The organism is Pseudomonas sp. D4002 (genome assembly GCF_013385665.1).
GTDB lineage: Bacteria > Pseudomonadota > Gammaproteobacteria > Pseudomonadales > Pseudomonadaceae > Aquipseudomonas.
In genome coordinates this window covers 301,779-356,495 of sequence record NZ_JACAPN010000012.1, presented here as the reverse complement: position 1 = coordinate 356,495, position 54,717 = coordinate 301,779, and the positions used below count along the sequence as shown (strand labels likewise).

The following is a 54,717-nucleotide window of genomic DNA, read 5'->3' as shown; positions in this document are numbered from 1 at the left end:
GGGAATCCGGGAATTTGCTCTGGGCGGTCTCGGTCAGGGTCCACTTCAAGGATGGCCGACCGGCACCCGAGATGGGGGCTGATACGCCGACGATCAACTCCGCGACCTGCAACTTCTGGATTTGCTGGCGGGCGGCTTCGGAGGTGATTTCCAGCAGTGCAGCCAGGTCCGTGGTTTTCAGCGGGCCACGGGTCTTGAGCAGGAACAGGATGCGGTCCCCGGTAGATGCCTGGCTGTCGTCGGTGGGTGTGGCGTTCATAGATCGGGAATAACCATGGAAGTGACCGGCTCATTTGACCACAGCACGCATGTTGAGGCACCCCTTGATGCGCCTGAAGGTACGGTTCCAGTTGATTTGTATCGAAAGCATTCTGCTGGCCCATCACGCATTTTTCCCTCGCTACTATCGGCCGCCTGCCCAACCCACGAGGGAAAAGGAATGAGTGAGACCCCCGATAGCCTGAACACACCACCCGAGGGATACAGCGACTGGCTGTCCGATCTCAAGAGTCGAATCCACTGCGCCCAGCAACGCGCCACCCTGGCGGTAAACCGCGAGCTGGTGTTGCTGTATTGGCAAATCGGCCAGGATATTCTGACCCGGCAAGCGCGGCAGGGCTGGGGGACCAAGGTGATTGAGCGGCTGGCGCAGGATTTGCGTTCAGCATTTCCGGAGATGAAGGGTTTTTCGCCGCGTAACCTGAAGTACATGCGTGCATTTGCGGAGGCGTGGCCGGACGTGGAATTTGTGCAAGGGGTGCTTGCACAATTGCCTTGGTATCACCAACTGGCGTTGCTGGACAAGTTGCCCGGCCCAGAAACCCGTCGCTGGTACGCCGCTCAGGCCATCGAACACAACTGGTCGCGCAATGTCCTGGTGATGCAAATCGAGGGTCGCCTGCTGGAGCGCAGCGGCAATGCGGTCAGCAACTTCGAGGGACTGCTGCCCAAAGCCCAATCCGACCTGGCTCGCGAATCACTTAAAGATCCTTACCGTTTCGACTTCCTGGGCCTGTCCCTTGACGCGCAGGAGCGTGAAATCGAAAACGCCCTGGTCAAACATGTCACCGATTTTCTGCTAGAGCTGGGCGCCGGTTTTGCCTTCGTGGGACGGCAGGTGTTGCTGGACGTGGGAGGCGAGGAGTTTTTCGTCGACCTGCTGTTTTATCACCTCAAGCTGAGGTGCTACGTGGTGATCGAACTCAAGGCCGGTAAATTCAAACCCGACCATCTGGGGCAGTTGGGCTTTTACCTCGCGGCGGTAGACGCCCAGCTCAAGCACCCGCAGGACAGCCCCACCATCGGCCTGCTGCTGTGCAAGAGCAAGAACGAAGTAGTGGCCGAATACGCTCTGCGTGACAGCTCCCGTCCTATTGGGGTTGCCGAGTATCAACTGGTGGAATCACTGCCTGCAGAGCTGCAAACCAGCCTGCCGAGCATCGAACAGATTGAGCGAGAGCTGGCAAGTGATCGCCCTTCCATGGCGAGTGCTTCGTAGGACAGTGCCGGCAGGCTGGACATTGGCAATCGCGTCGGCACAATAAGCGCCTTGAAAGGAACTCACCTTAGGAAAGCCATGGCCCGCCGTATTCATTCTGCCTATCCAATGTTGTTGCTCACTGGCGTGCTGATGGGCGCGGGGATGCCTGCCAGTGGCGCGTCCTTTGATTGTAAAAAGGCCTTCACCACGGTGGAAAAGGCCATTTGCGCCAGTCCCGAACTAAGCGAACTCGACAGTACGCTGGGGGTGTATTACAGCCAGGCAATGGCCAAACTGGCACCCGACCAGCGCGACGAATTGCGCCGTGGCCAGCGCACGTGGTTGCAGACTCGCAACGCATGTGCCGGTACCCCCGGACAATTGCCCGGCTGCCTGCAATCCCAACTGAGCCAGAGAGTGGTCGAGGTGGGAACCATCACCCACAAAGACACCGCAGCCCTTGACGCAATCATTGCCAGTATTCCGTACCATCCGGCCCAGGCAGCTGAAGGGCTTCGGCGCTACCCGATGAACGATCTGGCCGCCGCCTGGCTGGTCTACCTGCAGCGTTTTGAACCTGACAGTGGCGTTACGGAGAATGAGGCCGAGGAGAATCGCAAGCAGGTTCTCATAGCACTCAAGGAAGACAGTTTTCCCTGGTCGATCTGGCAGGACCTGCAGAATGATCCTGCTGTCAGCCGTGACCGGGTGATGTTGACCTTGCTGCGCATGATGATCGAGCGCCAACAGTATGAGATGTACGCCGACCAACGCCCGTATGTGCACTGTTTCGTTTTCAGCCGGCAGGGTGAGGTCGCGTATGAGTCGTTCGGGTCGTTGTACGGCTCCACCCGCGACAGCTTTGCGCCGATTTGTGCCCCTCAGGGTGATCTGTTTGCACAGCCGGCGTGGAAGCGGTTGGACGATTCGTTTACCGAGCCTTTGTCCACTGCATCGCAGAACGAAGGCACCATCCGCTTTGCCAGCTACGCCGACTGGAACACGCTTTCCCTCAAGGCCACCGCGTCGCCTCGGCTGTTTCTCCAGCCAGGCGCCGCAGGCAAGACCCAGGATCCTGAATTAACGCTGCGCAACTGGGGCGCTGATAAACAATGGCCCGCCAAGCAACGCCAGCAGGCGCTGGCGGCCATTGAACCGGCGCGCCAAGTCACGAGCGAATGGTTGCAGCGCGAGCGGGGCTTCTCTGCTGTTGATGCCCGGCAAGCGTCCCGGGAAATCGTTCGGCAGTGGTTGAACTTGCGCCTGGACTTTATCGGTGGCCCAAGCGAGCTCTAATTTCTCAACTTCCCGATGCAGGAACGGTTTTCTTGCCGCTCTTGTTGGCGGGATGCTGGGTCGAGGTGCCTTTGTGGCGGATGCTCTTCACGCTTTTTGACGGCGCGGGTGCTTTGGTTTCAGCGCCCTTGTTGCCGCTGCTATCGGCCCCTGAAGGGCTGCTGGGATAGGTGCCGGGTGGCAGCGCCGAACCGGGTGGGCTGTTGCCGCTCAAGGCGGGTGCCTCGGGGGCGGTGTTGTCGCCGAAGGCTGCGTAGGCGGGGGCATACAGAACGAGCGTCAAGCTGGCGGCGAGTACGATCCTTTGGGAAATGCTGGTCTTCATGACTCAATCCCTCTTGGCGATTGGGACCGAAGCCCGGACCACATCCGGGCTTCGGCGACGCCTCAATCAAGACTTCTTGGAGCCTGGGGCGTGGCCATGAGCCCCGCCTTTTTTGCCCGCTTCAGAAGCCTTTGCGCGGTCATTGGCGACATTGCCGCCTGAACCCTGGCCGCCGCTTTTACGCGTGGTTTCTTGCTGATCCTTGTGACCAGCGCCTGAGGTGGTTTTTCCACTGTTAGCCATTTTCAAAACCCTCAATGATGAGCGAATCAATGGTGTTGCCTAATTGGGAATCCTCCAGCCAATTCAAAGTTTGAAATAGTTTCCAGGCATGCGACGAATGGACATCAAGCCGCCATTGGCTTCGCGCCGGGTGCTTTCTTGTGCGCGGCTTTCATCGCTTCCATCTCCGCGCCCAGCTCTTCCAGCAAGGCCTTGCCCAGCAGCTTCCTGGCCTGCGGGAACATCTCGCTTTCTTCTTCCTCGATGTGGTGTTCCAACAGTTCCTTGACGACTTTCACCCGGCCGGAAAACTCGGTGGTGGAGGGCGAAGTCTGCTTCAGGTCCGGAAGGACGAGGGAGTCGACAGTGCGATGTTCTTCCTTGGCCTCGTGATACATGATTTCCTGATCCTTGCCGCCGGCCTTGCGAAAAGCCGGGTAGAGGATTTCTTCCTCAAGGCGGGTGTGGAGGCTGATTTCCATTTCCAGCTTGGCCAGGAGCTCAGTGCGCTTCTTTACGCCGCGCTCGGTTGATTCACTGAGTTGATTCAGGATGGCTTTGACGCGTTCGTGGTCGGCCTTGAGAAGATCAATGGCATTCATGGGTGACACCTCACGGGTAGCGAAAGGGCGGGTCGAATTGCCCGCCTGTGCAGACCTCTACAGCATGAGTTGTACCAAGTTGAACAAAATATTTATCTGCTTATAAAACAATAGGTTATGTGTGATAAAAAGCGGCTCTGGTCGTGCAGGTTGCACGGTCGAGTGGTGGCTTGCATGCATTAAACAATGCCTAGCCGCCGCTGACTTTCCAGTGCTTGATGTCGTCGGCAAACACGATCTGCTCGACCTCATGGGCAATCCCGTAGGCCAGTGACTCGTGGGCGGCGATGACTTTTTCCTCGGCCGAGAGGCACTTGAAAATATCCAGGTGGGTTTCGGCGCTGGCGGTTTCCAGTTCGTAGATTTTCACGTAGCGCGCCAGGTCGTTGTCCAGGCTCGACAGGTATTCCCGCAGGCGCTGGTGGTCTACCGAGTTCTGGTTGAAATACCAGTTCATCGGATGGATCAGGAAGCGCGAGTGTGGCGTGGTGATCCGGCGGTTTGCCGCCAGGAACATGATGATGCCCATGGACTCGATATTGCCCGCATTGATCGCACACAGCGGCACCGGCAGGGACTTGAGGAAGGTGTAGAGGGTAAAACCGAAATTGGTGCTGCCGCCGGTGGTCGACAGGTTCAACAGCAACGAACTGGCGCCTTGCTCGATCGCGTCCAGGCAGCAATCACGAAAGCGCTCGGTAGTGCCCTGATCGATCTGGCAGTGAAAGTGGATGATGTGCTCGGTCATCCCGGGCCTCCGAGGGGTAAAAGGTAGTGTCCATTTGAGTCTAGAAGGTTACGGCCCGTGTGCCGCAACCGTTGGGCGAGAGCCATCCGTTGCAATTTTAATGAACCCTCGGGCGCGTTGCTTGACCTAACGCATACGACCTCAGGAGGATGAATCATGCAAATCGAATATGTCTGGATTGGCTTGGCGGTGATTCTGGTGCTGCTGGAACTGTGGGCGATCAACAGCGTTCTGCGCAGTGGCAGTGGCTGGGAGACCAAGGGTTTATGGCTGGTGGTACTGATCTTCATGCCGCTGTTGGGGCTGATCCTCTGGGCGCTGTTTGGACCCAAGGGTGTGAACCGGGCGACACATGCCACTGAGCATGGCAAAGGCTAAGACAGAATCGAAAAAAACAGGCGCCCGAGGGCGCCTGTTTGCATTGGCGGGCGTCAGGCCGCCAGTGTCTTGGCAATGGCCTCGTTGAACGCCGGCAAATCGTCGGGCGTGCGCGAGGTTATCAGGGTCCAGCCATTGGCCGGGCATTCCTTCACCTGCGTATCCACCCAGTTTGCTGCGCCGGCATTGACCAGGTCAGTGCGCACGCTTTTGTAGGAGGTGAGGGTCTTGCCGCCGATCACGCCGGCATCAATCAGGGCCCAAGGGCCATGGCAGATGGCGGCTACGGTTTTCCCGGCCTTGACGAAGTCGTTGATCAGCCGCAGTGCATCGGCGTCCTGGCGCAGGGTGTCGGCATTGACGGTGCCCCCGGGGATGACCAGTGCATCGAAGTCACTGCCGTGCAGGTCCGAGAGCTTGGCGTCGGACTCTACCGTCCTGTCTTTCTCGGTGTCCTTGAGAAAGGTCTGGGTGCTGCCACCTTTGCTGGAACCGTGGGTCACCGTGGCGCCGAAACCACGCAGGGCTTCCAGCGGCTTGAGCAACTCGTCGCGCTCGATACCGGTGTTGGAGGTGATGATCAGAATCTTCTTGCCGTGCAGTTGCGAACTCATGGTCGAGTGTCTCCTGAGTGGGTCAATGATTAATTGGCGTGCTGGGACTGCAACTCCTTGGCCATCTTCAGATGGGTTTCGAGAGTCGGCAGGGTCTTCTCGGCAAAAGCCTTCAGTTCGGCGTTATCCGAGGAGGCGGCTTCTTTTTTGAACAGGGCCACGGTGTCTTCGTGGGCCTTTACCTGGTTGTCGGCGTAAGCCTTGTCAAAGGACTCTTCACGGATTTCCAGGATCATTTTCTTGGCCTTGTCGGTGAGGCTGGCATCGTCGGGCACCTTGATGTCGAGCTTCGTCGCCAGGGCCGTCAGCTCCTGGTTGGCCTTGGTGTGGTCGGTGATCATGTGCTGGGCAAACGCCTTGATATCAGCGGCACCGCTCTTTTCCAGCGCCAGTTTGCCGGCTTCTACTTCGGTGATGCCGCCCTGGGCCGCGGCCTCAACGAAGTCATTGGAAGTGGCGGCCATGGCCACACCCATCGAGCCCGCGGCCAGCGCGAAGGTCAGTCCCATTTGTTTCATCAGCAAGTGCTTCATGATGCTTCTCCTGAAGAGTGGCGCGATGCCGTTACCTGACTGTTGAGGGGGGGCAGCGCAAAAGGTTTAAATTAATTTGCCCCATTTTTCGGCGCGTACACCCGAGGCAATTTCCTTGAACTATCGAAAAGCCTTGGGCTCTGCTGCATAACGGCTCCGCGCTGGAGCCTGACCTTTGAACCGCAGGAGAATCCCCATGGGCACTGAAAAAACCGCCGACAAAACCCCTGATGCGATCAGCTCTGAACAGGCGCAGAAAGGTCGCCAGGCTGCCGACCAGGACAGCTCTTTACAGCGTCCCAATCCCAAGACAGAAACCATCGATAAGGTGATCACGCCGACGTCCATCAAGGACACACAACGGCAAACCGAGCAGATCAACGAGCAAGCCGCCAAGGCCGAGCGCAAGCTGGGTCGGTGAAGAACGGAGGCATTCATGGGGCGATCCATCAGCGCCGGGGAACTGGGTATTGAGCTCAAGCCCGGTGATGACAACGCACTGTTCAAGTGGTTTGTCGCCAGCTTCCTGATGGGCAAGCGCATTCAGGCGCAGATCGCGGCGCAGGCCTATCAGGTGATTGTGGTGAAGCATGGCCGGGACACCCCGCGCAAACTGCAACACTGCACCTCTCGCGAACTGGTGGCCATGCTTGGTGAGGCGCATTACGTGCGTTACGACGAAAGCACCGCGCAACGCTTGCTCGACCTCAGCAGCAAGTTGAATGCGGAGTACGCGGGCAAGATCAGCCATCTCCACGATGCCAGTGCCGACCGTGGGGAGTTTGAAAAACGCTTGAATGCGTTCGAGGGCGTCGGGCCGAAGACGGTGGAGATTTTCATGAGGGATGCGGCGTCGGTGTTGTTCTGATGCCGATTTTTCTCGGTTGTGCCGGTTGGAGCCTGCCTCGTGAGCAATGGCCACGGTTTCCCCGACAGGGCACTCATCTGCAACGTTATGCCGCGTGCTTGAATGCGGTTGAAATCAACAGCTCCTTCTACCGCCCCCATCGCCCGCAGACCTACGCACGATGGGCGCAGTCAGTGCCGTCGGGCTTTGGTTTTTCGGTCAAGGTGCCACGGCACATCACCCATGAATTACGTCTGCGTGACTGCGATACGGCATTGGATGAGTTCCTTGCACAGTGCCTGCAATTGGGCGACCGCCTGGGCTGCCTGCTGGTGCAATTGCCGCCTTCTTTAAGCTACGACCCGATCATTGCCGGCGGCTTTTTCACAGCCTTGCGTCAACGCTTCCCTGGTCCTGTGGTGCTTGAACCGCGGCACGCCAGTTGGGCGCAGGCCGACGGGCTATTGCGGGATTACCAGATAGGACGGGTCGCCGCCGACCCGCCGGTGATCGCTGATGGGGATGCACCGAAAGGCTGGCAAGGTGTGCGTTATTGGCGCCTGCATGGTTCGCCGCGTATCTATCACAGCGCTTACGAAACCGAGCGTTTGTGCGCGCTGGCCGAGGTATTGAGAGCCTCCCTGGAGGAGGGCATTCCGACCTGGTGTATTTTCGATAATACGGCCAGCGGTCATGCGCTGGTCGATGCGCTTGCCCTTCAAGCGATGCTTGCCCCTCAGGCATCCACTTGCATCACCTCCAGCCCCAGGCATTCATAAGCCTCGACACTGCCCGGCGGCACGTGCCACTCGGTAATCAGGGTATGAATGCGGCTGCACGGTGCCACTACGAATGGCTCCACGGCGCCCAGTTTGTCGGCCAGGGTGACGGCCACCACGTGGGAGGCGCTGTCGAGCATAGCCTGTTTTACCGCCACTTCCTCGAAGTGCAACGAGCTGATGCCGACCTGTGGATGCAGTGCGCACACACCCGTGAACAGCAGGTCGGCCTTGATGCCCTGGATCAGCCGCAATGCTTCATGCCCGCTGGCGGCCATGGTCACCGGGTTGAGTTGGCCACCGGCAAGGATCACCGTCACATTGGGATGTTCGGACAACGCGATGGCAATCATCGGTGAGTGCGTGACGGCGGTCAGCTTGATGGAATGCGGTAGTGACTGGGCGATTTGCAGGGTGGTGGTACCGGAGTCGAACAGCACGATCTGGCCGTCCTCCACGCGATCGGCGGCGAGTTGCGCCAGGTGGCGTTTGGTCGCGGTGGTTTCGCCAAACCGGGTGAAGAAATCCTTGCCGGTGTCCTTGGGCCGTGGCAGCGCACCTCCATGCACGCGTTGCAGCAGACCGGCGGAGGCGAGTTCGCCAAGGTCGCGGCGAATGGTGTCCTGGGAAACAGCGAAATGTTCCACCAGTTCCGAGGCGGTGACCTTGCCGTCGCGCTCCAGCAGCAACAGGATTTTCTGTTTGCGCAGGGAGGGCAGGTCGACGGCGGCATGGGTGTTATGCATATTTTTGCTCGTTAATGCGTGTTTGTGCGAGATTAATCAGCATTCGGCGGAAACGCAATGGGTGGCTGTGTCCCTCCGACGCCCTGTCGAATGTGCTGAAAATCATGACCAAACCACACAGGATCATGAACGTGCTCGGTACCCAGTGCCGTGGTTTCGGTCGCGGGCTGATGCAGGAGTTTTAGCTGCCGCCAAGCTTTCCAACAGGGCATTACTGAGCAAAAAAATCGTAAAAAAGTAAAAAGAGTTGTCCACGAAAACCGTGGGTATCTCTGTGGATAACTTCGCTTGAGCCCGGCGGGTATGGCGATTTAACCTGCGGTTAATATTTGATCAGTCACTGTTTATGGCCAGTATGGGCAGGCTTTGCGCCTTGACAGGCACCGGCGAAACCGGTGCCGAAATGCAGATTTACGAGTCGTTTGGGCGCCCGGTGGAGGGCCCGGCAACCTGAGTGGCGCGCTTCGATTGCATCAGGCTGTCCAACGCCTGGCGATAACTGCTGCCGGCCAGTCGCATGCTGTCGTTATGAGTGGCACCGGGTACCAGCAACAGGTGTTTCGGCTGTTGGGCGGCGTCAAACAGTTGCTGGCTGAAGCGCGGTGGCACGAAGGCATCGGCGAGCCCGTGAACCACCAGCAGCGGCATGTGGATATCAGCGATCTTGTCAATGGAATCGAACTTCTGCGACAGCAGCCAGCGCACCGGCAATGACGTATTGGCTACTGCCGTGGCCACATCTGCCAGGGAGGTAAAGGTGGACTCGATGACCAGTCCGCGCACTGGCGGCGGCACCTGATTGTCCGCTGCCTGCTTGCCCAGTTCCACCGCGAGGTCGATGGCCACCGCGCCACCCAGGGAGTGCCCGTAGATGAGGCGCTTGGCAGGATCGGGTTGCAGCACCTGGAAGCGTTCCCAGGCAATGCGCGCGTCTTCGTACACGCTGGTTTCCGACGGCAGGTCGCCTCGACTCTGGCCGAAGCCGCGGTAGTCGATGGCCAGTACGGAAAAGCCCAGGGCCCGTAGCTGTTCGATGCGAAACAGTTGGCCAGTGAGGTTCCAGCGCACGCCGTGCAGGTAGAGAATTGCCGGCGCGTCCTTCTGTGCCGCTGGCCACCACCAGCCATGAATATTCTGCCCTGCCTTGAAACTCGCGGGTTTCAGGTCGAATTCCTGCACATCACGCGGCAACCCGCTGTACCAGCTGGCAGTGCCTGGCTCCACGCGAAACAGCAACTCGCGTTCCTTGTGTTGCAGCACGGCGCAACCCACGGGCAGGCCGATGATCAGGGCCGCCATGCATAGCAAGGGAAACCAGCGCAGGCCGAGACGGGACAGAAAACGTGAAGACATGAAGGTTCCAGGACACAGGCGAAGCACGGGTTTTAACAGATGCCCTGGCCGCGCAGGAAATATTCAGACGGTCGTCACCGGACATTGCTTGCAAAGTATTACATCGCCTCGTCCAGCAGAGAAAAGAAGTGCCCGGCCAAGGGGGAAGAATGGCTGGTGTTCCAGTTGAGGTAGAGCCCGATGCTGGAGGACGCGGCGGTGAGGGGCACAAACGCCACCTTGTCACGGGGCATCGAACGGGCAATGGACTGCGGCACCAGCGCCACACCAAACCCGCACGCCACCAGGCCAATCAGGGTGGGTAATTGATCGGCTTCCTGGACCACCCTTGGAGAGAAGCCCGCGGCCTCGCATAAAGCGATCAACTGGTGGTGATAGCCACTGCCCAATGCCTGGGGCGTGAACACAAAATCGGCGCCGGCAAAGTCCTTCAGCTCGATAGCGGCGTCATCCGCATTCGGATGGTCTGCGGGCAGCGCCAGCAGGATCGGTTCATCCAGCAGCAGCCGGGATTCGATGTTATCTGCCTGGCCTGGCAGGTAGCGCAAAAAAGCGATATCGGTATCACCACTCAACAAGGCCTTGGCCTGGTTGGCAGAGGGCATTTCCTTGATCACCAACTGAACCCTGGGGAACGCCAGGCGAAACTGCCTGAGGGTATCCAGCAACCACGGATAGCCGGTGATCGACACCGAGGTGATGGTGAGCGTGCCGGCGGTTCCCTGGGACACCTGCCGGGCTTGCTCAATGCCTTGCTGCAATTGCCCGAGGACGGTGTAGGCCGTCTGAAGAAACGCCGCCCCGGCTGGCAGCAGCTTCACGCCACGACGGTCACGCTGCAGCAGGGCAAACCCCAACTTTGCCTCCAGGCGATTGATCGCCTGGCTCAACGCTGGCTGCGCCATATGCAGGCGCTCCGCGGCCTGGTGAAAGTGCAGCGCTTCGGCAACGGCAACGAACTGGCGCAACAGGCGGGTTTCGATCATCTGGGCTGTTCCTTCAGGTAGATGGCGGTGTGGGGCTTGATACGACGCAGGTATCAATATCGCTGTTTTTCAGTATTAAACAGGACGGCCACGGGTTGTTAGGGTGGAGTGCCTATCAGGAGAACGCGACGATGGACTTTACAGGTAAAACCGCAATCGTGACCGGTGCCGCCCGTGGCTTGGGGTTCAGCTATGCGCGCGAGTTGGCGCGACTCGGCGCGCAGGTGGTAATCAGTGATATCGGTGCCGACACCCTCGGCGATGGGGCTGATCCCCAGGTGGTACAGGCGGCCGCGCTGGCGCTGCAGGGTGAAGGCCTGCGGGTGGTTGGCCACGCGGGTGACCTGTCCGGCGAAGCGGGGTGTCGAGCGCTGATCGAGTGCGCCATCACGCATTTCGGGCAGCTCGATATCCTGATCCACAATGCTGGCTGGGTCGGCTATCAGCCCATCGAGGCCGCCGACGAGGCTTTCATCCGACGGGCCATGGACGTCAATGTCTATGCACCGATCTGGCTGTGCAAACACGCGTGGCAGCACCTCACGCGATCTGCCGCACCCCGCATTGTGCTGACCACCTCCGACCGTGCGATGTACACGCGCTACGTCCAGCCCGGCCTGGCGGCCTACAGCGCGGGGAAGATGGCGCAACTGGGGATCATGAATGCCTTGAGCGGGGAAGGGGCGGAGGCCGGGATCCTGGTCAATGCCATCTCACCCGTGGCCAAGACCCGCATGTGGGGCGTGACCGGCGAGCCGCACAACCTCAAGCCGGAATGGGTCACGCCTGGGGTGATCTTCCTGGCTTCGGCAGCGTGCCAGGACAGCGGCTATATCCTGCGTGCCAGCAACGGTCAGTTCACCGCCACGCGGTTCGCTGAAAATCCGGGGGGCGAGTATCCGGTTGACCTGGCGCGGGTCAACGCCTCGGACGCTGCGCAAGTCGCCGCGTCATGGCAAGCCATCAAGGACTGTTGACGGTCACGCCAGGTAAAGCGTCAGGCCCTGAGCTTCGTAGGGTTGCAGCAGGGCACGCGGCGTACTGGCCAATGCGACGATCGCGCTGACGTGTGCCAGCTCCACCACCTGGTAGGGCGACGCGGTGTTGAGCTTTTCCGAGGTGGCCAGCACGATGGTTTCTGCGGCCGCGTGACACAACGCGCGCTTGACCACTGCCTCTTCATAATCGCCGGTAGACAGGCCGGCATTCGGGTGCACGCTGCACACCCCCATGAAATACAGGTCGGCATTGACCCGGCCGATGGCCTCCAGCGTGGCCGCCCCCACCCCCACCAGTGAGTGGCGAAACAGCCGCCCGCCGAGCATGATCACTTCAATCTGCGGATGATCCACCAGGGCCATGGCAATCGACGGACTGTGGGTGACCACGGTGGCATTCAGGTCCGCCGGCAAGTGATGGGCCAGTTGCAGGCACGTGGTACCGCCATCGATAAACACCACTTGGCCGGGCTGCACAAGTTGTGCAGCCGTCCGGCCAATGGCGATTTTTTCCTCGGGTACCAAGTGTTCCCGTACCGAAAAATCAGCCATCGCGGGGGATGCCGGCAAGGCGCCGCCGTGCACCCGCAGCAGCAAACCTTCCTTGGCCATTTCCCGCAGGTCACGCCGAATCGTGTCCTCGGAAACCTCCAGTGCCTGGCTCAACTCCTTGGCAATCAGCCGGCCGTCGCGGCGCAGCGTATCCAGCAGGTGTTGTTTACGTTGTTGGGTCAGCATCGGAAGCTTCCTGCACGTTTTTTCTTGACTGTGCACGATTTTGCACGACATGCTGAATAACACAAGACAAAAAGGTCCTGCCATGGAAAACAGTCCCGTCCGCATCCACGCCGAAGAACTGCTCTCGGATAATTGGTATGTGCTGAAAAAGTACACCTTTGACCTGCGCCGCCGCGACGGCAGTTGGCAGTCCCAGACCCGGGAGATCTATGACCGGGGCAATGGCGCGACGATCCTGCTGTACAACCGCGAGCGGCGCACGGTGTTGCTGATTCGCCAGTTCCGCATGCCTACCTACGTTAACGGCTACCACGGTTACCTGATCGAGTCTGCCGCCGGCCTGCTGGACAACGCCAGCCCCGAGGAACGCATTCGCCTGGAGGCGGAAGAAGAGACGGGCTACCGTGTGGGCCATGTAGAAAAGATCTATTCGGCCTTCATGAGCCCGGGCTCGGTGACCGAGCGCATTCACTTTTTCATCGGCGAATATCAGCCTGGCGACCGAGTCAGTGATGGCGGCGGGCTGGAGGATGAAGGTGAGGATATCGAAGTGCTGGAGTTGGGATTCGAGGAGGCCCTGGGTATGGTGGACAGTGCCGAGATCGTCGACGGCAAGACCATCATGTTGTTGCAGTACCTTGAATTGCGGATGTTGAAAGAGGGCTGGTGATGTCGCGTCGGTTATCGCTTGCGCTGGCGGTATTGCTGGCGGGATGCAGTGGTGTGAGCGCTGCGCAAACACCCGTCGGTGATGGTGGTGTTCCCGCGTTCTATACCTGGGCGGACAAGGTGCCCGCGTCACCCGGGCGGATGCTGCGCAGCGAGCCGTTGACCGAACAGCAAAGCCTGGCCGAGGCGGGGCAGAATATTCGCATCCTGTACACGTCCACCGACGGTCTCGATACCCATAAACGGATTGTCGTTTCCGGTGCGCTGTTCCTGCCCAAGGGCACACCGCCACCGGGTGGCTGGCCGCTGATGGCGTGGGCCCACGGCACTGTGGGGAGTGCCGATATCTGCGCGCCGTCGTTCGCCGGTCCCAGCCCTCGGGATACGCGCTATCTCAATTATTGGCTGGCTCAGGGCTACGCGATTGTCGCTACCGATTACCAGGGGCTTGGGACGCCTGGCCTGCATCCGTATGGGCTGACCAGTCCGCTGGCCTATGGGGTGCTCGACAGCATTCGCGCGGTAGGGGCGGGTGGTTTCGAACTGTCCAAACGTGTGGTGGTGTTTGGGCAGTCACAGGGTGGCCGTGCTGCGTTTGCCACGGCGGTCTATGCGAAAGACTATGCGCCCGAGTTGGATATCGTGGGGGTGGTGGCGACCGGTACGCCTTACGCGGCCACCCATAAAACGGGAGGCAGTGCCGAGTTGGAAAAGGCCCGCAGTTCGGTGGTGCCGACCTTTGCCTATAACTTGCTGCGGCTGAGTACTGTCACGTTGTTTGATCCTGGGTTTGTGGCTGCGGATTACTTGAGCGAGCGTGCAGTGCCTGCGTTTGAGAGCAGCCGGCGGGATTGTTTGCATGCCATTGAGCAGCGGGTGATGGCTGATGGGCTCAGCTTCAATGACAGTTTCAAGCGGTCGCCGAAAGAGGCGCTCGACAAGGTTTATCGTGAGTCGGCGTATCCGACATTGAAGACGGATATTCCGGTTTTTGTCGGTACGGGGGGGCGGGATCAGGATGTGTTTGTGCCGGGGCAAAAGGCGCTGGTCAGGGATGCGTGCAAGGTCGGGGACCGGATTGAATGGCATTTTTATCCTGAGCTGGATCACTCCGCTACGGTCAATGGTTCGCTCGTGGACTCGACGCCGTTTGTGCGTAAGGCGTTTGCGGGGGAGGTGATTGGTGGGAATTGTGGGGGGTAGTTTTTTGGGGGGGTATATCCGTTATTCAGGTAACGGCGACTTATGGTTTCGCTCTTACAGCGAGTCACTTTGCAAAAGCCGGAATGCCGGCCCAGCCCAAAGTAAGTAAAGGGAGCTGCCTCCGCCGCTTTATGTGGGAGCGGGCTTGCTCGCGAAAAACCTGAAAGCGCCACGTTGAATCAGGATACCCACGTCATCGTTAACGACCTTCGCGAGCAAGCCCGCTCCCACATTTGGACCGTGTCCGCCTTTGATTTTGCGGTTGCTTCACCCCACTCAAGCCGGCTGGTAGGCCGCTGTGAGAGCGCAACCCGATAGCGGCCATAACCGCAGCAACGGATATGCCCCCAACCCCATCACCCCAATTTCACATTCATGATAATCCGCGCGGTAAACACCAATTTCCCCTCCGCATCCAGCATCTCCACCGGCACCACTTTGTCACCCGCCGTTTGCCAGTCGATACCTTCGCCATTGGCCGTCGCCGTCACGCTGCTCTTGGCCTTGGCCAGATACTCCACCGACATCCCCTTGGGAATCCACCGCGCACCCGCCGGCACGGAAACGTCCGTCATGGTACCCGCCGCCAACTCCGCCGCGTTGCACATGGCAATGGCATGCACCGTTCCCAGGTGGTTGGTGATGGCCTTGCTGAACGGCACTTCCACCGAGGCAAACCCCGGACGCAACTGGGTCATCAACGGATTGATGGTGCTGAAGTAGGGCGCCATCTGGCACGCCAGTTTGCTGAACGCTTCGGGGCCAACGCTGTTGAACATGCTCAGGGCCTGACTCATGGTGCTGTCTCGCTGATTAAATGAATTTTACGGAATATTGTTCCGTTACAGAATAATGTTCTGTAACGGAACAGTATTCTGCCCATGGGAAATCTGTCAAGCTGCCCGGGCTTGTTCTTCTTCACTGACTGAGTTCCTGTTCAGCATGCAAACCCCGGATCTGCTTCAGCGTTGCTTCCCTGGCCGAAGGGCCGAATTGAAGCGCGATATCTTCAAGGCAGCCCTGGACCTGTTCAACGAGCAGGGCCTTGAAGCCACCACCATCGAGATGATCCGCGCGCGCTGCGATACCAGCGTCGGCGCCATTTATCATCACTTCGGCAACAAGGAAGGCCTGGTCGCCGCGCTGTTTTTTACCGCGCTGGAGGATCAGGCCGAATTGCGTGGGCGCTACCTTGAATCGGCCAAAACGGCGAAGGAGGGGGTGTACGCACTGGTCCACAGCTATGTCGATTGGGTGGACAGCGAACCGCAGTGGGCGCGCTTTCAGTACCACGCGCATTTCGCGGTGACCAAGGGCCCGTTCGCCGCTGAATTGGAAAGCCGCAATCAGGCGCGCAACGCGATGCTGAAGGAGTGGATGGTGCTGCCTGGACGGGGTGATCAGCTCAGCCAGGTGCCCGCCGAACTCTTGCCATCACTGATCATCGGCCAGGCCGACAGCTACTGCCGTGCCTGGCTGGCCGGGCGCTCGGCCAGCAGCCCTCGGGTGTACCGGGAAACCCTGGCCGAGGCAGCGTGGCGCTCGGTGGGCGGCGCTTAGGGCGTCGCGTGCATCACGCACAGGGTGCGGGCGTTATCGCCACCCGATAGCGCTCGTCAAAATCATCCGCCAACTGTGCCAGCGTCACCTCTCCCAAACGCTGCAGCAGCAACGCCTGGGCATCGTCAAACGCCTGGTTCAGCGCCGCATTGACGGCCTGTTCCACCAGGCATTGCGGATGATCGGTGGACAGGCCGACGGCAAAGATCGACGACGTGCCAAGGGCATTGTGGATGTCCAGCAGGGTGATTTCACTCAGCGGCTTGCCCAGCATCCAGCCACCCTGATGGCCTTTTTCCGAACGCACATAACCTTTCTCCTTGAGCAGGCCCAGGGTGCGGCGTACCACCACCGCGTTGGTACCAAGCATCTGCGCGATGGTCTCCGAGGTGGCGCGTTCCTCGTGGCGGCCCATGTGGATCAGCACATGGAGCATGCGCGAAAGCCGGGTGTCGTTTCTCATCTGCAAGCCTCTGGAGTTCCTGCCCGAAAGTATCGTTCGTAACGATTGGAGTTGCGAGACGCTTGACGAGGTATTTTTATGTAACTTATGGTGTGTCGTGAGTGCCCGGCAACCGATGCAAGGGCCACCAGAGAGGTCATCTTCATGGTTTACGACGTGATTATCGTCGGCGGCAGCTACGCCGGAATGTCCGCCGGGCTGCAACTGGCGCGGGCTCGGCGCAAGGTGCTGGTGATTGACGCCGGGCAGCGGCGCAACCGGTTTGCGGCCACGTCCCACGGTTTCCTCAGCCAGGATGGTCAGCCGCCGGAGCTGATCGCTGCCGAAGGGCGAGGGCAGTTGATGGAATATCCGACGGTGACCTGGGTGCAGGACACCGCCGTTGAAGCGACTCGAAACCAGGATGGCTTCGTGGTGCGAACCCGTTGCAAGGGTGAGTTCAACGCTAAACGCTTGATTCTCGCTACCGGCGTGGTGGATGAGTTACCCGAGGTCGAGGGGTTGAAGGAGCGCTGGGGCAAGCATGTGTTCCATTGCCCGTATTGCCACGGCTATGAACTGGATCAAGGCCGCATCGGCGTGCTGGCGACGTCGCCGCTGGCCATGCATCACGCGATGCTGCTGCCGGACTGGGGCAACACCACGCTCTTTACCAACGGTGCATTTGTGCCGGATGCCGAGCAGCAGGCGCAACTGGATCGGCGTGGGGTCAGCGTCGAAAGCTCGGCGGTGCGGCGGATTGTCGGTGAGCGGGCGGATGTGGAATTGGCAGACGGGCGGATGATCGCGCTGGACGGTATTTTCACCCTGTCCCGTACGCGCATGGCCAGCCCATTGGCCGAGCAGTTGGGCTGTGAGTTTGTCGAAGGGCCGACCGGGCCCTACCTGCTGACCAACGAGACGCGCCAGACCACCGTGCCCGGTGTGTTTGCCTGCGGCGATGCCAACCTGGCCGGCGGCTCGGTGGCGCTGGCGGTCGGCGAGGGTGTGCGCGCCGGGGTGGGCGCGCACTTTTCGATGATCTTCAACTGAGGTCAGCGCACCAGGCACGGCCGCTTGTTATCGAACGTCCAGCCCGGAATCATGAACTGCATCGCCACGCTGTCATTGCGCGCACCCAGGCCCATGCCTTTGTACAGTTCATGGGCGTGGGCCACGGCGTCCATGTCGATGTCCACGCCCAGGCCCGGTTTGGCCGGCACCTTGATGTGGCCGTCGACAATCTTCAGCGGAGCCTTGGTCAACCGCTGGCCGTCCTGCCAGATCCAGTGGGTGTCGATGGCCGTGATTTCCCCCGGCGCGGCGGCGGCCACCTGGGTGAACATCGCCAGGGAAATGTCGAAGTGATTATTGGAGTGCGAGCCCCAGGTCAGGCCCCATTCGTGGCACATCTGCGCCACGCGCACCGAGCCCTGCATGGTCCAGAAGTGCGGGTCGGCCAGGGGAATATCCACGGACTGCAACTGGATCGCATGCCCCATTTCCCGCCAGTCGGTGGCGATCATGTTGGTGGCGGTGGGCAGCCCGGTGGCACGGCGGAATTCGGCCATGACTTCGCGCCCGGAGTAACCGTTTTCCGCGCCGCAAGGGTCTTCGGCATAGGCCAGCACATGATGCTGGTCGCGGCACAGGGCGATGGCTTCTTTCAGTGACCAGGCGCCGTTGGGGTCTAGGGTGATGCGCGCATCGGGGAAGCGTTCGGCCAGTGCAGTCACCGCCTCGATTTCGTCGCCGCCGCGCAGTACGCCGCCTTTGAGCTTGAAGTCATTGAAGCCGTATTGCGCCTTGGCCGCCTCTGCCAGACGCACGATGGCTTCGGGCGTCATCGCCTTTTCATGACGCAGGCGGAACCAGTCTTCGGCATCGCCTTCGCTGCGATAGGCCAGGTCGGTTTGCTGGCGATCACCGATGTAGAACAGGTAGCCGAGCATCTTCACCGCGTCGCGCTGCTGGCCTTCGCCGAGAAGGGCCGCCACCGGGACTTCGAGGAATTGGCCGAGCAAATCCAGGAGTGCCGCTTCCATCGCCGTGACGGCATGGATGGTGATGCGCAGGTCAAACGTCTGCAAACCCCGGCCCGCCGAATCCCGCGCGGCGAAGGTCTGGCGCATGGCATTGAGAATGCTCTGGTACTGGCCGATGGGCTTGCCGATCACCAGGCTGCGGGCGTCTTCCAGGGTCTCGCGGATGCGTTCGCCGCCGGGTACCTCACCGACGCCGGTACGGCCGGCGCTGTCGGTAAGGATCACGATGTTGCGCGTGAAAAACGGCCCGTGGGCACCGCTGAGGTTGAGCAGCATGCTGTCGTGACCGGCCACCGGGATGACTTGCAGCCCGGTCACGACCGGGGCGCTGTTGGCGTGGTGCTGGTGTTCTGTGTTCATCGTGTAGTCCTTATTTGCTCAAGACGGGTGCGGGTTGCAGCACGCTGCTGGTGGTCGGGCCGGGCAGTGTCCTGGCGAAAAACACCAGGATGGCCGCAAGGATCGAAGTGCCCGCCAGGCCATACAAACCGCCCTGGATCGAGCCGGTGGTCTGTTCCAGGAAACCAAAGGTGGTGGGCGCGACAAACCCGCCGAGGTTGCCGATGGAGTTGATCAATGCGATCACCGCTGCGGCGATGCGTGCATCCAGGTAACCCTGGGGAATCGGCCAGAACAGCGAGGACGCCGACTTGAAGCCGATCGCCGCGAAGCAGATGGCGATAAAGGCAAAGATCGGCCCGCCGGTAGTGGAGAGGAACATGCCCACGGCGGCGATCAACAGTGCCGCAGCGACCCAGGCTTGCTGGAACTTGAATTTGCCCGCCAGTGCCGCGAAGGCGTACATCGCGATGATCGAGATCAACCACGGGATGGAGTTGTAGAAACCCACCTGGATGTCGCTCAGGTCGCCCATCTTTTTAATGATGCTCGGCAACCAGAAAGTGGCGGCATAGATCGTCAGTTGGATGCAGAAATACAGGGCGCAGAACAGCATGATCTGACGGTCCTTGAGCAGCTTGCCCAGGGTCGGCTTGACCGTGGTGGCGGCGTCACGCTCGCGCTGTTCGCGGTCGATTTCGCCCACCAGCGCATCCTTTTCTTCAAGGCTGAGCCACTTGGCGTCGTGGGGTTTGGAGTCCAGCCAGAACCACACGAAAAAGCACAGCAGCACCGACGCCATGCCTTCGATGATGTACATCCACTGCCAGCCATGCAGGCCCAGCCCGGTGATTTGCAGCAGCACGCCGGACAAGGGGCCGGAGATCAGCGAGGCGAGGGCCGAGCCGCTGAGGAAGATTGCAATCGCCTTGCCGCGTTCGACGCCGGGCAACCAGCGAGTGAAGTAGTAGATCACCCCGGGAAAGAAGCCCGCTTCGGCCACGCCCAGCAGAAAGCGCAGGATGTAGAAGTGGGTTTCGTTCTGGATAAAGGCCATCAATGTGGCGGTGATGCCCCAGGTGAACATGATGCGGGTCAGCCAGATGCGCGCGCCGACTTTTTGCAGGAGCATGTTGGACGGCACTTCGAACAGCGCGTAGCCGATGAAAAACAACCCGGCGCCGAAGCCGTAGGCGGCCGCACCAATGCCCAGGTCGTGCTCCATATGGGTACGCACAAAGCCGATGTTGACGCGGTCGATGTAGTTGACGATGAACATGATCACGAACAGTGGGAGCACATGGCTCTTCACCTTCTTGATCGCGCGGGCCAGGACCGGGTCGGTGGCAGGCGCAGCTGTCGCAGGGCTGGAAGGGGTCACGAGGTCAAACTCCCACTGATTATTGTTGTGCGGGGACGTATTTGGGTTGCCGGAGATGTCTGACAACTTGATAGACATCATACAACTGCATTTTCAGAGATGGCAACCCTCTGTAGGAGCGAGCTTGCTCGCGAAAATCGTCAAAGATTACGAGGTTTGGTGCAATGTTTGCGCTGCGACGGGGTTTTTCGCGGGCAGGCTCGCTCCTACAGGTATTTGTTTGTTGTCATACAAGTTGGCTCGTCTAAGAATGCTAGTATTGCCAGGCGCCCCAGAACGGAATTCCTGATGCAAAACCCCAGCTCGGCACCTCATCGCAAGCGCTCCCCGGGCCTTGCCCACGACATCGTCACCGCATTGACCCAGCAGATTCTCCTGGGACAGATGGCGCCGGGTGAGAAGCTGCCATCCGAGTCCGCTATCGTGGGCGAGTACGGCGTCAGTCGCACGGTGGTGCGCGAAGCGCTTTCCAAATTGCAGGCCGCCGGGCTGGTGGAAACCCGCCACGGTGTCGGCACCTTTGTGCTGGAGCGCGACGAGCGCCACGGCCTGCACCTGACCCACGACACCGCCGCCAGCGTGCGCGGCATTCTTGAACTGCGCATGGGCCTGGAAACCCAGGCAGCCGCCCTGGCAGCCTTGCGCCGTACCGATGAACAACTGCAGCAGATGCGCCAGGCACTGGATGATTACCAGGACTCGCTGGCCAACAACGACAGTGCCGTTGAGCCTGACGTGCGCTTCCATCGCCTGATCGCCCAGGCCACCGGCAACACCTATTTCACCGACGTGATTTATCACCTGGGCCACTCGGTAATCCCACGCACCCGGATCAATGCCGAGGAACGCGGCGATGCGGACCTGATGGCGCTGGGGCGCCTGGCGAACCTTGAGCACGAGGCGATCCTGAAAGCCATCCGCCGCCAGGACCCGGACGCGGCCCGGGCCGCCATGCTGTTGCACTTGAGCAACAGCCTGGAGCGGATGACAGGAGAGTAGGCGGGGCTATTTGCTGTCCAGGAAGTCCAGCAGCGCGGCATTGAACAGCGTCGGGTCCTGCAGGAATGCGAAGTGGCTGGTGTTCGGCAGAATCAGCAGGCCCGCTCCCGGAATGGTCGCCGCGATGTATTCGGTGTGTTCTCGCTTGATCGCCTCATCGTGGTCGCCGTCGACAATCAGGATCGGAGTCTTGATGGACGCCAGTTGCGCGTCGGTCCAGTTGGGTTGGCTGGCCCACATATGGCTGATCTGCTCGACGAAGGCGTCGTACTCTTTTGGCGTCGGCGAGTGCCTGGCGTACTCCTGGCCGGCGCGTTCGATGAAGGCGGCGAAGGTCGGGTTTTTCTCTACGCCATCCTTGACCCCGGAGGTCTGGGTGTTGGCGGCAAAGGCAAACACCTTGCCGATACGGTCGGGATGGCGCAGGGCAAGATCGATACCGATGATTGCGCCGTCGCTCCAGCCGACGATATCGGCGCGGGGGATTTTCAGGCTGTCGAGTACGGCGACCACGTCATCGGCCATCAAGTCGTAACCGAAGGGGTTCTCGTCCCGGGAACTGCGCCCGTGGCCACGGCTGTCGAGGCTGATGACCGTGTGTTTGGCGGCCAGCGCCTTGACCTGGTTGCCCCAGTAATCGGAATTGGACAGGCCACCGTGCAGCAGGATCACCGGCGAACCATGCCCGGTCTTGGTGTAGTAGACCTTGATGCCATTGACGGCGGCATAGCCGGTCTTGGCCCCCGCAATCGGCGCCGGGGTGGGCGGAAGGGTTTCCCAGCGTTCCGCGGCCTGAACCCCGGAGAGGGACAGCAACAGGCAGGCAGCTGCCAATAAGCGACGTGACATGGCGATTCCTTTTTTGTGAGCAGGTTGAGGTCATCCGGCCAGATGTGCGCTCGACTCTAGCACCGTGTCTGCCTTGGGAAACACGCATTTTTTCCTATCAAAAACGCCCTTTGGAAAGAGAAAAATACAGTTATATCAATGGAATAAATTTGTCTTTTGCAGCGGGTGAGCTAAAGGTTTCAACTGGTGGTTTTTTCGGTCATTCCCGGCAGGGGCATTTTCTTCAATACCGTGATCCGTCTTCCCCTTAAGGTTCAGTCCGTACCCGCACAACAAAAAGGAACTGCAATGAGCTTGATCATTTCCATGGCCGCCTTCGCCCTGGCCACGTCCATCACCCCGGGACCGGTGAATGTGGTGGCCCTCAGTTCAGGCGCGCGCTTTGGGTTTGCCGCCAGCCAGAAGCATGTGGCCGGGGCCGCGTTGGGATTCACCTTGCTGCTGGTGCTGATTGGCCTGGGGCTGCATGAGGTGCTGGTGCGCTGGCCGCTGCTGACGCAGTTTATTCAATGGGGCGGGGTGGCCTTCCTGTTGTACATGGCCTGGAAACTGGCCGTGGACAATGGGCGCCTGGACGCTGAAGGCACGGCCACGGCGCCCTCGATGCTCTACGGCGCGATCATGCAGTGGCTCAACCCCAAGGCCTGGTTGGCGTGTGTGGCGGGCATGGGATTGTTCGTGGCCGACGGCGATGCGCAGCAAGTCTGGCTGTTCGCGGTGCTCTATCTGGTGATTTGCTACCTGTCGGTGGCGTGCTGGGCCTATGCCGGCACATTTTTGCGGCGCTACCTGAATAATCCGCAGGGCGTGCGTCTGTTCAATCGCTCGATGGCGGCGTTGCTGGTGGCCAGCGTGGGATATTTACTGCTCGCCTGAATCAGCCGCGATACTGCCCGGGCGTTGCCGCCAGGTGCTGTTTGAACGTGCGCTGGAAATGCGCCTGATCAGAAAAGCCGGCCGCCAGTGCGACGTCGGCGATCAACTGGCCGCTGCGCAACTGGGTGCGGGCAAACTGAATACGGCGATTGACCAGGAATGCGTGGGGCGTCATGCCGTAATACTGCTTGAACGCACGAATCAGGTACGACGGCGACAGTTCAGCCGCCTGGCAAATGTCTTCGAGCTTCAGGGCCTCGGTGCAATGTTCGCGGATATAGTCGGCGGCCCGCTCCAGCTTGTGATTGACCTCGCGCACCGGGGTCTCCGACGGGTTGAGGCGTTGTTGCACCTCGGTGAAAAAACTCACCACCGCACTCTGCTTGTGCAGGTGTTCGGCGTGGTTGTCCACCAGCACCTCATACAGCTCGTTCAGCCCGCGGTACAACGCGACATCCGTGGTGTGGGTGGCGGTGAACGGACGAAAGTCCTGGTCCTTGCTGAAACCCAGCTGGTGCTGCAGGTCGGTCAGCCAGGCCGTATCGATATACAGCATGTGATAGGACCAGGGCAGATCATCAATGGGGTTGCAGGCGTGGACATCCCCGGGATTCATCAAGACCACGGTGCCGGTGCTGATCTTGAAGGTCGATGCCCCATGGATGTACAGGCTCTGCCCGGCCGTGATCGCGCCGATGGAAAAGTGCTCGTGGGCGTGGCGGGTGTAGCAGACCTTCCGCCCGTCGGCGATGGTGCGAGCCTCAATGAACGGCAGGCGTTCGTCGCGCCAGAAGGACGGGGCAGTCGGTTCGAGGGGCGATCGCATCACTACAAGTCTCACCGGGAAACAATGCAGTGAATGATTACACAGAAACCGGCCTGCAACGTTTCATTTCATGGTTTCGGGTTCCATTCTGCGCAGGAAACCGATCCGCGGATCTACGCCGTTGATGGCGTTTGCCAGGGAAAGGGGTTGCTTCGCCGCCGCTCGCGCCTCATCGGCGCCTGTCAGCAAGTTCAGCAAGTGCGAGAGAAAGGGCAGATCTTCCATGTCAGTTCGGCTCCGTGCGGGTCGCCCACGTTTTATGGGCAACCGGAGCCCTCATCCTCGGATCGCCCGGGAAGGAACAACAGACGTACCTTCCTGACGGGATGTAGCCCGAGTCGACTGCCGTTGCAAGCGCTACGGCAGTCTGGCGTTTGGGCTCAAAAATCCCAGCGGGTCGCCAATTGCAGGCTGCGCGGCTCGCCGTAGAAACCGGTACCGAAGTTGCCCAGGCCGGTGTAGTACTTTTTGTCGAACAGGTTTTTCACGTTCAACGTGGTGCTCAGGTGCTCGTTGAAGCGGTAGCGCGCCATGACGTCCACCAGGAAGTAGCTGTCCTGGGTAATGCGTGAGTTGTGGCCGAAATTCACCGAGTCGTTGGGATCGGGCTGGAACACATTGCCGAAGAACTCGCTCTGCCAATTCACGCCGCCACCCACGGTCAGGTTCTCCAGGGCGCCGGGCAGGCGATAGGTGTTGAACAACCGCACCACTTGCTGGGGCGTGGTGGTTTGCAGCACGGAGCCGTAGACGTAATCGCCGTTGGCGTCACGGCTGTGCTGGTAGGTGTAGCCCGCCGAGACGTTCCAGCCGTCCAGCACTTCACCGGCCAGTTCGACTTCAAAGCCCTTGGTGGTGGCGCCGGCAATTGGGCGATACACCGAGTCGGTCTCAAACCCGGAAACGTACTGCGCAACGTTGTCCTGTTCGATGCGGAATGCGGCGAAGCTGGCGTTCAGGCGGCCGTCGAAGAAAGCGGCCTTGAGCCCGGCTTCGTAGGTGTCGCCTTCAATCGGATCGAGCAACTTGCGGTCGGCGTCCTTGCTGTTTTGCGGTTTGTAGATCTTGGTGTAGCTGGTGTACACCGACCAGATGTCATTCAGGTCGTAGACGATACCGGCATAGGGCGTGACGACGCCGGTCTGGCGGTAGGTGAAACGGTTGTCGGCCTTGGTCGGGTCGTAGAAGTCGGTGTTGTCGGTGCCGCTGAAGTTGCTGACGCGGGTGCCAAGGATCACCGACAGGTCATCGGTGGGTCTCAAGCGCGTGGCCAGGTACGCGCCGGTCTGGCGTTGCACGATGTCGTTCTGGCCGCTGCGGGGAATGTCAGGCTTCGGGTATTCGCCGCGCCAGTCGTAAATGTTGCCACCCACGGGCGGGTAGATCGAGCCGTACACCGGCACGTCCTGTTTCGAGCGGGTAGCCATGAAGCCCATGATCAACTCATGCTCGCGCCCGAACAGGCTGAAGGGGCCATTGAGGTTGATGTCCAGGGTGTTTTGCACCTGGTCACCCTTGTATTTGCCCATGAACATGTACATCCCGCCGCCCGTGACCGGGTCCGGGTTGCCGCCGCTGGCGGAGGCGAGCAGCGTGTCGTGCTGGCTGCGCTTGCGGTCGAGGCTGACTTTCAGCGACCAGTCGTTCGCGAGCTTTTGTTGCACCGAGGCAAACAGGGTCTGGTTCTGGAAGTCGCGGCGGCTCCAGTCGGCGGCCGGGTTGAAGGACCGCGAGAAGTCGGTGCGTGAACCGTTGCTGAAGTACATCGGGAAGCCGGTCCAGCTGGCGCCACGGGAGCGGGTGTCCTGCTGGTCGATGCCGAAGGTCAGCAGGGTGTCCGGCGTCAGGTCGGCTTCGAGGATGCCGTAGGCAATGTCCTTGGTGTTCTGGTAGTGGTCCAGGTACGACTGGCGATCCTGATACACGCCGACGAAGCGCCCGCGCACGTTGCCGGAGTCGGTCAAAGGCCCGGAAATATCGCCTTCGGTGCGGTAGTTGTCCCACGAGCCGAAGGTCTGGGTGACCGAGGCCTTGAAGTCCCGGGTGGGCTTTTTGCGAATCAGGTTGACCGTGGCCGAAGGATCGCCGGAGCCGGACATCAGGCCGGCTGAGCCCTTGATGATTTCCAGGCGGTCATACACCGCCATGTCGGTGCTGGTGGTGCCGTAGTCATACACGCCGTCGTAGGTGGAGTTGACCCCGTCGTACTGGAAGTTGGTGATCGGCAGGCCGCGGCTGGAAAACTCCCAGCGTTCGCTGTCGTAATTCTGCACGCTCACGCCCGGTGCACGGCGCAGGGTGTCGGCGATGCTGGTGGAGCCTTGGTCGTCCATTTGTTGGCGGGTGATCACTGTTACCGACTGCGGCGTCTCGCGCATCGACAGCGCCAGGCCGGTGGCCGAAGCCATGGCGCCGGTGGTGTAGGAGTGCGTATCTTCGGTGGTGGCGCCCAGGCCTTCGCCGGAGATGGTGGTGGCGCCCAGTTCCAGGGCGCCGGTGTTGGCCGGGACCAACTCCAGCACGTAGCCGTTGTTGCCCTGGGGCACGGCCTGCAAGCCGCTGCCTTGCAACAGCCGTTGCAAACCGCTGGCCGGGGTGTAGCTGCCGTTGAGGCCCGGGCTGGTTTTGCCGCTGGCCAGGCTGTTGTGGCCGGCGAAAAAGATCCCGGACTGTTCGGCGAAGCTGTTCAGCACGTTGACCAACGAACCCGCGGCGATGGTGTAGTGGCGGGCCGTTTCCTGAGTAGACGGCGACTCGGCGGCTTGCGCGTCGAGCGCGCCCAGGCACAACAAGGTAGCAGTAACGGCCAGCGCCAGCGGGCGCAAAGTGAAGCGAACGGGTTGCGACATGAACATTCCCTTTGGATCAAATCGATCGGCGAATTGAAAGCATCTGCAGGGTTTACCGAACGAGTTTTGGAAAAGGGAACTGACGGCTGAAAGTTTTTATGTGCCTGGGTGTTTGGGCCTGACCGTGACCCACCACGGCATGAGCGTGTCGACCTGAATCGGCAGCGCGGCCTGTAGCAGGCGCAGTGCGTGGTCGCTGTCTTTGAGGGGGAACGAACCCATTACCGGCAATTGCGCCACGGCTGGATCACAACCCAGGTGGCCGGGGCGAAAACGATTGAGTTCGGCGACCAGTTGGCCAAGCGGCAGGTTGTCGGCCAGCAGTACGCCACGGCTCCAGGCCTCACGGGTGGCGGATGCGGGTGAATGGAGATTGAACCCATCGCGGGTGAAGGCCACTTGTTGCCCGGCCTCGATGATTCGTTGTTGCTGGCTGGCGGCGGTGCGCACTTCGACCCGACCTTCAAACACATTGAGCACGGTGCTGTCGCCGTCCTGCAACACGCTGAAGCGGGTGCCGAGTGCCCGCAGGCGGCCCTGTTGGGTCTCCACCAGGAACGGGCGGTTCGGGTCCTTGGCGGTCTCGATCAGCACTTCGCCGAAACGCAGGTGCAGCAAGCGCTGGACCCGGTCAAAACGTACATCCAGGGCGCTCAAGGCGTTCAACCACAGGCGACTGCCATCGTCCAGCAGCGCTTCGCGGGTTTCACCGCCGGCGGTTGCGTAATCCGCACTCCAGCCTCCCACCAACCGGGGCAGGGCGGTGTTGCGCCAGGTGCCCCAGGCCAGCGTTGAACCGGCACACAACACCAGCAGGGTCTTGAGCGTCTGGCGCCGAGAGCTGCGCAACGCACGGCTGGCGCTGTGGGATTGCTCGGCCAACGGCGCAAAGCGTTGGCTGACCCGCTCTACATAACCCCAGGCGGCCTGGTGTTCCGGACTTTGCCCGAGCCATGCCTGCCAGTGCTGGGCAGCCTCTGGCTGATCCTGCAGGCGTACGTACCAATGGGCCGCTTGCTCAAGGCTGGCATGGCTGAGCTTTCCGGGGCTGTTCACTCCACGAGCATCCCGTCCAGTTCGGCTTCCAGCACCGCACAATGCAGCAGCGCCTGGGCCAGGTATTTTTTCACCATCCGTTCGCCTACCCCGAGCTGTTCGCCGATCTGCTTGTAGGGCAGGCCGTGTAACTGCGCCAGCAGGAATGCCTCGCGGACTTTGTGGGGCAGCCGCGCGAGCATGGCATCCACTTCGTACAGGGTTTCGACAATGATTGCCCGCTGCTCCGGCGACGGTTGCAGGGCTTGCGGCCGGTCCGCGAGGCTTTGCAGCCACGCTTGTTCCAGTTGGCGCCGACGCCAGTGATCAATGCACAACCCCCGGGCGATGGTGGCCAGGTAGGAGCGCTCCCGCGTCTCATCGGCGCCGGCCGGCGGGCGCTTGAGTACCCGGATGAAGGTGTCATGGGCCAGGTCCGCCGCATCCCAGCGATTGCTCAGGCGCCGGCGCAGCAGCCCCAGCAGCCAGGAATGGTGATTGCCGTAGAGGTCGCTGAACGAGGTGGACGGGGTCGACACAGTATCCATGTGGCGCAGAAGCCTTGGCGTAAATAAGAATTGGTCGCGATTAAACCAAAGGGCCGGGCACTGCGCAAATGATATTGGTTTGCTTTTGCGGCGTTGTCAGCGCCCACGCTTTTCGGCAATCCATGCGGTGGCCAGGTCGATAAAGGCCCGCAGTTTCGGTTGGCTCTGGGTTCGGGCGGGGAAATACAGGTAAAGCCCGCTGCTTGGCGGTACGAAAGATTGCAGCACGGGCTCCAGTGCGCCTGAAGCCAGGTCCTCCATGACCTCGAAATCACTCACGTACGCCAGGCCCTGGCCGGCCCGCGCGGCGGCGATCATCAGGTTGCGGTCATTGACGATCAACCCGCCTTGAACGCCGACCGTAAATTCCCGGCCCGCCCGCTCGAATTCCCAGCGGTGTGCCATGCCCGAGGTCAGGAAGCGATAACCGATGGTTTGATGGGCCGTGAGCGCTTCCGGCGTTGTCGGCTTGCCGGCCTTGGCAAAGTAGGCGGGAGAGCCCACCACCGACCAGTTCAGGTCCGGGGTCAGGCGCACGGCAACCATGTCTTTGTCGATGGATTCCCCCAGGCGAATACCGGCGTCGAAGCCCTCGGTCACCAGGTCCACCGTGGCATCGTCGAGGGAAATATCCAGCACCACATCGGGGAAGGCCTCGCGAAAACGCGGGATCAACGGCTCGATCAGCAACTTGCCCGACAACCTTGGCACCGTCAGCCGCAGGGTGCCCATGGGCCGGTCGCGGTAGCCACTGAGGGCCGCCAGCGCTTCGTCAATCTCCCCGGCGGCGGGGCGCAGGCGGCTGTAAAGCGTCATGCCGGCCTCGGTCAGCGCCACCCGGCGCGTGGTGCGCTGGAACAGCACCACACCCGTGCGCTTCTCCAGGGTCTTCACCGCATGGCTGACCGCCGTCGGTGTTACGCCGAGGCGTGCAGCGGCCTGGGTGAAGCTCTTCAGTTCGGCCACGGCGAGAAATTCGGTCAAGCCATTGAAGGGATCAAGGTTCATCAGTCAGCCATTATGAAATTCTGTTTCAGAGTGCTTGTAGCACGAGACGGTTTTTCAGGCTAATGCCTCAGCGTACTTTGGCTTCACATTCACTCCATCAGGTACGGATCATGACAACGGCACATTCCTTCAAGCGTGTTTGGCTGGTAACCGGGGCTTCCCGGGGCATCGGCGCGAAAATCGTCGCGGCAGCACTGGCCCACGGTGATGCGGTGGTGGCCACGGCCCGCAACGCCCATACCGTCACCCAACGCTTCGGCGAGCAACCCGGGCTGCTGGCGGTGCAGCTGGACGTGACCGACGAATCCCAGGCTGCCGACGTTGCCCGTGCCGCCATTGAGCACTTCGGGCGCATTGATGTGTTGGTCAACAATGCCGGTTTTGGCCTGCTGGGCGCGGTGGAGGAGGCGTCTGCCGATGAGGTTCGCCGCTTGTATGAAACCAACGTGTTCGGGCTGCTCAATGTCACTCGCGGTGTATTGCCGTTCATGCGCCAGGCGCGCAGCGGGCATGTGATCAATATTTCGTCGGTGGGCGGCTTCCGTTCGGGTGCGGGATTCGGCACGTACTGCTCGACCAAGTTTGCCGTTGAAGGGTTGAGCGAGGCGCTGCACGCAGAGCTGGCACCCTTGGGCGTCAAGGTGACGGTGGTGGAGCCGGGTTATTTCCGCACCGACTTCCTGGATGGCAACTCCCTGGTGGAGTCGCCCCTGATCATCGACGACTACGCCGCCACGTCCGGCGAGGTGCGCAAGCTGGCCAAGGTCTACAACCAGCAGCAACCGGGTAACCCGGAGCTGCTGGCAGTGGCCATGATCAAGCTGGTGGACGCGCCGCATCCGCCGATGCGCCTGGCCCTGGGCACCGACACGTTGCAGGCGATTGAGGACAAGCTGGCCTACGTCAAGGAAGAGACCGACACCTGGCGTGAATTGTCGGCCTCAACCGATTTCTGACACCCAATGGCGTAGCAGCTGTCGAGCCGCCGCTTCGCTGGGGCTCGACAGCTGCTACGGTGGTTCTACTGCTAGGGGCCGGGCACCAAAAACGCCGCCTCCAGCAGCTGCCGGGTGTAGGCATGCTGGGGGTTGGCGAAGATCGCGGGTGCATCTCCCTGTTCAACCGCCTGCCCGTGTTTTACCACCATCAGTTGGTGACTCAAGGCCTTGACCACCGCCAGGTCGTGGCTGATGAACAGGTAGGTCAGGTTGTACTTGGCCTGCAGGTTGCGCAGCAGTTCCACCACCTGGCGCTGCACGGTACGGTCGAGGGCCGAGGTCGGTTCATCCAGCAAAATCAGCCGGGGCTTGAGCACCAAAGCGCGGGCAATAGCGATGCGCTGGCGTTGGCCGCCGGAAAATTCGTGGGGGTAGCGATTGCGGGTTTCCGGGTCCAGGCCCACTTCCTTCAGCGCGGCGATAATCGCCGCTTCCTGCTCGGCGGCAGTGCCCATCTTGTGGATACGCAGGCCTTCGCCGACGATCTCGCTCACGCACATGCGCGGGCTCAGGCTGCCGAACGGATCCTGGAACACCACCTGCATTTCCCGGCGCAGCGGGCGCACTTGTTGCTGGCTGAGCTTGTCCATCTGATGGCCTTCGAAGCGAATGCCACCCTTGCTCGCAATCAGCCGCAAAATTGCCAGGCCCAGGGTGGATTTGCCCGAGCCGCTTTCACCGACGATGCCCAGCGTCTGGCCCTGGGGCAGGCTGAAGTTGATGCCATCCACCGCCTTGACGTAATCGACGGTATTGCGCAGGAAGCCTTTCTTGATCGGGAACCAGACCTTCAGGTCATCGACTTCCAGCAACGGTGGGCCGACTTCATTGGTGGCGGGCCCGCCGCTGGGTTCCGCTGCCAGCAGCTCCTGGGTGTAAGGGTGCTGCGGCGCCTCGAACAGGGTTTCGCATTCGGCCTGTTCGACGATGCAGCCTTTTTGCATCACACATACCCGGTGGGCAATGCGCCTTACCAGGTTCAAGTCGTGGCTGATCAACAGCAACGCCATGCCCAGGCGCGCCTGCAGTTCCTTGAGCAGCTCCAGGATCTTCAACTGCACGGTGACGTCGAGTGCCGTGGTCGGCTCGTCCGCAATCAGCAACTCCGGCTCATTCGCCAGGGCCATCGCAATCATCACCCGCTGGCGTTGGCCGCCGGACAGCTCATGGGGCAGCGCCTTGAGGCGTTTGTGGGGCTCGGGGATGCCCACCAGTTCCAGCAACTCCAGGGTGCGTTTGGTGGCCACCTTGCCGGTAAGCCCCTTGTGCAGGCCGAGCACTTCGTTGATCTGCTTCTCGATGGAGTGCAGCGGGTTCAACGAGGTCATCGGCTCCTGGAAAATCATCGCAATCCGGTTGCCGCGGATATGCCGGATGGTCTTTTCCTTCAGGGTCAGCAAATCGTGGTTGGCGTACTGGATCGTGCCCGACGGGTGACGTGCCAGCGGGTAGGGCAGCAGGCGCAATATCGAGTGCGCCGTGACCGACTTGCCCGAGCCGCTTTCGCCCACCAGTGCCAGGGTTTCGCCGCGCTTGATATCGAAGCTGACGTTGTTCACCACCCGCTGGTGGCTGTTGCCTACGACGAACTCGACGGAGAGGTCGCGGACTTCGATCAGATTGTCCTGATTCATCTCATTTCCTCGGGTCGAAGGCATCGCGAGCGGACTCGCCGATAAACACCAGCAGACTCAACATGATCGCCAGCACGGCAAACGCACTCATGCCCAGCCACGGCGCCTGCAGGTTGGATTTGCCCTGGGCCACCAGTTCACCCAGGGACGGCGAGCCGGCCGGCAGGCCAAAACCCAGGAAGTCCAGCGCGGTGAGGGTGCCGATCGCCCCGGTCAGGATGAACGGCATGAAGGTCATGGTGGAGACCATGGCGTTGGGCAGGATATGGCGGAACATGATCGCGCCGTTCTGCATTCCCAGCGCCCGCGCCGCCCGCACGTATTCCAGGTTACGCCCGCGCAGGAATTCGGCACGCACCACGTCCACCAGGCTCATCCAGGAAAACAACAGCATGATCCCCAGCAGCCACCAGAAATTGGGCTGCACGAAACTGGCGAGGATGATCAGCAAATACAGCACTGGCAAGCCCGACCAGATCTCCAGGAAGCGCTGCCCGGCCAGGTCGACCCAGCCACCGTAGAAGCCCTGCAACGCGCCGGCGATCACGCCGATGATCGAGCTGAGCACGGTGAGCGTCAGGGCAAACAGCACGGAAATCCTGAAGCCGTAGATCACCCGCGCCAGCACATCGCGGCCCTGGTCATCGGTGCCCAGCAGGTTGTCCCGTGACGGCGGGGCGGGGGCCGGAACTTTCAGGTCGTAGTTGATGCTCTGGTAGCTGTACGGAATCGGTGCCCACAACGTCCACGCGTCCTTGGCCTTGAGCAGCTCCTGGATATACGGGCTCTTGTAGTTGGCTTCCAGCGGGAATTCGCCGCCGAAGGTGGTCTCGGGGTAGCGCTTGAGCGCCGGGAAGTACCAGTCGCCGTCGTAGTGCACCGCCAGCGGCTTGTCGTTGGCGATCAGCTCGGCGCCCAGGCTCAGGCCGAACAGGATCAAAAACAGCCACAGCGACCACCAGCCACGCTTGTTGGCCTTGAAACGCTCGAACCGGCGACGATTGAGGGGGGATAGATTCATCTCAATGCTCCCGGCTGGCGAAGTCGATGCGCGGATCGACCAGGGTGTAGGTGAGGTCGCCGGTCAGCTTCACCACCAATCCCAGCAGGGTGAAGATAAACAGGGTGCCGAACACCACCGGGTAGTCGCGGTTGATCGCCGCTTCAAAGCTCATCAGGCCCAGGCCGTCGAGGGAGAAGATCACTTCCACCAGCAACGAGCCGGTGAAGAAGATGCCGATGAAGGCCGACGGGAAGCCGGCAATCACCAGCAGCATCGCGTTGCGAAACACATGGCCGTACAGCACGCGGTGGTTGGTCAGGCCCTTGGCCTTGGCGGTGACCACGTACTGCTTGTTGATCTCGTCGAGGAAGCTGTTTTTGGTGAGCAGGGTCATGGTGGCGAAGTTGCCGATCACCAGGGCGGTCACCGGCAAGGCAAGGTGCCAGAAGTAATCGAGGACCTTGCCGCCCCAGCTCAACTCATCAAAGTTGTTGGACGTGAGCCCGCGTAACGGAAACCAGTCGAAGTAACTGCCGCCGGCGAACACCACGATCAGCAGGATCGCAAACAGGAACGCCGGGATCGCGTAGCCGACGATGATCGCCGAGCTGGTCCACACGTCGAAGTGGCTGCCGTGCCGCGTAGCCTTGGCGATCCCCAGGGGGATCGACACCAGGTACATGATCAGGGTGCTCCATAATCCGAGGGAGATGGACACCGGCATCTTTTCCTTGATCAGGTCGATGACCTTCGCATCGCGAAAGAAGCTGTCGCCAAAATCCAGCCGGGCGTAGTTCTTGACCATGATCCACAAGCGTTCCGGCGCCGACTTGTCGAAGCCGTACATCTTCTCGATTTCCTTCACCAGCGCCGGGTCCAGGCCCTGGGCGCCTCGGTAGCTGGAACCGGCCACCGAGACTTCGGCACCGCCCCCGGCAATCCGGCTGGTGGCGCCTTCAAAGCCTTCGAGCTTGGCGATCATCTGCTCCACCGGGCCACCCGGGGCGGCCTGGATGATCACAAAGTTGATCAGCAAAATGCCGAACAGGGTCGGGATGATCAGCAGCAGTCGACGAAAAATATAGGCCAGCATCTCAGTCGCCCCCGCTCGCCGGATCGGCGCTCTGGTTGGTGTCCACGGTTATCGCAGGTTTCACGTCGGGTTTGCTCCACCAGGTGGCGGTGCCGACGTCATACCGTGGCGAGACCTTCGGATGGCCGAGGTGGTCCCAATACGCCACGCGGAAGGTCTTGATGTGCCAGTTGGGGATCACGTAGTAGCCGAACTGCAGCACGCGGTCCAGGGCCTTGGCGTGGGCCACCAGGCTCTTGCGCGAGTCGGAGTCGATGAGTTCTTCCACCAACTGGTCGATGGCCGGGTCTTTCAGGCCGATGTAGTTGCGGCTGCCGGGCTTGTCGGCGCTGGATGACTTCCAGTACTCGCGCTGCTCGTTACCGGGCGATGAGGATTGCGGGAAGCTGCCCACCACCATGTCGAAATCCCGCGAACGGATGCGGTTGATGTACTGCGAGATGTCGACCCGGCGAATCACCAGGTCGATCCCCAGGTCTGCCAGGTTGCGCTTGAACGGCAACAGGATGCGTTCGAACTCGGTCTGTGCCAGCAGGAACTCGATGGTCACCGGCTTGCCGGTGGTGTCGACCATCTTGTCGTCGACGATCTTCCAGCCGGCCTCTTGCAGCAGTTGATAGGCCTCGCGCTGCTGGGTGCGGATCATGCCGCTGGCGTCGGTCTTCGATGGCTCGAAGGCTTCGGTAAACACCTGGGGCGGGATCTTGTCCCGCAGCGGTTCAAGAATCGCCAGCTCATCCGGGCCGGGCAGGCCGGTGGCGGCCATCTCGGAGTTTTCGAAATAACTGCGGCTGCGGGTGTAGGCGCCGTTGAACAGTTGCTTGTTGCTCCATTCAAAGTCCAGCAACAGGCTGATGGCCTTGCGCACCCGCACATCCTGGAACATCGGTTTGCGGGTGTTGAACACGAAGCCCTGCATGCCGGTGGGGTTGCCGTTGGGGATTTCTTCCTTGATCAGGCGGCCCTGGGTGACGGCGGGGGTGTTGTAGGCATTGGCCCAGTTTTTCGCGCTGATTTCCAGCCAGTAATCGAACTGCCCGGCCTTGAGGGCTTCGAGGGCCACGGTGTTGTCGCGGTAGTAATCGGTGACCCGGTAATCGAAGTTGTAGAAACCCTTGTTGATCGGCAGGTCCTTGGCCCAGTAGTCCTTGACCCGCTCGTAGCGGACCGAGCGCCCGGCCTTGACCTCGGCCACCTTGTACGGGCCGCTGCCCAGCGGAATCTCCAGGTTGCCCTTGGAGAAGTCGCGGCCCTCCCAGTAATGCTTGGGCAACACTGTCAGTTGCCCAAGGATCAGCGGCAGTTCGCGGTTGTTGGTGCGCTTGAACTTGAACAGCACCCGCAGCGGGTCTTCGGCGATCACTTCGTCGACATCCGCGTAGTAGGTCTTGAAGATCGGCGAGCCGTCCTTCATCAGCGTCTGGAAGCTGAACACCACGTCTTCGGCACGGATCGGGTGGCCGTCGTGGAAGCGCGCTTCGGGGCGGATGTAGAAGCGCACCCAGCTGTTGTCCGGGGCCTTTTCGATCTTGCCGGCTACCAGGCCGTATTCGGTGATGGGTTCGTCCAGGCTTTGCTGGGCGAGGGTGTCGTAGATCAGGCCGATATCATCTGCCGGCACGCCCTTGCTGATGAATGGGTTGAGGCTGTCGAAGCTGCCCATGCTGGATACGCGGAAGGTACCACCCTTGGGGGCATCCGGATTTACGTAGTCGACGTGTTTGAAATCGGCGGGGTACTTGGGCGGTTCGTTGTAGAGGGTCAGGGCATGTTGCGGGGCCGCATTGGCCGCGGCGCAAAACAGCAGGCTGCCAAGGATCGCAGTACGCAAAGGTATCATTGGGCTTTCTCCGAAGCTTTCAGCCACCATGCGCTCAGGCCCAGGCTGTAGGGCGGCGTGGTGACGAAGGCGAACCGGTTGCGGTACGCCAGGCGATGATAGTTGAGGTACCAGTTGGGAATACTGTAGTGCTGCCACAGCAGGACGCGGTCCAGCGCCCGGCCTGCGGCCAACTGTTCTTCACGGGTTTGCGCCGCCAGCAGTTGGTCCAGCAGGTGGTCGACCACCGGGTTGGCGATGCCTGCGTAATTCTTGCTGCCCTTGATCCCCGCCTGGCTGGAGTGGAAATACTGCCACTGCTCAAGGCCGGGGCTGAGGGTCTGGTTGAGGGTCATCAGAATCATGTCGAAGTCGAACTGATCGAGGCGTTGTTTGTACTGTGCGCGGTCTACCGTGCGCAAGCGGGCATCGACGCCGATGCTTGTCAGATTCTCGACATAGGGCTGCAGGATGCGCTCCAGGTTCGGGTTCACCAGCAGAATCTCCAGCCTCAGCGGCTGCCCGTCACTGTTGAGCAAGCGTTGCCCGGACAGCTTCCAGCCGGCGTCCGCCAACAATGCGAGGGCGCGGCGCATCGTGTCGCGAGGAATGCCGCGACCGTCGGTCTGGGGCAGGCTGAAGGGCTGGGTAAACAGGTTGGCCGGCAGTTGGTCGCGATAGGGCGACAGCATCAGCCACTCATGGCCGGTCGGCACGCCGGTGGCGGAGAACTCGCTGTTGGGGTAATAGCTGAGGCTGCGTTTATAGGCGCCGCTGAACAGGGTGCGGTTGGTCCACTCGAAATCGAACATCAGCCCCAACGCTTCGCGGACCTTGGCCTGGCTGAAGGCCGGGCGCCGGCTGTTCATGAACAGGCCCTGGCTCTGGGTCGGTATCTGGTGGGCGATCTGTGCCTTGATCACATCACCCCGGTTGACCGCCGGGAAGTTGTAGCCGTTGGCCCAGTTCTTCGCCTGGTGCTCGATATAGATATCGAACTCGCCGGCCTTGAACGCTTCGAAGGCCACGTCGCTGTCGCGGTAGAACTCCACCTCGACCTTGTCGTAGTTATAGAAACCCCGGTTGACCGCCAGGTCCTTGCCCCAGTAATCCTTGACCCGCTCGAACACCAGTTGTCGCCCGGGGCTGACCTTGCTGATGCGGTAAGGCCCGCTGCCCAGCGGCGGTTCGAACGTGGTGGCCTTGAAGTCGCGGTTTTTCCAGTAATGCTGGGGCAATACCGGTAGCTCGCCCAGGCGCAGGATCAGCAACGGGTTGCCGGCGCGCTTGAACACAAAACGAATGCGATGCCGGTTAAGAATGTCGACCCGGGCCACTTCCTGCAGGTTGGTGCGGTACTGCGGGTGGCCTTCGGTCAGCAGCGTGCGATAGGAAAACGCCACGTCGTAGGCGGTGATCGGCTTGCCATCGTGAAACCGCGCTTCAGGGCGCAGGTTGAACACTACCCAACTACGGTCCTCGCTGTATTCCACCGATTGGGCAATCAGGCCGTAGCTGGAGGTGGGTTCATCGCCGGAAGGGGCATATTGGCCGGTGCCGACCATCAACGGCTCATTGAGCTCGTTAACCCCATATTGCAGGAAATTGGCGGTGGAAACCGGGCTGGAACCCTTGAAGGTGTAAGGGTTGAGGGTGTCGAACGTGCCAAACGCCATGACCCGCAAGGTGCCGCCCTTGGGCGCTGCGGGGTTTACCCAGTCGAAGTGGGTGAATTTGGCCGGGTACTTGAGCGTGCCGAACTGCGCATAACCGTGGCTCTCGGTGATGGTCGCGTTCGCGGAAAAGCTCAAGGCCAGACTTATTAGTAGAAGGAGGGGACGCTTCAAGTCAGGGATCCGATCCAGGCGGCTTGGGCTTTATGAACCGTACAGTAACAGCTTGTTCCGATTGGAAAAAGGCTGGCGCCGCAGGAGGGAGACTACAGGCTTGGATGGGGGTTGGCAGGGTGAAGAACAAAGGGGGAGCTGTTGCCAGTTCCCCCTCGTGTTTGCTGCTTAGCGCGGCCCGGAAACCACCAGCATCTGCCCAGGTTTCAGCGCCTGGCCAGTGCGTGGGTTCCAGCGCTTGAGATGTTGCATCTCGACGTTGAAGCGCTTGGCGACGATGTACAGCGAATCGCCTTTCTTGACCTTGTACTGCACCGGCTTCTTGCTGTCGGCCTTGGCCACCAGCTTGCGGGTGTCCTGCATCACCAGGGTCTGGCCGACCTTGAGCGCCTGCCCGTTGAGCTTGTTCCAGCGCTGCAGGTCATGTACATCGACCTTGTTGGCCTTGGCGATCAGCGTCAGGTTGTCGCCGCTGCGCACCTTGTAGTTGCGGGTGCGACCGGCAATGGCCTTGTGCTCAACGTCGTCGAACACCGGCTTTTTCGGGCGCATGCTCAGCAATTCTTCCGGCTTCATCGCCGAAAGGCTGCTGGCCAGCAGCTGCGCCTTGGACGTCGGCACCAGCAAATGCTGCGGGCCGTCCAGGGTGGTGCGCTGTTTCAAGGCAGGGTTGAGCTGGAACAGTTCGTCTTCGTCGATCTCGGCCAGCGCGGCGACCCGTGACAGGTCCATGCTGGTCTTGATTTCTACCACTTCGAAGTACGGCGTGTTGGCGATCGGGTTGAGGTTGACGCCATACGCCTCGGGGGCCAGCACTACCTGGGACAGCGCCAGGAACTTGGGCACGTAGTCCTTGGTTTCCTGGGGCAGTGGCAGGTTCCAGTAGTCCGTCGGCAAACCGAGCTTCTCGTTACGCTCGATGGCCCGGCTGACCGTGCCCTCACCGGCGTTGTAAGCCGCCAGGGCCAGCAACCAGTCGCCGTTGAACATGTCATGCAGGCGAGTCAGGTAGTCGAGGGCGGCGGTGGTGGAGGCGGTGATGTCGCGGCGGCCGTCGTAGGCGCGGGTCTGGCGCAGGTTGAAATAGCGCCCGGTGGCGGGAACGAACTGCCACAGGCCGACCGCATCGCTGCGGGAATAGGCCATTGGGTTGTAGGCACTTTCAATCACTGGCAGCAGCGCCAGCTCCAGGGGCATGTTGCGTTCTTCAAGGCGTTCGACGATGTAATGAATGTAGAGGCTGCCGCGTTCGCCGGCGTTCTCGAGGAAGGATGGGTTGCTGGCAAACCACAATCGTTGCTGTTCAATGCGCGGGTTGACGCCTAACCCGTCCTGCAATTGAAAGCCCCGGCGCATGCGTTCCCAGACATCCTGGGGCACTTCCGGGCTTGGCTTCTCTGATAGCCAAAGGGGTTTTTGCTTGATCTTGGCGGTAAGGTTTGGCTTGGGTTGCACGGTGGATTGTGCGGCAAAATGGGTCGATTGGCAGCCCGCCAGAGTAGCGGACACAGCCACCGCCACGGCTTGAGCCAGGCGGGTCAATGCGTCTGAATGGTTGGTTTTACGAATAGATGACGACATTGGCTGGAAGTAAGTTCCGGGCAAAAATGTCGGGCGATTCTAGAAAGCGCGTGGGTTGCGGTCAACCATTCAGAAATTACGTACTAAATTCCGCGCGCTTAGAACGTATCTTTCCACGACCTCAAGCTAGCAAACACCTCACTCCCGGCCCGGTTATCGCGGCCATTCCGTTCGTCCGCTTTTTCTTTAACGGATGTTTCAGAGGTCCGCAGAAAAGGGTTGGTGCGTTTTTCCAGGGCCAAAGTCGAAGGCAATGTTATCTGGCCGTTCGCCCGCAGTTGCCGCACGTTCTCCACCCGTTCGGCGATATCCGCGTTATGCGGTTCCACGGCCTGGGCGAATCTCAGGTTACTTTGTGTGTATTCGTGGGTGCAGTACACCAGCGTGTTGGCCGGCAAGGCCGCCAGGCGTTCCAGTGAGGTGTGCATTTGCTGCGGGGTGCCTTCGAACAGGCGGCCACAACCGGCGGCGAAGAGGGTGTCGCCACAGAACAGCACGCCCTCGTGATAAAAGGCGATGTGCCCCAGGGTATGGCCGGGTACGGCAAACACCTCGAAGTCCCAACCCAGCACGTTGATGCGGTCGTTATCCTGGAGTGCCACGTCCCGCGCCGGGATCTTTTCATTTGCCGGGCCGTATACCGTGGCGCCTGAAACACTTTTAAGTTGCTCGACGCCGCCGACATGATCATGGTGATGGTGAGTCACCAGGATGTCGCTGAGGGTCCACTCGGGATGCTGCTGGAGCCAGGCCAGCACGGGCGCGGCATCACCGGGATCGACCACCGCGCAGCGCTTGTTCGGCTGATCCTGTAACAACCAGATGTAGTTATCGGTGAAGGCGGGCAGGGCACTGATCTGTATCATTCTTTGATTCGCCAAGCTGAACACATTGGTGCATCTTAGAGCTTCTTGGCGCGTTGGAGAATGCAATGACTGATAAAGCGTTCGCCCAGGCCGATCCCGAGTGGCTGGCACTGATCGGTGCCGCCCGTGAATGGCTGTCCGGGCCTGTCGGGCAATTTTTACTGGATGAAGAACGGCGCATGCTCGAAGACGAGCTGGGTCGGTTCTTTGGTGGTTACCTGGTGCATTACGGGCCGTCGGCACAAACCCCGCCGTCGGCACCCCAGGTGCAACGCAATGTGCGCCTGGGGGCGCCGCTGCCGGGGGTTGAAATCGTCTGCGAGGAGCAGGCCTGGCCGTTGAGCGAGCATGCGGCCGATGTGGTGGTGATGCAGCATGGCCTGGATTTCTGCCTGTCGCCCCACGGTTTGCTGCGCGAAGCGGCCAGCAGCGTGCGCCCTGGTGGCCATTTGCTGATCATTGGCATCAACCCCTGGAGCAGTTGGGGCTTGCGCCATGTGTTCGCCCATGACGGGCTGCGCCAGGCGCGCTGCATCTCGCCGTCGCGAGTCGGCGACTGGTTGAACCTGCTGGGCTTTGCGCTGGAGAAACGCCGCTTCGGGTGCTATCGTCCGCCGCTTGCGTCTGCCAAGTGGCAAGGCCGGCTGGCCGGCTGGGAACGCAGGGCCGGTGCCTGGCAATTGTCCGGCGGGGGTTTCTACCTGTTGGTGGCGCGCAAGATCGTCGTTGGCCTGCGCCCGGTGCGCCAGGTGCGTCGCGAGCCGATGGGCAAGCTGGTGCCGATGCCGATGGCCAAGGTCAATCGCAAGCAGAGCGAACAGTAAACATACCTTTTTGATTTCAGGTCGAGCCTCTCGACCTCGGGCACTTGTCGGTCGATTATCGGCAACCCGCTTTGATGGATCCCGCTTTAATGGACAGTGAAATGACCGATACCGTAGAGCTCTTCACCGATGGCGCCTGCAAGGGCAACCCCGGCCCCGGCGGATGGGGCGCCTTGCTGGTGTGCAAGGGCGTGGAGAAGGAACTGTGGGGCGGTGAAGCCAACACCACCAACAACCGCATGGAACTGATGGGCGCGATCCGTGGCCTGGAAGAGCTCAAGCGCCGTTGCGACGTATTGCTGGTGACCGACTCCCAGTACGTGATGAAGGGCATCAACGAGTGGATGGTCAACTGGAAGAAGCGCGGCTGGAAGACTGCGGCCAAGGAGCCGGTGAAAAACGCCGACCTGTGGCAATTGCTCGATGAGCAATGCAATCGCCACAACATCACCTGGAAATGGGTGCGCGGGCATATCGGCCATCCCGGCAACGAGCGGGCCGACCAACTGGCCAACCGCGGTGTGGATGAAGTGCGCGGCTACAAACAGAGCTGATGCCGTCTGACGTGTTAAGATCCCGCCCCTTGAAATGTACCAAACCGTTGAGAGCTGAACCCTGATGGCCATCCGATCTGTTGTACTCGATACCGAAACCACCGGCATGCCGGTGACCGACGGCCACCGGATCATTGAAATCGGCTGTGTCGAACTGATGGGCCGCCGCCTCACCGGCCGGCACTTCCACGTCTACCTGCAACCGGATCGGGAAAGTGACGAAGGCGCCATCGGCGTCCACGGCATCACCAACGAATTCCTGGTGGGCAAGCCACGGTTTGCGGAAGTGGCGGATGAGTTCTTCGAGTTCATCAACGGCGCGCAGCTGATCATCCATAACGCGGCGTTCGACGTTGGCTTCATCAACAACGAATTTGCGCTGATGGGGCAGACCGACCGGGCTGATATCACCCGGCACTGCTCGATCCTCGACACCTTGATGATGGCGCGTGAGCGTCACCCGGGCCAGCGCAACAGCCTCGACGCATTGTGCAAACGCTATGGCGTCGACAACTCTGGCCGTGAACTCCACGGCGCGTTGCTCGACTCCGAGATTCTCGCCGACGTCTACCTGACCATGACCGGTGGCCAGACCAGCCTGTCCCTGGCCGGTAATGCCTCGGACGGCAATGGTTCGGCGGAGGGCTCGGGCAATCGTCCTTCGGAAATCCGCCGCCTGCCAGCGGATCGCCAGCCCACCACGATCATTCGTGCCAGCGAGCAGGACATGGCCGAGCATGCAGCGCGCCTCGAGGCGATCGCCAAGTCTGCCGGCGCACCCGCGTTGTGGACCCAATTGACCCAGCAATAACCGTTATCCCAGCGCCAGCCCCTGGCTGGCCCTGATCAAGTCATAAGCCTTGCGCGCAATCGGGTTCGCCGTGTTCGGACGGATCCACAGGTAGTACGTGACCTCCGGCATCCTCGGCAATCCATCGTTTTCCCCCAATACCCGCATATCCGGCCCGAGCATCTCCATGCTCCGTGGGGTCACGCCCAGCCCTGCGCGGGTTGCCGCCTTGATCCCGATCAGGTTCGATGCCAGGTACGCCTGGCGCCACGGGATATTCGCCCGTTCCAGCGCCTCAAGGGCGTAGCGCCGATAAATGCTCGGCTCATCCACCAGAATCAATGGCAGCGGCTCGCTTGGCGAGTGAATGTATTGCGCCGAACAAATCCACCACACCGGCGAGGTGCGCAGCGCAAAGCCCTCCAGGTTGGCATCGGCGCGGGTGGAAATCACCATGTCGACCTTGCCCCGGTGCAGGTCATCCATCAGGAACGGGCTGCGCCCGACGTCGATCTCCAGGCGCAGGCGCGGTGCCGAGCGGGCGATGTGGCTGAGGATCGGCGGCAGGATGGTGTCGGCGATGTCGTGGGGCGAGCCGATACGCAGTACGCCGCTGAGGCTGCTTTCCCGCAAGGAATTGAGTGCATCGTCATTCAGCGAGAGCATCTGCCGCGCATGCCGCAACAGCTGCATCCCGGGTTCTGTCAGTTGTTTTTGCCGGCCACGTTTTTCAAACAGGCTGACGCCCACTTGTTGTTCCAGACGCTGCATATGCTGGGTGACGGAAGATTGTGTGCGTGCCAGGTGAGTGCCGGCTTCGGCAAAGCTGTGGTGGTCGACCACGGCGATAAAGGTGCGGAGCAGTTCAAGATCGAGGGTCGACATGGCCATTCCAGGGCGTTTTTATATCAAGGGTGCGAAGATAAACATTACAGATGTTTATGTTTTGTCGCGCCGGGTTTTTACGAGGGCTAATGAATTCGAGTATATGGCCAAAAGTCAGCGCGTCCATATACGGGAAGTTATAACGATATTAGATATTTGAATTTCCGTTAGCCCGGCACTCTCCCTAGCATGCCCCCACATCAGGTCGGGGTACGCCGATCGCTAATGAGGGGAGTTCCATGGGGTTTGTGCGCGCGGCGGTAAAACGAAGGTTGCCTGTGGTCCTGGGCGCGTTGATCGCCCTGGGCGGCAGCGCAGTGGCTCAGGCCGATGCGACCCTGGACAAGATCCAGCAGCGCCATGTGCTGGTGGTCGGCGTGCTGCTGTCTGGCGGGCCGTTTGGCGGCATCGACCCCACCACCCAGAAGCCCAGGGGCTTGAACGTCGACCTGGCCAACGAGCTGGGCCGTCAGTTGGGCGCCGAGGTGCAGCTGGTGCCGGTATTGCCGGCCAACCGTGTGCAGTTCCTGCAACAGGGCAAGGTCGACCTGCTGATCGCCAATATGGAATGGACCGCCGAGCGTGGCGAGATCCTCGGGTTCGTGCCGACGCCGTTCTACAAGATCGGCGGCACTGCTGCCGTACTCAAGGACAGCAAGATCACCCGCTGGGAAGATCTCAAGGACCAGCCGGTGTGCACCTCCCAGGGCAGCAGCTACGTCAAGCCGCTGACCGAACTGGGCGCGCAGATCAAGGCCTTCAAGAGCTCTTCGGAATCCCTGCTGGCCCTGCGCGGTAACAACTGCGTCGCTGCGGTGCATGACTCCACCCTGGTCAACCCGCTGATCAACGACAGCGCCGAATGGAAGGATTACCGCACCCTCAGTCCCGAGCTGAACCCGGCGCCATCGGTGATCTGGACCCGCCGTGGCGAGAGCGACACCCAGGCCAAACTCGACCCCATCGTCAAGGACCTGCACCGCAGCGGCGGGCTGATCGAAGCCCAGACCCGCAACCACATCACCCCGGCGTCCCCGGCGCTGGTGGAGTTGCAGAAACAGTTCAAGGGCGCCTGACACATGACATTGAGAACCCTGACTGCCTTGGGCCTGGCACTGTGCGCCAGCCTGGTCCACGCCGACGCCACCCTCGACAAGATCCAGCAACGCCACGCCATCAGCGTCGGCGTGATCCTCAGCGGTCCGCCGTTTGGCACCATCGACCCCAAGACCGGCGAACACCTGGGCTACAACGTCGAACTGGCCAAGGGCCTGGGCCAGGCGCTGGGTGTGGAGACCAGGACCGTTTCGGTACTGGCGCCCAACCGCGTGCAGTTCCTGCAACAGGGCAAGGTCGACGTGCTGATCGCCAACATGCAGTACACCGACGAACGCGCCGAGATTCTCGACTACGTGCCCACGCCCTATGAAGAGGTCGGCGGCGCGGCGTTGATCCGCAAAGGCGCCGGCATCACCCAGTGGGCCGACCTCAAGGGCAAGCCGGTGTGCGTGTCCCAGGGCAGCAACTTCATCAAGCCGTTGCAGGAAACCTACGGCGCGCAGATCAAGGCGTTCCGCAGTCAGTCCGAATCTTTGCTGTCGTTGCGCGGCAATGGCTGCGTGGCGGCGGTGCACGTCAGCCCGACCATGCACGCGCTACTCGGCGATGCCGAATGGTCCGGCTACGAGATCCCGTTGCCGGGGGATTTGATCCCGTCCAAATCCGTGATCTGGATCCGCAAAGGCGAACACGACACCCAGGCCAGGCTCGACGCCATCGTGCGCGACTGGCATCGCAGCGGCTGGTTGATCGCCCTCGGCGAACGTACCGGCATGGCTCCGTCCCAAGCCCTGCGTGATCTGCACGAGCAGTACAGCCATGAGTGAAGCGCTATTCGCCACCCTGCAACAACTGCTCGGCGCCGCCCATGTGCAGCGCAGTGAAGATGCCGCCCAGTACCTGACCGACAAACAGGGCCGCTACACCGGCCAGGTGATCGCCGTGGTGCACCCGGCCAACACCGAGGAAGTGGCCGCCGTGGTGCGTGCGTGTGTCGCCCTGGAAGCGCCCATCGTGGTCCAGGGCGGCAACACCGGCCTGATGGCGGGTGCCACACCGGATGCCAGCGGCCGCGCGGTATTGTTGCTGCTCGACCGCATGAACCGGGTGCGCGTGATCGATTCCGACAACGACACCCTGACCGTCGAAGCCGGCTGCATCCTGCAAAACATCCAGGACGTGGCCCGTGAAGCCGATCGCCTGTTTCCATTGAGTCTGGGCGCCGAAGGCAGTTGCACCATCGGCGGCAACCTTGGCACCAATGCAGGCGGCACCGCCGTGCTGCGTTATGGCAACACCCGCGAGTTGACCCTGGGCCTGGAAGTGGTGACCGCCGAAGGCGAAATCTGGAATGGCCTGCGAGGGTTGCGCAAGGACAACACCGGCTACGACCTGCGGGATTTGTACGTGGGCAGCGAAGGTACCCTCGGGATTATCACCGCTGCGACCCTGAAGCTGTTCCCGCTGCCCAAGGCCCAGGCGACAGCGCTGCTGGCGTTTGACGAGTTGGCCCAGGCGGTGGCGTTCCTGTCCCATGCCCGCGCCGGTTTTGGTGCAAACCTCACTGCATTCGAATTGCTCAGCGCCGATTGCCTGGCGTTGTTGCGCGAGCAATTTCCCGAGGGCCCGCAACCGTTTCTCAACGCCAGCCAACCCTGGTTTGCCTTGCTGGAGCTGTCGGATAACCAAGGTGAAACCCACGCCCGCGAAGCCTTCGAAACGGTCCTCGGTGAAGCCTTCGAACAGTCACTGCTGGCCGACGCACTGATCGCCGAAAGCCTGGCGCAAAGCGAAGCGCTATGGCTGCTGCGGGAGAACATGAGCGAAGCGCAGAAGCGTGCCGGACGCAATATGAAGCACGATATCTCGGTGCCCATTTCGCAAATCGTCGCCTTCGTCGCCCATACCGATGCGCTGTTGCAGACGCATTTCCCCGGTGTTCGCAACTTCACGTTCGGGCACCTGGGGGACGGCAACCTGCATTACAACGTGGCCCATCCGCTGGATTCAACGGTCGACGAGCACATGCGCAACTACGCCGAATTGAGCTTGCTGGTACACGACGGCGCCCATGCCCACGGCGGCTCCATCAGCGCCGAACACGGGATTGGCCAGCGCAAGGTCGGCCTGCTGGGCCGCTACAAAAGCCCGGTGGAACTGGACCTGATGCGCCGCATCAAGCAGGCCCTCGACCCGAAAAACCTGCTCAATCCCGGCAAAGTCCTGGAGGTACAGCCATGACCGTTCGCTTGTCCAAGCGGGTGCAGCGCGTGTCGCTGTCGGCCAATGCGGCGGCCAAATCCCGCGCCACGGAACTGCGTGACGCCGGCCGCGACATCCTGGACCTGACCACCGGCGAGCCGGATTTCGATACCCCGGAGCACATCAAGCAAGCCGCCTGCGCAGCCATTGCTGCGGGCGCCACCAAGTACACGCCGACACCCGGGGTAAAAGCCTTGCGCGTGGCCGTGCAGCGAAAACTGGCCGAAGAAAACCACCTGGACTATTCGCTGCCGAATATCGTGATCGCCAACGGCGCGAAACAAATCATCTTCAACGCCTTCGCCGCAACCCTCGACGATGGCGATCAAGTGCTGGTGCCGACGCCTTACTGGCCGTCGTTCCCCGACAGCGTGCGCTTCAACGGTGGCGAGCCGGTTTTTATCGAGTGCGGGCTGGAGCAGGGCTGCAAACTGCTGCCCGCCCAGCTGGAGCAACACATCAATCAACGCACCCGCTGGCTGATCCTTAACGGCCCGGGCAACCCGAGCGGTGCGGTGTATAGCGAGGCTGAACTGCACGCGCTGGCCGAGGTGCTGCGTCGCCATCCCCAGGTGCTGGTGCTGCTGGATGAACTCTACGAACACATCCGCTTCGACGGGCGCCCGGCCCAGAGCCTGCTGAACGTCGCGCCGGATTTGCAGGACCGTTGCCTGCTGGTGGGCGGCGTGTCCAAGACCTACGCCATGACCGGCTGGCGCATCGGTTTCGGCGCCGGGCCGCAGGCCTTGACCCATGCAATGGCGGTTGTTCAGTCGCAATCCACCTCCGGTGCTTCCTCCGTGGGCCAGGCCGCTGCATTGGCTGCATTCACCGGCGGGCTGGGCTTTTTGGCCGAGCAGGTAGCGGCCTATCAACTGCGCCGGGACCTGTTGATGATGGCCCTCGGCACCGTCGAGGGCCTGGAAGTACTCGAACCCCAGGGCGGCTTTTTCGTGTTCGTGCGTTGCGCCGGGTTGCTTGGTCGCTATCGCCCGGACGGTCAGCGCCTGGACGATGATGGCGATGTCGTCGCGTACTTGCTGGAGGAGGGCGTCGCCGGAGTAGCGGGCAGTGCCTACGGCCTGTCGCCGTGGTTTCGCCTGTCCATCGCCACGGCGACCGACAGCGTGGCCGAGGCCGGCCGCCGTATCGCTGTCGCCTGCGGCAAGCTGCGGGGCGTCGAATGAGTCATTGGCTGGAGCTTTTTGTGCACTGGGCCGCCGGTATCGGCCTCAACTACAGCTTCCTGCTGGATGCCTATCAGCGCGGCACCCTGGAGCAGGGCGCGCTGACCACGGTGCTGTTGTGCCTGTTCACCATCGTCGGCAGCCTGCTGGCCGGGATCAGCCTGGCAGCGCTGCTGACTTCCGGCAACCCGTGGCTGGCCAAACCGGCGCGGGTGTTTATCGAAGTCACCCGCAACACGCCGACCCTGGTGCAGCTGTACTGCGCATTCCTGGTGTTGAACATGCTGCTGACCCAGGCCGTCGGCGCGGCCAACCCGCTGACGCCGTTTGCCTGGGTGGTGATCGTGATTTCGCTGCACAAGGGCGCGTTCCACGCCGAAGCCCTGCGCGCCGGCATCGAAGCGGTGCCCGCCGTGACCCTGGAAGCCGCCAGCTCCCTGGCGTTCAGCAGTCGGCAATTGCTGTGGAATGTGCAGTTGCCGTTGGCCCTGCGCTTCGCGCTGCCGTCGCTGATCAACAACCTGATCGACCTGGTGAAAATGACCGCCGTGGCCTCGGCCATCGCCGTGGGCGACATCACTTACGCCTCGATCATGATCTGGACCCAGAGCGATAACGTGCTGGAGCTGATGATTCTGATCCTGAGCTTTTTCGGCTTGCTGAGTTTTACCGTCAATTGTGTGGGGCGCTGGCTGGAAGCGCGCCTGAGGATGCCCGGCTATGGCCATTGATTCATTCCCGGTGCTGTCGGCGTTGCTGCAATGGTCGCCGGCGCTGGTGACTGGTTTCGGCCAGAACATCCTGATCAGCCTGGTGGCGATTGGTCTTGGTTCGCTGCTGGGCCTGATGGTGGGCGCGTTGGCCCTGTCACCCCTGCGCCTGCTGCGGTTGCCCGCGCGGATCTGGGTGCAGGTTTTCCGCAATGCACCGTGGCTGGTGCTGATCTATTTCACCACCTACGTGTTCCCGTTCGAGATCCATATCGGCAGCAGCTACGTGTCGTTCCCGGACTGGGTCAAGGTGACGATTGGCCTGGCATTGCCGGCCAGCGCCAACGTGGCGGAGATCTTTCGCGGCGCCATCGGCTCGATCCCCAGCACCCAATGGGAAGCGGCGCGCTCACTGGCATTCACCCGCGGCCAGATATTCAGCTCGATCATCCTGCCCCAGTGCTTCAAGCGCATGTTGCCGCCGTGGATGAACCTCTACGCGGTGGTCACCATGGGCACCGCCCTGGCGTCGCTGGTGGGCGTGCACGACGTGATCGACACCGCACAGATCGCCAGCAACACCGTGAACATGACCGGCTTTACCGTGGTGATCTACCTCAGCCTGTTGGTCCTGTTCTTCGCCTACTGCTACCCGATTTCCCGTTTGACCCAACGCCTGGAGCGCCGTTATGCCTTCTATTGAACCCCTGGTCAGCCTGCGGGATTTGCAGCTGTCGTTCGGTGACAACCGGGTGCTCAAGGGCATCGACCTCGACGTGCATCGCGGCCAGGCGGTGTCGATCATCGGCCCGTCGGGCTCGGGCAAGTCGACCATCCTGCGTTGCATCACCGGCCTGTTGCAGCCTCAGCGCGGCACCATTCGCGTGGGCGAAACCCGGGTCGATACGCTGACCCAGGAAGCCCAGCGCATCGAGTTGCGCAAGCGTGTGGGTTTTGTATTCCAGCAATACAACCTGTTCCCGCATTTGTCCGTGCTGGAAAACCTGGTGATCGCCCCGCGCAAGGTGCTCGGTCGTAACCGTGCCGATGCCGAGAAAGATGCCCGGGCGTTGTTGGCCAAGGTGCGCATGGAGCACAAGGCCGATGCCTATCCGGGCCAATTGTCCGGCGGCCAACAGCAGCGGGTGGCGATTGCCCGGGCGTTGGCGATGCGCCCCGAGCTGATCCTGTTCGATGAAGTGACCTCGGCCCTGGACCCGGAAACCGTCGGTGAAGTACTGACGGTGATTCGCGAGCTGACCGAAGAAGGCATGACCTGCGTGCTGGTGACCCACGAAATGCGCTTTGCCGAAGAGATCAGCGACATCGTCTATTTCACCGAAAACGGCGTGATCGTCGAGCACGGCAGCGCCGAGCAGATCTTCCAGCGCCCCACCAGTGAACGGACCCAGGAATTCCTGCGCCATGCCTTGGGTGATCCCGGCCGTCGGCCGCCGATCGCCAATGATCCGTACCTGTTGACCAACCTGAGCCGCTACACCCTGTCCGTCTAACAAGAGGAACCTCGTCATGAGTACCGCAAACCGTGCCGCCGTTATCGAAGACTTCCTGCAGCAGATCCGCGTCATCAACCAGCGTGGCGTAGACCGCGCGGCCCTGGTGGAAATCGTCGGGCTGCTGGAAACCCTGGCCGAGCGCCGGGACCTGTTCAACTTCAGCGAATTCCCCGCGCCGGTGCCGGGCCAGGGCAGTACCGCGTTCCGCTATCGCCTGAACGACGACGGCGACACGCCCACCCTGTACCTGAACTCGTTGCTGCCGGGCAAAAGCACCCTCCCGCACAACCACGAAACCTGGGCGATCATCAGTGCCGTTGAAGGCCAGGAAATCAACTACGTGTATGGCCGCAACGATGAAGGGCGTGAGGAAGGCTTCACCACCCTGACCCTTGAGAAAGAAGTCGTCGTGCAGCCGGGCACCTCTATCTCGTTCCTCGGTGAAGACCTGCACGGGATTCGCGTTGAGGGTGAGCAGGCGACCTTGCATTTCCACCTGTACGGCTTGCCGCTGGAATCCCTCAATGGCCGTTACGGCGTTGAAGCAGACGGCCGGATCCTCAACTACAACGCCTCGCAGATGGCGCCTTCAATCCGGGCCTATTCCTGAGCACAACACACATCAAATGTGGGAGCGGGCTTGCTCGCGAATGGGGTGTGTCAGCCAATGAATGCGTTTCTGACCCACCGCATTCGCGAGCAAGCCCGCTCCCACAATTGGATCCGCGTTCATCCAGGGTTTTTTATGATTGATCTGTATTACTGGCCTACGGGCAACGGCCTGAAAGTCGGCATCCTGCTGGAAGAGCTGGAGGCGGAGTACCGCCTGATTCCGGTCAACATCCGCGAAGGCGCGCAGAAGCAGGAAAGCTTCCAGCGCATCAGTGCGAATGGGCGGATTCCGGCGATTGTCGACCACCGCCTTGAAGCACCCCTGAGCCTGTTCGAGTCCGGGGCGATCCTGAACTACCTGGCGGACAAGGCCGGGCGCTTCCTGCCGCCCGCCGGCAGCGCCGAGCGCCAGAAGGTCCAGGAATGGCTGTTCTGGCAGGTAGGGCATATCACCCCGTACCTGAGCCAGTTGCAGCTGTTCAAGGAGAAGGCCCCGGAACCGATTCCCTTTGCCCTGGACCTGCTGAACGCCGAAGCCACGCGCCTGTATCGGGTGCTGGAGCAGCGCCTGGCGGAGGTGCCGTATGTGGCGGGCGAATACTCGGTGGCCGACATGGCGATCTTCCCGTGGATCCAGCCCCTGCGCCAAGGCCAGGACCTGGCGGACTACCCGAACATCCAGGCCTGGCGTCTGCGCATCAAGGCGCGCCCGGCAGTCCAGCGGGCCTATGCCAAGGGCCGTGAAGTGGCCGCCGGCGAGCGTTCGCTGGCCTTGCAGTAACCCATCTATTTTTTGCGGGACTTCCATGAGCCAGACCATCACACCCGGGCAATTGCAACAATGGCTGTTTGACGGCCAGGAAATCGCCCTGTTCGACGTACGCGAGCACGGCCAATACGGCGAGGCCCACCTGTTTCACGGGGTGAACCTGCCCTATAGCCGCCTGGAACTGGAGGTGCAGCGCCTGGCACCGAATCCCCGGGTGCGCCTGGTGATCTACGACCAGGACGGCGGCGATGTGGCTGCGCGCACGGCACTGCGTTTACAAGCGCTGGGCTACCGCCATGTGCATGTGCTGGAAGGTGGTGCGAACGCTTGGCAGGCGGCGGGTTTGCAGTTGTTCGCCGGGGTGCATGTGCCGTCGAAAGCCTTTGGCGAATTGGTGGAAGAGGCCAGCCACACGCCCCACGTCACCGCGCAGCAACTGGCGGACTGGCAGGCCACGGGCGAGCCGCTGGTGGTGCTGGACGGTCGGCCGTTCGATGAATACCGCAAGATGACCATTCCCGGTTCCATCTGCTGCCCCAATGGTGAGCTGGGCTACCGCGTGCACGACCTGGTGCCGGATGAAACCACGCCGATCGTGGTCAACTGCGCCGGGCGTACCCGCAGCATTATCGGTGCCCAGACGTTGATCAATCTGGGTGTGAAGAACCCGGTTTATGCATTGGAAAACGGTACCCAGGGTTGGTACCTGGCGGATTTCAAACTGGAGCATGGCAGTACCCGCCGTTATGCCGATCAGGTCTCGACGGATCTGGCCCGACAGCGCGCGGCTGCCCGGCAATTGGCGGAGCGGGCAGGGGTAGTCAGTGTCAAGGCGGAGCAGGTTCGCCAATGGGCAACGGACCCGGCCCGTAGCCTGTTCCTGTGCGATGTGCGTACCGCTGAAGAATTTGCCGCCGGCAGTTTGCCGGGGGCGCAACACACGCCGGGCGGGCAATTGATCCAGTCCACCGACCTGTACATCGGCGTGCGTCAGGCACGGGTGGTGCTGCTGGACAGTGATGGTGTGCGTGCGCCGATTGTCGCCAGTTGGCTGCGGCAGTTGGGGCATGAGGCGTATGTGCTCGAGGGTGGCGTCCACAGTGGATTGGCGCTGGAGGCCAAGGAGGCCGTGCCCTTTGACGCGCTACCGCTGATCTCGGTGCAGGCGCTGGCCGATGCGCTGAAGGACGACACCGTGGACCTGGTGGACCTGCGCCCGAGCATGATCCATCGCAAGGGCCGGATTGTCGGTTCGCGCTGGTCGATTCGTTCGCGGTTGACCGCGGGTGGGCGTCCACTGGTGCTGTTGGCTGATGATCCGGCGCTGGCCGCTTTTGCTGCGTTGGGCTTGGGCGGCGATGTGCGTTTGCTCGACGGCGGTTATGCCGCGTGGGTTGCGGCCGGTTTGCCGGTGATCGAGGATGCGCAAACGCCTCCGGACAACCAGTGCATCGACTTCCTGTTCTTCACCCACGACCGCCACAGCGGCAACAAGGACGCTGCCCGCCAATATCTCGCCTGGGAAATTGGCCTGTTGGCACAGATGAGCGAAGCGGAAATCGCCAGTCTCAAGCCGTTGTTGCCCGCGTCACGGGTGCGTACCCGGCTGATTCACGCGGCGCGTACCGAAGGCGGCAATGGTGGTCGGGCGGTGAACGTACCGATCACCCGCCTGAGCACCGTGCTGTTCGACAACCTGGCCCAGATGCGTGACGCCCGCTCCCGACGCGACAGTGAGCGGGTCCTGAGTTACGGCGCACGCGGCAATCCCACCGCTTTTGCCCTTGAAGACCTGGTCACCGAACTTGAGGGTGGCTATCGCACACGGCTGTATGGCACCGGGCTCGCCGCCGCGGCGCAGACGTTCCTGGCCTACCTGCGGCCCGGCGACCATGTGTTGATCACCGACGCCGTCTATTCGCCGGTGCGCAAACTGGCCCGGGAGTTCCTCCAGCCATTCGGCATCGAAGTCAGCTATTTCGCCCCGGACGGCAGCGGCCTGGAAGCGCAACTGCAGGCCAACACCAAAATGGTCTACGCCGAAGTGCCGGGTTCGCTGCTGTATGAGCTGTGTGACCTGCCCGCGCTAGCCGCACTGTGCAAGCCGCGGGGCATTCTGTTGGCGGTGGACAACACCTGGGGCTCGGCGTACCTGTACCGACCGCTGGCGCTGGGTGCCGACATCTCGATCATGGCCTTGACCAAGTACCTTGGCGGCCACAGTGACGTGATGATGGGCAGCGTCTGCACCACCGAAGCGGCATGGCCGGCCCTGGCGAAAATGAGCGATACCTTTGGCAATGCAGTGAGTGCCGACGATGCCTACCTGATCCTGCGTGGCGCACGCACCCTGGCTTCCCGGCTGGACGTGCACGAGCGCCAGGCGTTGAAGATTGCCCAGTGGTTGCAGGCGCAGCCGCAGGTCAGGCGGGTGTTTCATCCGGCACTGGCGGAGCATCCTGGCCACGCGCTGTGGAAGCGTGACTTCAGCGGGAGCAACGGTTTGCTGTCCTTCGAACTCGACCGCGCGGATGCCGGCTACGTCGAACGGTTTATCGACGGCCTGCAGCTGTTTGGCCTGGGCGCATCCTGGGGCGGCTTTGAAAGCCTGGTGACCCTGGCCGATACACAGGATCGCCAGAGCGCCGCCGACCGTGGATTGAACCCGGTGGTGCGCCTGCATGTGGGGCTGGAGGATGTGGAGGCGTTGATCGAGGACCTGCAGCGCGGGTTCGTGGCGGCGGGGCGTTGAGCCTCGCACCATGACAATTTGCGTCCGCCCATAGGTGCCCATCGAACTTTGTGTTTAACTTCGGCACCTGAAATTCGTTTCACTACCACCACTAGAAGGATTCCGTTCATGGCTCAAGTTACCCTCCGAGGCAACCCTGTCCAGGTCGAAGGCGATTTGCCGAAAGTCGGCGCCAAGGCGCCAGACTTCACCCTGACTGCCGGCGACCTGTCTGACGCGACCCTGGCGACTTTCGCCGGCAAGCGCAAAGTGCTGAACATTTTCCCAAGCGTTGATACCCCGACCTGCGCCACTTCGGTTCGCAAGTTCAACGCTCAGGTCAACGACGTGAACAACACCGTAGTGTTGTGCATCTCCACCGACCTGCCATTTGCCCAGGCGCGTTTCTGCGGTGCCGAAGGCCTGGAAAACGTGAAGAACCTGTCGGACTTCCGTGAGGCAGCCTTTGCTGTCGACTACGGTGTTGCGATTGCTGATGGCCCGCTCAAAGGCCTGACCGCCCGTGCCGTCGTGGTACTGGACGAGAACGACAACGTGCTGCACAGCGAACTGGTCAGCGAAATCGGCCAAGAGCCGAACTACGAGGCAGCCCTGGCTGTTTTGAAGTAACTGTTACTACGCATTACTGTCGTTTTGCAGTAACACGCGTGATGCAGTATTACGGCCTGGCCTAGTCCAGGC

General features: G+C 61.3%; 57 protein-coding genes (1 of these 57 cut by a window edge). 28 read left to right on the top strand and 29 right to left on the bottom strand.

Going from position 1 to position 54,717, the window contains the following annotated elements; genetic code table 11:
• On the bottom strand, nt 1–259 hold the beginning of the coding sequence (locus HX824_RS06580; RefSeq protein ID WP_177054337.1) for a metalloregulator ArsR/SmtB family transcription factor. 398 nt of this gene lie to the left of the window's left edge; 259 of the gene's 657 nt are visible here — the first part of the coding sequence; the start codon lies at nt 257–259; its stop codon lies beyond the left edge, outside the window.
• A 180-nt stretch (nt 260–439) separates the two neighbouring features.
• Here HX824_RS06580 and HX824_RS06575 point away from each other — a divergent pair, with 180 nt between their 5' ends.
• Nucleotides 440–1,498, top strand: coding sequence for a YhcG family protein (locus HX824_RS06575; protein ID WP_177054336.1), 1,059 nt, complete (start codon nt 440–442; stop codon nt 1,496–1,498).
• A gap of 78 nt (nt 1,499–1,576) precedes the next feature.
• On the top strand, nt 1,577–2,776 hold the full coding sequence (locus tag HX824_RS06570) for a lysozyme inhibitor LprI family protein (RefSeq protein ID WP_177054335.1): 1,200 nt from the start codon (nt 1,577–1,579) through the stop codon (nt 2,774–2,776).
• A gap of 4 nt (nt 2,777–2,780) precedes the next feature.
• Here the strand turns inward: HX824_RS06570 and HX824_RS06565 are convergent, their stop codons facing one another.
• The 3 genes from HX824_RS06565 to HX824_RS06555 form a co-directional block, all read right to left on the bottom strand.
• The gene (locus HX824_RS06565) at nt 2,781–3,101 is read right to left on the bottom strand and encodes a hypothetical protein (RefSeq protein WP_102606266.1); all 321 of its coding nucleotides are present in this window, start codon (nt 3,099–3,101) and stop codon (nt 2,781–2,783) included.
• 347 nt (nt 3,102–3,448) lie between these two features.
• On the bottom strand, nt 3,449–3,925 hold the full coding sequence (locus HX824_RS06560) for a hemerythrin domain-containing protein (RefSeq protein ID WP_008435010.1): 477 nt from the start codon (nt 3,923–3,925) through the stop codon (nt 3,449–3,451).
• 190 nt (nt 3,926–4,115) lie between these two features.
• A complete protein-coding gene (locus tag HX824_RS06555; protein WP_102368860.1) occupies nt 4,116–4,673 on the bottom strand; it encodes an ATP-dependent Clp protease proteolytic subunit in 558 nt (185 codons plus the stop codon).
• Between the two features lie 156 nt (nt 4,674–4,829).
• Between HX824_RS06555 and HX824_RS06550 the strand changes: the two genes are divergently transcribed.
• Nucleotides 4,830–5,051 carry a PLD nuclease N-terminal domain-containing protein gene (locus HX824_RS06550; protein WP_003207401.1) on the top strand — a complete coding sequence of 74 codons (222 nt, stop codon included), beginning with the start codon at nt 4,830–4,832 and terminating at the stop codon, nt 5,049–5,051.
• Between the two features lie 53 nt (nt 5,052–5,104).
• Here the strand turns inward: HX824_RS06550 and HX824_RS06545 are convergent, their stop codons facing one another.
• Together HX824_RS06545 and HX824_RS06540 are read right to left on the bottom strand one after the other, a co-directional pair.
• Nucleotides 5,105–5,665, bottom strand: coding sequence for a type 1 glutamine amidotransferase domain-containing protein (locus tag HX824_RS06545; RefSeq protein ID WP_003207402.1), 561 nt, complete (start codon nt 5,663–5,665; stop codon nt 5,105–5,107).
• A 29-nt stretch (nt 5,666–5,694) separates the two neighbouring features.
• Nucleotides 5,695–6,198 (bottom strand): DUF4142 domain-containing protein, encoded by a 504-nt coding sequence (locus HX824_RS06540; RefSeq protein WP_008435012.1) that lies wholly within the window; start codon nt 6,196–6,198, stop codon nt 5,695–5,697.
• A gap of 196 nt (nt 6,199–6,394) precedes the next feature.
• Between HX824_RS06540 and HX824_RS06535 the strand changes: the two genes are divergently transcribed.
• Genes HX824_RS06535 through HX824_RS06525 form a run of 3 tightly spaced genes read left to right on the top strand, consistent with a single transcriptional unit; the run spans nt 6,395 to nt 7,824 of the window.
• The gene (locus HX824_RS06535; protein WP_102368862.1) at nt 6,395–6,619 is read left to right on the top strand and encodes a hypothetical protein; all 225 of its coding nucleotides are present in this window, start codon (nt 6,395–6,397) and stop codon (nt 6,617–6,619) included.
• Between the two features lie 15 nt (nt 6,620–6,634).
• Nucleotides 6,635–7,066 carry a DNA methylase gene (locus tag HX824_RS06530; protein WP_177054334.1) on the top strand — a complete coding sequence of 144 codons (432 nt, stop codon included), beginning with the start codon at nt 6,635–6,637 and terminating at the stop codon, nt 7,064–7,066.
• Nucleotides 7,066–7,824, top strand: a complete 759-nt coding sequence (locus HX824_RS06525) for a DUF72 domain-containing protein (RefSeq protein WP_177054333.1) — start codon at nt 7,066–7,068, stop codon at nt 7,822–7,824. The genes HX824_RS06530 and HX824_RS06525 overlap by 1 nt, the downstream gene beginning before the upstream one ends.
• On the opposite strand, the gene HX824_RS06520 is transcribed toward HX824_RS06525, so the two are convergent.
• The 3 genes from HX824_RS06520 to HX824_RS06510 form a co-directional block, all read right to left on the bottom strand.
• Nucleotides 7,782–8,570 carry a DeoR/GlpR family DNA-binding transcription regulator gene (locus HX824_RS06520; protein ID WP_093197648.1) on the bottom strand — a complete coding sequence of 263 codons (789 nt, stop codon included), beginning with the start codon at nt 8,568–8,570 and terminating at the stop codon, nt 7,782–7,784. The two genes, HX824_RS06525 and HX824_RS06520, sit on opposite strands and share 43 nt — an antisense overlap.
• A gap of 411 nt (nt 8,571–8,981) precedes the next feature.
• On the bottom strand, nt 8,982–9,923 hold the full coding sequence (locus tag HX824_RS06515) for an alpha/beta hydrolase (protein WP_177008586.1): 942 nt from the start codon (nt 9,921–9,923) through the stop codon (nt 8,982–8,984).
• Between the two features lie 98 nt (nt 9,924–10,021).
• Nucleotides 10,022–10,909, bottom strand: a complete 888-nt coding sequence (locus HX824_RS06510) for a LysR family transcriptional regulator (RefSeq protein WP_177049676.1) — start codon at nt 10,907–10,909, stop codon at nt 10,022–10,024.
• 131 nt (nt 10,910–11,040) lie between these two features.
• Here HX824_RS06510 and HX824_RS06505 point away from each other — a divergent pair, with 131 nt between their 5' ends.
• Entirely contained in the window at nt 11,041–11,886 is an 846-nt protein-coding gene (locus HX824_RS06505) for an SDR family NAD(P)-dependent oxidoreductase (RefSeq protein ID WP_177054332.1), read from the top strand.
• Nucleotides 11,887–11,889: 3 nt separating this feature from the next.
• On the opposite strand, the gene HX824_RS06500 is transcribed toward HX824_RS06505, so the two are convergent.
• Nucleotides 11,890–12,645: a DeoR/GlpR family DNA-binding transcription regulator gene (locus HX824_RS06500; protein WP_003207418.1), complete on the bottom strand. Its 756-nt coding sequence runs from the start codon at nt 12,643–12,645 to the stop codon at nt 11,890–11,892.
• A gap of 82 nt (nt 12,646–12,727) precedes the next feature.
• Here HX824_RS06500 and nudK point away from each other — a divergent pair, with 82 nt between their 5' ends.
• Nucleotides 12,728–13,315, top strand: a complete 588-nt coding sequence (gene nudK / locus HX824_RS06495) for a GDP-mannose pyrophosphatase NudK (RefSeq protein WP_003207421.1) — start codon at nt 12,728–12,730, stop codon at nt 13,313–13,315.
• Nucleotides 13,315–14,517, top strand: coding sequence for a lipase family protein (locus tag HX824_RS06490; RefSeq protein WP_177054331.1), 1,203 nt, complete (start codon nt 13,315–13,317; stop codon nt 14,515–14,517). The genes nudK and HX824_RS06490 overlap by 1 nt, the downstream gene beginning before the upstream one ends.
• Before the next feature lie 356 nt (nt 14,518–14,873).
• Here the strand turns inward: HX824_RS06490 and HX824_RS06485 are convergent, their stop codons facing one another.
• Nucleotides 14,874–15,314 carry a hotdog fold domain-containing protein gene (locus HX824_RS06485; protein WP_134326400.1) on the bottom strand — a complete coding sequence of 147 codons (441 nt, stop codon included), beginning with the start codon at nt 15,312–15,314 and terminating at the stop codon, nt 14,874–14,876.
• A gap of 145 nt (nt 15,315–15,459) precedes the next feature.
• Here HX824_RS06485 and HX824_RS06480 point away from each other — a divergent pair, with 145 nt between their 5' ends.
• Nucleotides 15,460–16,077, top strand: a complete 618-nt coding sequence (locus tag HX824_RS06480; protein ID WP_087692405.1) for a TetR/AcrR family transcriptional regulator — start codon at nt 15,460–15,462, stop codon at nt 16,075–16,077.
• Nucleotides 16,078–16,090: 13 nt separating this feature from the next.
• On the opposite strand, the gene HX824_RS06475 is transcribed toward HX824_RS06480, so the two are convergent.
• The gene (locus HX824_RS06475; protein WP_008435227.1) at nt 16,091–16,540 is read right to left on the bottom strand and encodes an Rrf2 family transcriptional regulator; all 450 of its coding nucleotides are present in this window, start codon (nt 16,538–16,540) and stop codon (nt 16,091–16,093) included.
• A gap of 144 nt (nt 16,541–16,684) precedes the next feature.
• On the opposite strand from HX824_RS06475, the gene HX824_RS06470 reads away from it, so the two are divergent.
• Entirely contained in the window at nt 16,685–17,572 is an 888-nt protein-coding gene (locus HX824_RS06470) for an NAD(P)/FAD-dependent oxidoreductase (protein ID WP_177054330.1), read from the top strand.
• A gap of 2 nt (nt 17,573–17,574) precedes the next feature.
• On the opposite strand, the gene gudD is transcribed toward HX824_RS06470, so the two are convergent.
• Entirely contained in the window at nt 17,575–18,924 is a 1,350-nt protein-coding gene (gene gudD / locus HX824_RS06465) for a glucarate dehydratase (RefSeq protein ID WP_134326403.1), read from the bottom strand.
• A 10-nt stretch (nt 18,925–18,934) separates the two neighbouring features.
• Complete coding sequence (locus HX824_RS06460) at nt 18,935–20,284, bottom strand: MFS transporter (protein WP_008435222.1); 1,350 nt, start codon at nt 20,282–20,284, stop codon at nt 18,935–18,937.
• 288 nt (nt 20,285–20,572) lie between these two features.
• On the opposite strand from HX824_RS06460, the gene HX824_RS06455 reads away from it, so the two are divergent.
• Complete coding sequence (locus HX824_RS06455; protein WP_003207438.1) at nt 20,573–21,283, top strand: FadR/GntR family transcriptional regulator; 711 nt, start codon at nt 20,573–20,575, stop codon at nt 21,281–21,283.
• A 6-nt stretch (nt 21,284–21,289) separates the two neighbouring features.
• Here the strand turns inward: HX824_RS06455 and HX824_RS06450 are convergent, their stop codons facing one another.
• Nucleotides 21,290–22,132, bottom strand: coding sequence for an alpha/beta fold hydrolase (locus HX824_RS06450; protein WP_134326405.1), 843 nt, complete (start codon nt 22,130–22,132; stop codon nt 21,290–21,292).
• A 288-nt stretch (nt 22,133–22,420) separates the two neighbouring features.
• On the opposite strand from HX824_RS06450, the gene HX824_RS06445 reads away from it, so the two are divergent.
• Nucleotides 22,421–23,008, top strand: coding sequence for a LysE family translocator (locus tag HX824_RS06445; RefSeq protein WP_134326406.1), 588 nt, complete (start codon nt 22,421–22,423; stop codon nt 23,006–23,008).
• Between the two features lies 1 nt (nt 23,009).
• On the opposite strand, the gene HX824_RS06440 is transcribed toward HX824_RS06445, so the two are convergent.
• From HX824_RS06440 to HX824_RS06415, 6 genes are all read right to left on the bottom strand, one after another.
• Nucleotides 23,010–23,834: an AraC family transcriptional regulator gene (locus HX824_RS06440; protein ID WP_003207444.1), complete on the bottom strand. Its 825-nt coding sequence runs from the start codon at nt 23,832–23,834 to the stop codon at nt 23,010–23,012.
• 63 nt (nt 23,835–23,897) lie between these two features.
• A complete protein-coding gene (locus tag HX824_RS06435) occupies nt 23,898–24,059 on the bottom strand; it encodes a hypothetical protein (protein WP_177054329.1) in 162 nt (53 codons plus the stop codon).
• A 155-nt stretch (nt 24,060–24,214) separates the two neighbouring features.
• Nucleotides 24,215–26,683 carry a TonB-dependent siderophore receptor gene (locus tag HX824_RS06430; protein ID WP_371319408.1) on the bottom strand — a complete coding sequence of 823 codons (2,469 nt, stop codon included), beginning with the start codon at nt 26,681–26,683 and terminating at the stop codon, nt 24,215–24,217.
• A 96-nt stretch (nt 26,684–26,779) separates the two neighbouring features.
• A complete protein-coding gene (locus HX824_RS06425) occupies nt 26,780–27,739 on the bottom strand; it encodes a FecR domain-containing protein (protein WP_177054327.1) in 960 nt (319 codons plus the stop codon).
• A complete protein-coding gene (locus tag HX824_RS06420) occupies nt 27,736–28,266 on the bottom strand; it encodes a sigma-70 family RNA polymerase sigma factor (protein WP_177019984.1) in 531 nt (176 codons plus the stop codon). Before HX824_RS06420 ends, HX824_RS06425 begins: the two co-directional genes overlap by 4 nt.
• Nucleotides 28,267–28,362: 96 nt before the next feature.
• Nucleotides 28,363–29,274, bottom strand: coding sequence for a LysR family transcriptional regulator (locus HX824_RS06415; protein ID WP_003207454.1), 912 nt, complete (start codon nt 29,272–29,274; stop codon nt 28,363–28,365).
• A gap of 110 nt (nt 29,275–29,384) precedes the next feature.
• On the opposite strand from HX824_RS06415, the gene HX824_RS06410 reads away from it, so the two are divergent.
• Nucleotides 29,385–30,230 (top strand): oxidoreductase, encoded by an 846-nt coding sequence (locus HX824_RS06410; RefSeq protein WP_134326411.1) that lies wholly within the window; start codon nt 29,385–29,387, stop codon nt 30,228–30,230.
• A 71-nt stretch (nt 30,231–30,301) separates the two neighbouring features.
• Here HX824_RS06410 and HX824_RS06405 read toward each other — a convergent pair whose 3' ends face one another.
• From HX824_RS06405 to gloB, 7 genes are all read right to left on the bottom strand, one after another.
• The gene (locus HX824_RS06405; protein ID WP_102368872.1) at nt 30,302–31,906 is read right to left on the bottom strand and encodes an ABC transporter ATP-binding protein; all 1,605 of its coding nucleotides are present in this window, start codon (nt 31,904–31,906) and stop codon (nt 30,302–30,304) included.
• 1 nt (nt 31,907) lies between these two features.
• A complete protein-coding gene (locus tag HX824_RS06400) occupies nt 31,908–32,927 on the bottom strand; it encodes an ABC transporter permease (protein ID WP_008435209.1) in 1,020 nt (339 codons plus the stop codon).
• A gap of 1 nt (nt 32,928) precedes the next feature.
• Nucleotides 32,929–34,002, bottom strand: coding sequence for a microcin C ABC transporter permease YejB (locus tag HX824_RS06395; RefSeq protein WP_177054326.1), 1,074 nt, complete (start codon nt 34,000–34,002; stop codon nt 32,929–32,931).
• Nucleotide 34,003: 1 nt separating this feature from the next.
• A complete protein-coding gene (locus HX824_RS06390) occupies nt 34,004–35,842 on the bottom strand; it encodes an extracellular solute-binding protein (RefSeq protein WP_102605660.1) in 1,839 nt (612 codons plus the stop codon).
• On the bottom strand, nt 35,839–37,668 hold the full coding sequence (locus HX824_RS06385) for an extracellular solute-binding protein (RefSeq protein WP_177019986.1): 1,830 nt from the start codon (nt 37,666–37,668) through the stop codon (nt 35,839–35,841). The genes HX824_RS06390 and HX824_RS06385 overlap by 4 nt, the downstream gene beginning before the upstream one ends.
• Before the next feature lie 168 nt (nt 37,669–37,836).
• Entirely contained in the window at nt 37,837–39,249 is a 1,413-nt protein-coding gene (locus HX824_RS06380) for a lytic transglycosylase domain-containing protein (RefSeq protein WP_008435202.1), read from the bottom strand.
• A gap of 98 nt (nt 39,250–39,347) precedes the next feature.
• Nucleotides 39,348–40,115 (bottom strand): hydroxyacylglutathione hydrolase, encoded by a 768-nt coding sequence (gene gloB / locus HX824_RS06375; RefSeq protein WP_177054325.1) that lies wholly within the window; start codon nt 40,113–40,115, stop codon nt 39,348–39,350.
• Between the two features lie 65 nt (nt 40,116–40,180).
• Between gloB and HX824_RS06370 the strand changes: the two genes are divergently transcribed.
• From HX824_RS06370 to dnaQ, 3 genes are all read left to right on the top strand, one after another.
• Nucleotides 40,181–40,939 carry a class I SAM-dependent methyltransferase gene (locus HX824_RS06370; RefSeq protein ID WP_008435200.1) on the top strand — a complete coding sequence of 253 codons (759 nt, stop codon included), beginning with the start codon at nt 40,181–40,183 and terminating at the stop codon, nt 40,937–40,939.
• Nucleotides 40,940–41,040: 101 nt separating this feature from the next.
• A complete protein-coding gene (rnhA, locus tag HX824_RS06365) occupies nt 41,041–41,493 on the top strand; it encodes a ribonuclease HI (RefSeq protein ID WP_003207474.1) in 453 nt (150 codons plus the stop codon).
• 70 nt (nt 41,494–41,563) lie between these two features.
• Nucleotides 41,564–42,304, top strand: coding sequence for a DNA polymerase III subunit epsilon (dnaQ, locus tag HX824_RS06360; RefSeq protein WP_162835175.1), 741 nt, complete (start codon nt 41,564–41,566; stop codon nt 42,302–42,304).
• A gap of 3 nt (nt 42,305–42,307) precedes the next feature.
• On the opposite strand, the gene HX824_RS06355 is transcribed toward dnaQ, so the two are convergent.
• Nucleotides 42,308–43,168, bottom strand: coding sequence for a LysR substrate-binding domain-containing protein (locus HX824_RS06355; protein ID WP_003207477.1), 861 nt, complete (start codon nt 43,166–43,168; stop codon nt 42,308–42,310).
• A 239-nt stretch (nt 43,169–43,407) separates the two neighbouring features.
• On the opposite strand from HX824_RS06355, the gene HX824_RS06350 reads away from it, so the two are divergent.
• From HX824_RS06350 to tpx, 11 genes are all read left to right on the top strand, one after another.
• Nucleotides 43,408–44,244: a transporter substrate-binding domain-containing protein gene (locus tag HX824_RS06350; protein ID WP_177054324.1), complete on the top strand. Its 837-nt coding sequence runs from the start codon at nt 43,408–43,410 to the stop codon at nt 44,242–44,244.
• A 3-nt stretch (nt 44,245–44,247) separates the two neighbouring features.
• Nucleotides 44,248–45,054: a transporter substrate-binding domain-containing protein gene (locus HX824_RS06345; protein WP_102605662.1), complete on the top strand. Its 807-nt coding sequence runs from the start codon at nt 44,248–44,250 to the stop codon at nt 45,052–45,054.
• Nucleotides 45,047–46,468, top strand: a complete 1,422-nt coding sequence (locus HX824_RS06340; protein WP_177054323.1) for an FAD-binding oxidoreductase — start codon at nt 45,047–45,049, stop codon at nt 46,466–46,468. The genes HX824_RS06345 and HX824_RS06340 overlap by 8 nt, the downstream gene beginning before the upstream one ends.
• Entirely contained in the window at nt 46,465–47,676 is a 1,212-nt protein-coding gene (locus HX824_RS06335; RefSeq protein WP_177054322.1) for an aminotransferase class I/II-fold pyridoxal phosphate-dependent enzyme, read from the top strand. The genes HX824_RS06340 and HX824_RS06335 overlap by 4 nt, the downstream gene beginning before the upstream one ends.
• Nucleotides 47,673–48,407: an amino acid ABC transporter permease gene (locus HX824_RS06330; protein WP_003207485.1), complete on the top strand. Its 735-nt coding sequence runs from the start codon at nt 47,673–47,675 to the stop codon at nt 48,405–48,407. The genes HX824_RS06335 and HX824_RS06330 overlap by 4 nt, the downstream gene beginning before the upstream one ends.
• Nucleotides 48,397–49,089, top strand: a complete 693-nt coding sequence (locus tag HX824_RS06325; protein WP_003207487.1) for an amino acid ABC transporter permease — start codon at nt 48,397–48,399, stop codon at nt 49,087–49,089. Before HX824_RS06330 ends, HX824_RS06325 begins: the two co-directional genes overlap by 11 nt.
• Nucleotides 49,076–49,900, top strand: coding sequence for an amino acid ABC transporter ATP-binding protein (locus HX824_RS06320; RefSeq protein ID WP_003207489.1), 825 nt, complete (start codon nt 49,076–49,078; stop codon nt 49,898–49,900). The genes HX824_RS06325 and HX824_RS06320 overlap by 14 nt, the downstream gene beginning before the upstream one ends.
• A 16-nt stretch (nt 49,901–49,916) precedes the next feature.
• Nucleotides 49,917–50,513: a cysteine dioxygenase gene (locus HX824_RS06315; protein ID WP_008435185.1), complete on the top strand. Its 597-nt coding sequence runs from the start codon at nt 49,917–49,919 to the stop codon at nt 50,511–50,513.
• A gap of 135 nt (nt 50,514–50,648) precedes the next feature.
• Nucleotides 50,649–51,296, top strand: a complete 648-nt coding sequence (locus HX824_RS06310) for a glutathione S-transferase family protein (RefSeq protein WP_177049666.1) — start codon at nt 50,649–50,651, stop codon at nt 51,294–51,296.
• Between the two features lie 25 nt (nt 51,297–51,321).
• Nucleotides 51,322–54,036, top strand: coding sequence for a cystathionine beta-lyase (gene metC, locus HX824_RS06305; RefSeq protein WP_177054321.1), 2,715 nt, complete (start codon nt 51,322–51,324; stop codon nt 54,034–54,036).
• Nucleotides 54,037–54,144: 108 nt separating this feature from the next.
• Nucleotides 54,145–54,645 (top strand): thiol peroxidase, encoded by a 501-nt coding sequence (tpx, locus tag HX824_RS06300; protein ID WP_003207496.1) that lies wholly within the window; start codon nt 54,145–54,147, stop codon nt 54,643–54,645.
• Nucleotides 54,646–54,717: the final 72 nt, after the last annotated feature.

Coding starts and splice junctions, on each gene's coding strand:
- HX824_RS06420 (WP_177019984.1), bottom strand. CDS start 28,266: ATGGATACTGTGTCGACCCCGTCCACCTCGTTCAGCGACCTCTACGGC.
- HX824_RS06435 (WP_177054329.1), bottom strand. CDS start 24,059: ATGGAAGATCTGCCCTTTCTCTCGCACTTGCTGAACTTGCTGACAGGC.
- HX824_RS06540 (WP_008435012.1), bottom strand. CDS start 6,198: ATGAAGCACTTGCTGATGAAACAAATGGGACTGACCTTCGCGCTGGCC.
- nudK (WP_003207421.1), top strand. CDS start 12,728: ATGGAAAACAGTCCCGTCCGCATCCACGCCGAAGAACTGCTCTCGGAT.
- HX824_RS06345 (WP_102605662.1), top strand. CDS start 44,248: ATGACATTGAGAACCCTGACTGCCTTGGGCCTGGCACTGTGCGCCAGC.
- HX824_RS06480 (WP_087692405.1), top strand. CDS start 15,460: ATGCAAACCCCGGATCTGCTTCAGCGTTGCTTCCCTGGCCGAAGGGCC.
- HX824_RS06575 (WP_177054336.1), top strand. CDS start 440: ATGAGTGAGACCCCCGATAGCCTGAACACACCACCCGAGGGATACAGC.
- HX824_RS06390 (WP_102605660.1), bottom strand. CDS start 35,842: ATGATACCTTTGCGTACTGCGATCCTTGGCAGCCTGCTGTTTTGCGCC.
- HX824_RS06555 (WP_102368860.1), bottom strand. CDS start 4,673: ATGACCGAGCACATCATCCACTTTCACTGCCAGATCGATCAGGGCACT.
- HX824_RS06520 (WP_093197648.1), bottom strand. CDS start 8,570: ATGCATAACACCCATGCCGCCGTCGACCTGCCCTCCCTGCGCAAACAG.
- gudD (WP_134326403.1), bottom strand. CDS start 18,924: ATGAACACAGAACACCAGCACCACGCCAACAGCGCCCCGGTCGTGACC.
- HX824_RS06560 (WP_008435010.1), bottom strand. CDS start 3,925: ATGAATGCCATTGATCTTCTCAAGGCCGACCACGAACGCGTCAAAGCC.
- HX824_RS06355 (WP_003207477.1), bottom strand. CDS start 43,168: ATGTCGACCCTCGATCTTGAACTGCTCCGCACCTTTATCGCCGTGGTC.
- metC (WP_177054321.1), top strand. CDS start 51,322: ATGAGCCAGACCATCACACCCGGGCAATTGCAACAATGGCTGTTTGAC.
- HX824_RS06565 (WP_102606266.1), bottom strand. CDS start 3,101: ATGAAGACCAGCATTTCCCAAAGGATCGTACTCGCCGCCAGCTTGACG.
- HX824_RS06325 (WP_003207487.1), top strand. CDS start 48,397: ATGGCCATTGATTCATTCCCGGTGCTGTCGGCGTTGCTGCAATGGTCG.
- HX824_RS06380 (WP_008435202.1), bottom strand. CDS start 39,249: ATGTCGTCATCTATTCGTAAAACCAACCATTCAGACGCATTGACCCGC.
- gloB (WP_177054325.1), bottom strand. CDS start 40,115: ATGATACAGATCAGTGCCCTGCCCGCCTTCACCGATAACTACATCTGG.
- HX824_RS06400 (WP_008435209.1), bottom strand. CDS start 32,927: ATGAATCTATCCCCCCTCAATCGTCGCCGGTTCGAGCGTTTCAAGGCC.
- HX824_RS06395 (WP_177054326.1), bottom strand. CDS start 34,002: ATGCTGGCCTATATTTTTCGTCGACTGCTGCTGATCATCCCGACCCTG.
- HX824_RS06410 (WP_134326411.1), top strand. CDS start 29,385: ATGACAACGGCACATTCCTTCAAGCGTGTTTGGCTGGTAACCGGGGCT.
- HX824_RS06320 (WP_003207489.1), top strand. CDS start 49,076: ATGCCTTCTATTGAACCCCTGGTCAGCCTGCGGGATTTGCAGCTGTCG.
- HX824_RS06545 (WP_003207402.1), bottom strand. CDS start 5,665: ATGAGTTCGCAACTGCACGGCAAGAAGATTCTGATCATCACCTCCAAC.
- HX824_RS06515 (WP_177008586.1), bottom strand. CDS start 9,923: ATGTCTTCACGTTTTCTGTCCCGTCTCGGCCTGCGCTGGTTTCCCTTG.
- HX824_RS06570 (WP_177054335.1), top strand. CDS start 1,577: ATGGCCCGCCGTATTCATTCTGCCTATCCAATGTTGTTGCTCACTGGC.
- HX824_RS06440 (WP_003207444.1), bottom strand. CDS start 23,834: ATGCGATCGCCCCTCGAACCGACTGCCCCGTCCTTCTGGCGCGACGAA.
- HX824_RS06370 (WP_008435200.1), top strand. CDS start 40,181: ATGACTGATAAAGCGTTCGCCCAGGCCGATCCCGAGTGGCTGGCACTG.
- HX824_RS06455 (WP_003207438.1), top strand. CDS start 20,573: ATGCAAAACCCCAGCTCGGCACCTCATCGCAAGCGCTCCCCGGGCCTT.
- HX824_RS06350 (WP_177054324.1), top strand. CDS start 43,408: ATGGGGTTTGTGCGCGCGGCGGTAAAACGAAGGTTGCCTGTGGTCCTG.
- HX824_RS06530 (WP_177054334.1), top strand. CDS start 6,635: ATGGGGCGATCCATCAGCGCCGGGGAACTGGGTATTGAGCTCAAGCCC.
- HX824_RS06330 (WP_003207485.1), top strand. CDS start 47,673: ATGAGTCATTGGCTGGAGCTTTTTGTGCACTGGGCCGCCGGTATCGGC.
- rnhA (WP_003207474.1), top strand. CDS start 41,041: ATGACCGATACCGTAGAGCTCTTCACCGATGGCGCCTGCAAGGGCAAC.
- HX824_RS06430 (WP_371319408.1), bottom strand. CDS start 26,683: ATGTCGCAACCCGTTCGCTTCACTTTGCGCCCGCTGGCGCTGGCCGTT.
- HX824_RS06510 (WP_177049676.1), bottom strand. CDS start 10,909: ATGATCGAAACCCGCCTGTTGCGCCAGTTCGTTGCCGTTGCCGAAGCG.
- HX824_RS06550 (WP_003207401.1), top strand. CDS start 4,830: ATGCAAATCGAATATGTCTGGATTGGCTTGGCGGTGATTCTGGTGCTG.
- HX824_RS06500 (WP_003207418.1), bottom strand. CDS start 12,645: ATGCTGACCCAACAACGTAAACAACACCTGCTGGATACGCTGCGCCGC.
- HX824_RS06535 (WP_102368862.1), top strand. CDS start 6,395: ATGGGCACTGAAAAAACCGCCGACAAAACCCCTGATGCGATCAGCTCT.
- HX824_RS06525 (WP_177054333.1), top strand. CDS start 7,066: ATGCCGATTTTTCTCGGTTGTGCCGGTTGGAGCCTGCCTCGTGAGCAA.
- HX824_RS06405 (WP_102368872.1), bottom strand. CDS start 31,906: ATGAATCAGGACAATCTGATCGAAGTCCGCGACCTCTCCGTCGAGTTC.
- HX824_RS06415 (WP_003207454.1), bottom strand. CDS start 29,274: ATGAACCTTGATCCCTTCAATGGCTTGACCGAATTTCTCGCCGTGGCC.
- HX824_RS06505 (WP_177054332.1), top strand. CDS start 11,041: ATGGACTTTACAGGTAAAACCGCAATCGTGACCGGTGCCGCCCGTGGC.
- HX824_RS06490 (WP_177054331.1), top strand. CDS start 13,315: ATGTCGCGTCGGTTATCGCTTGCGCTGGCGGTATTGCTGGCGGGATGC.
- HX824_RS06445 (WP_134326406.1), top strand. CDS start 22,421: ATGAGCTTGATCATTTCCATGGCCGCCTTCGCCCTGGCCACGTCCATC.
- HX824_RS06335 (WP_177054322.1), top strand. CDS start 46,465: ATGACCGTTCGCTTGTCCAAGCGGGTGCAGCGCGTGTCGCTGTCGGCC.
- HX824_RS06340 (WP_177054323.1), top strand. CDS start 45,047: ATGAGTGAAGCGCTATTCGCCACCCTGCAACAACTGCTCGGCGCCGCC.
- HX824_RS06485 (WP_134326400.1), bottom strand. CDS start 15,314: ATGAGTCAGGCCCTGAGCATGTTCAACAGCGTTGGCCCCGAAGCGTTC.
- HX824_RS06450 (WP_134326405.1), bottom strand. CDS start 22,132: ATGTCACGTCGCTTATTGGCAGCTGCCTGCCTGTTGCTGTCCCTCTCC.
- tpx (WP_003207496.1), top strand. CDS start 54,145: ATGGCTCAAGTTACCCTCCGAGGCAACCCTGTCCAGGTCGAAGGCGAT.
- HX824_RS06470 (WP_177054330.1), top strand. CDS start 16,685: ATGGTTTACGACGTGATTATCGTCGGCGGCAGCTACGCCGGAATGTCC.
- HX824_RS06315 (WP_008435185.1), top strand. CDS start 49,917: ATGAGTACCGCAAACCGTGCCGCCGTTATCGAAGACTTCCTGCAGCAG.
- HX824_RS06475 (WP_008435227.1), bottom strand. CDS start 16,540: ATGAGAAACGACACCCGGCTTTCGCGCATGCTCCATGTGCTGATCCAC.
- HX824_RS06310 (WP_177049666.1), top strand. CDS start 50,649: ATGATTGATCTGTATTACTGGCCTACGGGCAACGGCCTGAAAGTCGGC.